Here is a 57,671-nt window from a genome sequence, read left to right on the forward strand (position 1 = left end):
ACGTGGCGCCAGGAGGACTCCCAGACGCGTGCGGCGCGGCGCCACAGGCGTTGCCAGTCCTCGGCCGCACTTCTTCCGAACGCGTCGCCGATCCGTTCGGCGAAGCCGTCGCCGGAGTCGAGCACGGAGCCGTCCGGGAAGCGGTGGCGCACGATCGGGTCGAGGCGGCGCAGTTCCAGTTCGGGCAGGAGATCGGCGAAGACGTGCGGCAGTGTCACGAGGCTCGGGCCGGTGTCGAAGAGAAACCCGTCCCGCGCGAAGCGCCCGAGCTTCCCGCCGACGGTGGGCGCCTGTTCGAACACGGTCACGCGGTGCCCGAGCCCCGCCAACCTGACGGCGGCGGCCAACCCCCCGACCCCCGCCCCGACAACGGCGATCCTCATGCCACCCCCATGATCGGTACTTTTGGCGCCAGGGTGATCCGTGGTGTCACCGGCGTGCCAAAGGTACCGATCATGGCGCCGTCACCGGGCGGCCCTTCCAGCGGATCCGGCCGCGTCGGCGGAAGCTGCGCCACACCAGCCAGGCGAAGATCAGCACGGACAGCGGGTGCCCCAGCGCGTCCGGCCACGCCCGGCCGCCCGTCGCGCGGGCCGACACCACCCGGCCGGCCACCCCGGACAGGTAGCCGCCGAGCCCGATCAGGCCCGCCGCCGGGCCGAACGCCCAGCCGCCCAACGGCACCACGAACAGCAAAGCCAGCAGGGCCACCACGGCGGCGGCACCCAGCGCCGACCCGAACGACGCCCACAGCGACTTCGTGTAGCCGTCGACCAGTTCGGGCCAGGTGGCGTACATGCGGCAGGACGCCAGGCGCGAGCCGTCCGCGAGGGCGATGCGGCCGCCGGAACGCTTGACCGCGCGGGCCAGTTCGACGTCCTCCAGCACCCGGTCCCGCACCGCCGCGTGCCCGCCCGCGCGGAAGTAGGCGTCGCGGCGCACCACGAGGAACTGGCCGCCGGCCGCCGCGAGCGAGGGGCGGCGGGAGCGTTCCATCGCGCGCAGCGGCAGGAACGCCAGCCACGACCACTGCAGCAGCGGCTGCGCGAGGCGTTGCCCCCACCCGTCGGCGAGGATCCGCGGGTAGGGGCTCACCAGGTCGAACCCGTCCAGCAGGCCGACCGACGCCGTGATCGCGTCCGGCGCCAGCACCACGTCGGCGTCCACGAACGCCAGCACCTCGGCCCCGCCCGCCGCCTCGGCCAGCCGCTGGCAGGCGTACGGCTTGCCGAGCCAGCCGGGCGGCAGCGCGTCGGCGGCGAGCAGCAGCCGCACCCGATCGCCGGCTAGCGCGTGCACCAGTTGGGCCGTGCCGTCGGTGGAACCGTCGTCGAGCACCACGATCTCCGGCTTGCCCTCGAGCTCCAGCAGTGCGCGCAGGCACGGCTCGACGCGGTGCGCCTCGTTCCGCAGCGGCAGCAGAACGGCCACGTCGGCCGGTGTGTCCACTGTGGACGGTCTGGGTGCGGGGCGGCGCAGCAGCGACGAATTCACGACGATGTGCACTGTAACCGCGACGCTCAGTAGAGAAATCACCGTCACGAACGCCACAGTCGCCACCCCAGCGGAACGGCCACGAGCCCCATCACGACCCCGCCCCACAGCGCCGAACCGGGCAGGTCGAGGAAGACCGCGTGCGCCAGCACACTCGACGCGTACGTCCAGAGGTAGAGCGCGTACATCGGCCGGTCATCGGACTCCGTGGGCGGGACGCGGGCGAGGAAGGCCATCATCAGCACCGCGACGACGAGCCAGCCCAGGTAGTTCCCCACCGGGATGCCCGGTACACCGGGGAGTGCGGGGGAGGGGTCCGCCCACGTCCAGTACCCCTCGGCGACCATCTGCGGATCCAGGAACACGTCCCACGCCGCCAACCCGAATCCGGCCAGGGGGACCCGCAGGAAGCCGGCGACCAGCCGGCCGGCGACCAGCCATGCCGGCCAGGCCATCCAGGTCCACGCCAGCGGGATCACCCAGGAGACGCCGCCCGGTCGTGGCCCGAGCGCGCCGGAGTACCCGTAGCAGCCGAACGGCACGCAGGTCGCCACGCCCAGCGCCTCCACCGCGAAGCCGCCGCCGGTGGTGACCGCCACGAGAAGAGCGGCCGTGCGCCAACCGCGCGTGCGCCACGCGTGCGTGACGCTGAGCGCGAACCCGAGCAGCACCGTCGCCACCACGAGCGGATCCCGGTCGGGAACCAGCGGATAGGCGATCTCCACGAGGACGAGCGCCCCGAGGAGGGCCCAACTCATAGGGGCAGCTGTCGACCGAGGACCGCGAACGGGCGTTCGTCGCCGGGGAAGTTGAAGTGGCGCAGGATGTCGACGAAGCCGAAGCGCCGGTACAGCCGCCACGCGCGGGACTTCGACTCGTCGGCCTCCGGCGTCGACAGCACGACGGTGCGGTGCGGAATGTCCTCCAGCAGCGACGACAGCTGCCGCGCGCCGAGCCCGCGCCCCTGAGCGTCGGGCTTGACGTGCAGCTCGACCAGCTCGAAGCAGTCCGACAGCCACCACTTGCGCAGGTCCCGGCCGAGCGCGCCGGCCACCTGGTCGTGCCACCACTGGCCGGGCGTCGAACGGTAGCCGTAGCCGAAGCCGAGCAGCTGGTCGTCGCCGTCGCGCAGGGTGGCCACGGCGCGGAAGTCCGGCCGGTGGGTGTGCGCGGCCACGTAGCCCTTGCGGGTGTCGATCAGGTCGCGCGGGTAGCCCATCGCCTCGCCGTAGACGGTGATGGCCTCGTCGAGGTGGCGCATCAGGTCGCGCGGCTGCCAGGCGACGAGCCGCATTCCCGCACCGAGTCCCACCCGCGTCACCTCCAGCCGAGCACCTCGCGTGCTCCCACCACGTCGAGCACGGCCAGGCGGGCGAACAACGACTCCGCGTACCACCGCCGGACCTGAGTCTCGGCGACGACGTTGGCGTGCTCGGCCGTACGGTACGCGAATCGCGAGACGTCCGCCGCGTCGGCCCAGATACTCACGGTGCCCTGGAAACCCAGCGGCGCCTCGCCGACACCCAGCGTGGCGAGCAGGCCGGGCGCATCCCTGAGCGTCGCGGCGACCGGCCCGATGGCGCGCCAGAAGGGAATCGCGCGCGTCGGGCGCAGGCGGGCCCGGGTCAGGACCAGGATCGGGCCGCCGTCGGGCTTTTTCGCCGGCCGGCCGAAAGGTTCATGACCGGACCATCGGCCGTGGCTGGTGAGCGGGTCGAGCAGTAGCCGGCAGTGCGCCGCCGCCAGGCGGTCGACGGCCGCGTGCGGGCGCGGTTCGCCGTTCCACACCGTGATCGCCGCCCACCGGCCGAGGTCCGCCGACCGCGGACCGAAACCGGATCCCCGCCCCGTCCCCAGCATTTTCATGAAGGGAACGTCATGAGCCCGGCGCACGGCCGCCGGCCCCGTGGCCACCCGCCACAGCATCGCCGGGAGCACACGGGGCCGCAGCCGCCAGACGTCGAGCGTGACCTGCAAGGGTCAGGCCACCTCGGCCGTCGTGCCGGCGGTGATGCGCACGAGTTCGGGGTAGGTCACGGGGAAGACGGACTGGGGCACGCCACCGGCCGTCCACAGCACCGGGAACGTCTCCAGATGGGAGTCGACGATGGTGCGCACCGGTTTGGGGTGGCCCAGCGGCGCGACCCCGCCGATGGCCTGGCCGGTGTGCGTGCGGACGAAGTCGGGCGCGGCCCGTTTGACCTTCGCCACCCCGGCGAGGGCGGCGAGTTTCGTGGTGTCGGCGCGGTGTGCGCCGGAGGTGAGGACGAGCAAGGGTTCACCGTCGGCGTCGAAGATGAGCGAGTTCGCTATCTGCCCGACCTCCACCCCGAGCGCCGCGGCGGCGGCGACCGCCGTGCTCACGGCGGCGGGGAGGATCCGGACCCGGGACGGCCGGCCGTCGACGGTGCGGGCACCGGCGGCGTCGAGCGCGTCCTGAACGGCCAGAACATTGGGGTGGTCCTGCATGGGCACAATCCTGCCCCCTGCGCGCGTCACGTGACGGCTGTGGTGACGGGTGTATCCCTTCGCGCCGTCTCCGCGAGCACGACGCCCGCCAGGATGAGCACCCCGCCCGCGAGCTGAACGGGCGGCAGCGCCTCGTCCAGCGCCACCCACGCGACGGCCGACGCGATCACCACCTCGAGCATCGAGAGAATGCTGACGCTGGTAGCGGGAAGGTGACGCAGCGCAGCGGTGAGGATGAAGTAGGGCACGGTCGTCCCGAGGAACACCACGTACAGCGTGAGCAGGAGGGTCCGGCTCTCGCGGAAGTGCGCCACCGGGAAGTCCCACCAGGGCCGCACGACGGCACCCGCGATCGCCGCCACGATGAACGCCCACGCGGTCAGGCTCAACGGGTCGCGCCGCGCGGTGCCGTGCGCCCCGAGCACGAACCACGCCGCGAGCAGCACCGCCGCGGCGATCGACGCGGCCGTGCCGACGAGGTCCAGGTCGGGCCGCCCCCACACCCGCGCCACGCAGGCCAGCCCGCCGACGGCGAGGGCCAGCCCCACCCACAGGCGCGGGCGCACCTCCCTGCCCTGCGCGAACCGCGCCCACAGCGCCACGAACACCGGCGCCATGTACTCCAGCAGCAGCGCGATCCCGACCGACATGCGGCTGATCGCGATCAGGTAGAGCAGCGGCACCAGGAAGAACCCGGCCAGCCCGTAGCAGGCGAGCATCGGCGCCTCCCGGCGGGTGATCCGCATGCTGCGCGGCCGCACGGCGAGCGCGGCCCCGCCGAGTGCCAGGGCGGTGCCGCCGGCCCGCAGGGTGGCGACCTGTGCGGCGTCGACCCCGGTCTGCTGGAGCAGTTTGGCCATCGTGCCGTTCACGGCGAACAGGCTCGCGGAGCAAATGATCATCGCGATGCCGAGCGAGGGCCGGGGAGTCACGACCGGATCGTAGCGATGCCCCTTACCGGCCGAACGCGTGGAGATCCATAGTACGGGCGTTCGAGTCTGCGTTGCGTTTTTGTCGTACCGGGGGTGTAGTCTTATGCGTGTTCGAACGATTGTTCGAACACCTTGGAGGGAAGCGATTCGCGGCGCCGACCTTCGAGGATGCGGTTCGCGGCCGCAGGCCGGATTTTCGCGGGTCCGGTCGACAAGCGGGACCCTTGCCCGCCTCCCCCGACCCCCGGGCGGCGGGCGAGGGTCTGGCCGGCCGGGCGTGGTGTGGGGAAGCTCCGCTCCCGGCCGGCACGCCGCGGGGCGCTTCGAGTGGCAACGCAGGACGGCAGTGCAGGCAAGACGGCGGTTCAGGCAATACAGGGGAGAGATGATGGCGACCAGGCGCTCCGGTGCACCTCTGACGGCCGTACCCACCCCACCGACCTCCGGCTCCGGCCGGTTCCCCGCGGGCGGCCCGGCCGCCGCTCCCGGCGTCTCCGCACGCCAGGAGCTGCCCGTTCCGGCGCACGCGCTGCCCCAGCGCACCCCGCGCGAGCTGCTCACCATGGCCCGGCGCGGGTTGGAGGAGGCGGCGGCGATGCGCCCCGACGGGCTGCGGTACGCCACCGCGCACCTCTCCGCGCTGCGGGCCGCCGCGGCCGTGCTCGCCGCCCGCGCCACCCCCGCGCCCGGCGTCCGGCGCAGCCGGCCCACCAGCGTGTGGACGCTGCTCGTGATGGTCGCGCCGGAGCTGCGCGAGTGGGCCGCGTTCTTCTCGGCCACCGCCGGCAAGCGCGCCGCCGCCGAGGCCGGCATCCCCCGCGTGGTGACCGCCCGGGAGGCCGACGACCTGATGCGCTCCGCCGAGCAGTTCATCGCCGTGGTCGAGGTCGGGCTCGGGTTCTCGTACCAGCCCTATCTGGAGGGGCTCGCCGCGAGCTAGTTCGTTCAGCACAGATCCACGGCGGGACCGCGAGAGCAGGGCGCGATGGGGGGCAGTGCCGCGTCGATGCGGGTCGTCCGGGAGGCGGGCCTCACCGGCCTGGTCCGCCCGGGCAGCGCGCACACGACCGACGAGCTGGGCAGTCAGCGGCAGTTGCCGGTGCTGCCCGAGCTGCGTCCCCTGCTGCCCGGCGGCGGGCTGCGCCGGGGGACCACCGTCGGGATCTCCACCTCCTCCACCGCCCCCTCCGCCGCCGGGCCCATCGGCGGTGCCGCCGCGCGGGCGGGCGCGGGGGTCCGGCCGCAGCGGGCCGTGGCCGGGCTCCCGGTGGCGACCTCCGTGCTGCTGGCGCTGCTCGTCGAGGCGTCGCGGGCCGGTTCGTGGTGTGCCGTCGTGGGCCTGCCGACCCTCGGCGTGGCGGCCGCCGCCGAGCTGGGCATCGCGCTGGACCGGCTGGCGCTCGTGGCGCATCCCGGTGCCGAGTGGCCGACCGTGGTGGCGGCGCTGCTGGACGGGTTCGACGTGGTGGCGGTGGCGGCTCCGGCCGGTGTCACGCCGGCGGTCGCGAGCCGGCTGGCCGCCCGGGCACGGCAGCGCGGCGGGGTGCTGGTGCCGTTCGGGCCGTGGCACGGGGCCGACCTGACGCTGGAGGCCGCCGACCCGGTGTGGCACGGGATCGAGGACGGTCACGGGCGGCTGCGCGGCCGGCAGGTCAGCATCACCGCCCGCGGGCGGGGTGCGTCGGCGGCGCCCCGGCTCACCCACCTGTGGCTGCCGCGCCCCACGGGTGTGCTCGCCGACCTCGGGCCGATGGGGGAGATCGCGTCGCCGATCGAGCTGGACGCCCGCCGGCCGGTTCCCGGCGCCGAGCCGCCGGGTGTGTCCACTGTGGACAGTGATTCCACTGTGGACGGTGCGACGGTGCACGAGCTCCGGCCACGGGCGGCCGGATGAGCGTGCGGACGCTGGCGATCTGGTGTCCGGACTGGCCGGTGATCGCGTTCGAGCTGACCGAGGGTGTGCCGGCCACCGGCCCCGTGGCCGTCCTGCGCAACAACCGGGTGCTCGCGTGTTCGCCGGCCGCGCGGGCCGAAGGGGTGCGCCGCGGGCTGCGCAAGCGGGAGGTGCAGGGGCGCTGCCCGCAGGTCGTCGTGGTGGAGCACGACCCGGGGCGGGACGCGCGGGCGTTCGAGCCGGTGGTGGCGGCCGTCTCCGAGCTGGTGCCGAGCGTCGAGGTGGTGCGCTCCGGCGTGTGCGCGGTCGCGGCCCGCGGGCCGGCGCGGTACTACGGCGGGGAGGAGCCCGCGGCCGAACGGCTCGTCGAGCACATCGCCCAGGCCTGCGGGGTCGAGGCGCAGATCGGGATCGCCGACGGGGTGTTCGCCGCGGTGCTGGCCGCGCGGGCGGGGCGGCTGGTCGAGCCGGGTGGCACCGCCGCCTACCTGTCCGGGCTCGACGTGGCCGCCACGGGACGGCCCGCGCTCGTCGAGCTGTTGCGCCGGCTGGGCGTCCGCACGCTCGGCGACTTCGCGGCGCTGCCGGCGGCCGACGTGCTGGCCCGGTTCGGGTTCGACGGCGCGCTGGCGCACCGGCTGGCGGCCGGGCTGGACGATCACCCCCTGCGCCCCGAACGCCTCCCGCCCGACCTCGACGTCGCCGACGACTTCACCGACGAGCCGCTCGACCGGGTCGACTCCGCCGCGTTCGCCGCCCGCGCGCTGGCCGAACGCCTCCACGCCACGCTCGCCGGCCACGGCCTCGCCTGCACCCGCCTGGGCATCGAGGCGCGCACCGAGGCCGGCGAGGAACTGCACCGCGTGTGGCGGCACGACGGGCTGCTCACGGCGGCCGCCATCGCCGACCGCGTGCGCTGGCAGCTGGACGGCTGGCTCACGAATCGCCACCGCCCGGCCCCGGGCGCACCCGCCACGAGCGGCGGGCCGACCGCCGGGATCACGCGGCTGCGGCTCATCCCGGACGGGATCGTCCCCGCCGGTGGGCTCCAGCTCGGCCTGTGGGGCGACGCGGGAGAAAACCGCGACCGCGCCGACCGCGCCATGACCCGCGTCCAGGGGCTGCTCGGCCCGGACGCGGTGCGGGTGGGCGTGCCGAGCGGCGGCCGCGATCCGGGGGAGCGGGTCACGCTCGTGCCGTGGGGCGACGAGCCGGTCCCCGAACGCCCCGCCGAGCCCCCGTGGCCCGGCCGCATCCCGGCGCCCGCACCGGCGACGGTCTTTCCCGACCCGCTGCCGGCGGCCGTGTACGACGACGGCGGCGTGGCCGTCGCGGTCAGCGGCCGGCTGGCGGTCAGCGCACCGCCGGCGCAGCTGCGGATCGGGGCGGACCCGCCGGTGGCCGTGGCCGGATGGGCCGGCCCGTGGCCGATCGACGAACGCTGGTGGGCGCCGGCGGAGGCGCAGCGGGCGGCGCGGTTCCAGTTCGTGCTGGCGGACGGGCGGGCGGTGCTGGCGGTGCTGGCCCGGGGGAACTGGTCGGTGACGGCGGTGTACGACTGATGGGGTTCGAGAATCCGGACATCCCGTGGGACCGGTTCGAGCGGATGCTGTCCGGGAAGCCGCTCGTCGAGGACCCGTTGGTGGCCGACGGCGGGGACTCACCGGCGTTCTCCCGGAAACGGCCGGGGTACCGCGCGCCGGAGGCGATCGACCGCCCGGACGACCCGGTGCCCTACGCGGAACTGCACTGCCACACCAACTTCAGCTTTCTCGACGGCGCCAGCCACCCGGAGGAGCTGGCCGAGCAGGCCGCCGCGCTCGGCCTCTCCGCGCTGGCCGTCACCGACCACGACGGCATGTACGGCGTGGTCCGCTTCAACGAGGCGGCCCGGGAGCTGGGCCTGCCGACGGTCTTCGGCGCGGAGCTGTCGCTCGGCCTGCCCGGCCCGCAGAACGGCGAACCCGACCCGGTCGGCCGGCACCTGCTGCTGCTGGCGCGCGGGGCCGACGGGTACGCCCGGCTGTCGCGCGGCATCGCCGACGCCCACCTCAAAGGCAAGGAGAAGGGAAAGCCGGTCTACAACGAGGACTTCCTCAGCGCGACCCTGCGCGACCACGTCGTCGTGCTGACCGGCTGTCGCAAGGGCGCGGTGCCCGCCGCCCTGGCGCGGGACGGCTGGGACGCCGCCGGGCGCGAACTGGACCGGCTGGTGTGGCTCTTCGGCGCCGACTCGGTGGTGGTCGAACTGACCGCGCACGGCAACCCGGACGACGACGAACGCAACGACGCCCTCGCGTTGCTGGCCAGGCAGAAGGGCCTGCCGACGGTCGTCACCGGCAACGTGCACTACGCGACGCCGGCCCGGCGGCGACTGGCGACCGCGCTGGCCGCCGTCCGGGCCCGGCGCAGCCTCGACGAGATCGACGGGTGGCTGCCCGCGGCGGCCGGCGCGTACCTGCGCAGCGGCGCGGAGATGGCGGCCCGGTTCGCCGCGTACCCGGGGGCGGTGGCGCGGGCCCACGCGCTGGGCCGGGAGCTGGCGTTCGACCTGCAACTGCTGGCGCCGCAGTTGCCGCCGTTCGAGCGGCCGGGGTACACCGAGATGAGCTGGCTGCGCCACCTGACGATGACCGGCGCGCGGCGCAGATACGGCACGCGGGAGGAGAACCCTGAGGCGTACAAGATGATCGAGCACGAGCTGCGCATGATCGACAAGCTCGGCTTCCCCGGCTACTTCCTCGTCGTGCACGACATCGTGACGTTCTGCAAGGAGCAGGGCATCTACTGCCAGGGGCGCGGTTCGGCGGCGAACTCCGCGGTCTGCTACGCGCTCGGCATCACCAACGTCGACGCGGTGCGGTGGGGCCTGCTCTTCGAGCGCTTCCTCTCACCCGAACGCGACGGGCCGCCCGACATCGACGTCGACATCGAGTCCGACCGGCGCGAAGAGGTCATCCAGCACGTCTTCACCAAGTACGGCCGCCGGCACACCGCCCAGGTCGCGAACGTCATCTCGTACCGCCCGCGCTCGGCCGTGCGCGACATCGCGAAGGCGTTCGGGTACTCGCCGGGGCAGCAGGACGCGTGGAGCAAACAGATCGACCGCTGGGGATACCAGGCGACCGCGGAGACCGAGGACATTCCGGCGCACATCATCGCGTTCGCGAACGAGCTGCAGACGTTCCCGCGGCACCTGGGGATCCACTCCGGCGGCATGGTCATCTGCGACCGGCCGGTCGTCGACGTCTGCCCGGTGGAGTGGGCCCGGATGCCCGGCCGCACCGTGCTCCAGTGGGACAAGGACGACTGCGCGAGCGTCGGGCTGGTCAAGTTCGACCTGCTGGGGCTGGGGATGCTGTCGGCGCTGCACTACGCGTTCGACATGGTGGAGTGCGAGTACACCATCGAGACGATGCCCCTGGAGGACCAGGAGGTGTACGCGATGCTGTGCGCCGCCGACTCGGTGGGCGTCTTCCAGGTGGAGAGCCGGGCGCAGATGGCGACGCTGCCCCGGCTGAAGCCGACGAAGTTCTACGACCTGGTGATCGAGGTCGCGCTGATCCGGCCGGGGCCGATCCAGGGCGGCTCCGTGCACCCCTACATCCGGCGCAAGAACGGGCTCGAGGAGATCAGGTACCCGCACAAGAAGTTGGAGCCGTCGCTCAAGAAGACCCTGGGCGTGCCGCTGTTCCAGGAGCAGCTGATGCAGATGGCGATCGACGTGGCCGGGTTCAGCCCCGCCGAGTCGGACGAACTGCGCCGCGCGATGGGCTCGAAGCGTTCGATGGCGAAGATGGGGCGCATCCGCGACCGCCTCTACGCGGGCATGGCCGAGAACGGCATCACCGGCGACCTCGCCGACGACCTGTTCAACAAGCTCGCCGCCTTCGCCAACTACGGCTTCCCGGAGAGCCACGCGATGAGCTTCGCCTACCTGGTGTTCGCGTCGGCGTGGCTGAAGCGGTACCACCCGGCGGCGTTCTGCGCGGCGCTCCTCAACGCCCAGCCGATGGGCTTCTACTCGACACAGTCCCTTGTGGACGATGCCCGCCGGCACGGCGTGACGGTGCGCCGCCCCGACGTCAACGCCAGCAACGCCATGGCCGTGCTGGAGCCGCCCGTGGAGCCCGGCGGCGCGCGCAACGGAGCGGGGGAGCCGGCCCAGCACTGGGGGATCGGCGGGCCGGTGGTGCGGCTGGGGCTCCGCTCCGTGCGTTCCCTCTCGGATGCGGTCGCCGACCGGATCGAAGCGGAGCGGAACGACGGCGGCCCCTATCGGGACATGGCGGACCTCGCGCGGCGCGCGGACCTGACCGCGACGCACCTGGAGGCGCTCGCCACGGCCGACGCCTTCGCCTGTTTCGGGCTCACCCGGCGGGAGGCGCTGTGGGGCGCCGGCGCCGCCGCGCAGGAGAAGGCGGGCCGGCTGCCCGGCACGGCCACCGGCGTCGAGGCGCCGACGCTGCCCGGCATGGATCCGGTCGAACGGATGCGCGCCGACGTGTGGGCGACCGGCCTGGCGCCCGACGCGCACCCGGTGCAGTTCGTCCGGGAACACCTCACGTCCGGCGGAATCCTGCCCATCGAACGATTGCACGAGATCGAGCACGGCAGGCGGGTCTTCGTCGGCGGGATCATCACGCACCGGCAGCGGCCGGCGACGGCTGGCGGCATCACGTTCATGAACCTGGAGGACGAGACCGGCATGCTCAACGTCACCTGCTCACCGGGGCTGTGGCAGCGGCACCGGCGGGTCGCGCGGCTGTCCAACGCGATGGTGGTGCGCGGCATATTGGAGAAGGTCGAGGGGGTGCTCAACCTTCGCGCCGACCATCTGGCGCCGCTGAATCTCCCGACGCGTACATCTTCCCGTGACTTCCGGTGACCCCTTTGCGTTGTCCCGCCGCTCTACCCTTGCCGTTACACAACGGGGAGGTGGTCGGTGACGGTCATGACGAGGCCCGCGCCGTCCGGCCGATTGCGCATCGCGGCCGGACGCACACCCGGACAGTTGTTCCTGGCACTCGTCGCCGTCGCGGCCATGGTGCTGCTCAGCGGCATCGTGGTCGCCGTCGCGGCCGGCCAGCGCAGCACCCTCGCCGACGAGGTGGCCACCGAGGACGGGCCGGCGGCCGACCGCGCGCTGCGCCTGTACCGGGCGCTGTCGGACGCGGACGCGACCGTCGCGGCGGCGTTCCTGGCGACCGGGGTGGAGCCGCCGGCCCTGCGCACCCGCTACGACGACGACATCGCCACCGCCTCGGCGGCGCTGCGCAGGGCGGCGGCCGACGGCGGCGGTGGGCCGCAGGTCGAGGTGCTCACCGCGCAGCTGCCCGTCTACACCGGACTGGTCGAGAAGGCCCGTGCCTACCAGCGGCAGCAGTTGCCGCTCGGGGCCGCGTACCTGCGCGAGGCGTCCGGGCTGATGCGCGACACGCTGCTGCCGGCGGCGTTCGAGCTGTCCCGGGAGCGGCGCGCCGAGCTCGGCGCCGACCGTTCCGCGGCCGGTGCCACCCAGGAGTGGGGCCTGATCGTGCTGGTCGTCACGCTCGGCCTGCTGCTGTTCGTGCAGCGGCGGCTGTTCCGGCGCACCAACCGGGTGTTCAACCGGGGGCTGGTGGCGGCGACCCTCGCGGTGCTGCTCACCGGCGGCCTCCTCGTGGGTGGCGACATCGCCGCGTCCGGCGACCTGTCGGCCAGCCACGCGCGGGGGTCGTTCCCCGGTTCGGTGCTGGCGCAGGCGCAGGTGGTGGCGCTGCAGGCGCGGGCCGACGAGGCGCTGGCGCTGGTGGCGCGCGGGAGCGGGCAGGAGTTCGAGAAGGACTACAACAGCCGGATGGCCGAACTGGTCGGCGAGGACGGCAAGAGCGGGCTGCTCGGCCGGGCGGCGCCGGTGCTGGCCGCGGCGGATCGTTCCAGCGCCGACGGGCGGGTGCTCGCCGATGCCGCGCGGGCCGCCCGCGACTGGTGGGAGGCGCACCGCAGGATGCGCGCCGCCGAGGACGAGGGGGACTACGCCCAGGCCGTTCGCCTCGCCGTCGGGACCGATCCCGGCACCGCCACGGAACACTTCACCCGGCTCGACGAGATGCTGGGCCAGTTGTTGGAGAACGCGCAGCGCCGCTTCGGCCGGGAGGCCGCGGGGGCGGATGTGCCGTGGCGGTTCGTGGCGGTCGGCGCGATGCTGCTGGCCCTGCTCGGGGCGGCGGGTGCCGCGGCCGGGCTCCAGCAGCGGATCGGAGAATATCGATGAGGCGAACGCTGTCGATGGTCCTGATCGCCCTGCTCGGGCTGACCGCGTGCGGTGGCGGGGAGCCGGCACCGGAGCCGGCCGTGAAGGCGCGCCTGCCGATGCCGGTCGGCGCGCACGACCCGGCGCCCCGGCCCTCCGCGGCGGCGCCCGCACCGGGCGGCTGCGACCCGCGGGCCAGCCTGCGCCCCGAGGGTGCCCTGCCCGCCGCGGGCGCCATGCCGGCCGGCTCCACGATGGACACGATCCTCAAGCGGGGCCGGCTCATCGTCGCCAGCGACCAGAACAACTACCTCTTCGGGTTCCGCGACCCCGGGTCGTACCAGCTCGTCGGGTTCGACGTGGAGATCGCCAGAGAGGTGGCCCGGGCCATCTTCGGCGACCCGGACCGCGTGCAGTACATCTCCGTTCCCTCGGCGGAACGTCTCAACGCCGTCGCGCAGGGCCGCGCCGACATCGCCGCCGCCTCGATCACCATCACCTGCCAGCGCCGGCAGCAGGTGGAGTTCTCCTCGGACTACTTCACGGGTGCGCAGAAGGTGTTGGTGCGCAAGGGCTCCGGCTACACCGGGATGGACTCCCTCCGCGGGAAGAAGGTCTGCGCCGTCACCGACACCACCTCGATCCGCACCGTGTTCGAGCATCCGGCACAGCCGCTCGCGGTGTCGGCCACGTCGTGGACGGACTGCCTCGTGCTGCTCCAGCAGGGCCAGGTGGACGCGATCTCCACGGACGACAACATCCTCGTGGGGCTGGTGGCGCAGGACCCGCACGTGGAGATCGTCGGGCCGGCGCTCACCGACGAGCCGCACGGGCTGGCGATGCCGCTGGACAAGCCGGACTTCACGCGCTTCGTCAACCAGGTCCTCGAACGGATGCGGGCGGACGGAACGTGGACGGGCATCTACCGTCGATGGATGGGCGCCTACGAGCCGGTGCTGAACCAGAAGTCCACCCCGCCGCAAGCTCGGTACCGATGACGGCGCCGAACGTCGACCCGATGGTCGACGCGTACGACCAGTTGGCCGTGCGCATGTACGACCTGGACGCGCACCCCGGCCTGACGCTGTGCCGTTCGCCGCTGGTGGCCGGTGTGACGGCCGAGCGGTGGCGGGCGCTGGAGCCGGAGCTGCCGCGCCTGTGGACGGCGTTCACGCACCTCGGGGTGCTGGTGACCCGGGCGCGGGACCTGCGCGGGCCGGGCCGTCCCCGGCCGGCGGCCCAGGCGGAGCTGACCGCCCTGCTGGCCAAGGCGCTCGTCGGGCTGGACGACGACGGGGTGCCGGTGCCGGAGACCGGCACGCCGACGCTGTTCTGCACGGTGCCGGAGCTGCTGGAGCTGGTGCAGGCGCGCTACCGGGGACTCACCCAGTTCCTGTCCACTGTGGACGCCGAGGCCGTCGCGAAGACCGAACGGGTCAACGCGCTGCAGGAGCGGATCCTCCGGCTGCGGCAGCCGATCACCGAGTTCGGCGAGACCGAGGCGTGGCGGCGGGCGCTCGCGCTGCTCGGTGACGTTCACGCGAAAGTGGCCGCGGACCCGCTCGGCGCGGAGGTGACCGCCGACCTCGAGTCGGTCGGCGCCGTCCTGGACGCCGAGGAGCGGCGGGTCTCGGGACTGGGGGCCGTGCGGGACGGTTTTCCGGAACGCCTCGGGCGACTGCACGGCGCCCTCGACGAACTCGTCGAGGCGGAACGCCGGGCCGCCGCCGCCGGGCGCACGGCGCGGGAGAAGACGCTGGCCCAGGGGCTGCCCGAGCCGCCGGCCCGGGCCGACGAGCTGCGCGCCGAGATCACCCACCTGGACCGCCTGGCGGCCGGCCAGAGCTGGGAGCGGCTCGCGGCCGGCCTGGACCGGGTCGAACGCGAGGTCGTCGCCGCGCACGACGCGGCGCTGCACCACACGACCGCGGCGCAGGGCCTGCTCGACCGGCGCGAGGAACTGCGCGGCCGGCTGCGCGCCTACGAGGTGAAGGCGGCGCGGGTCGGCGCGGCCGAGGAGCCCGCGGTCGTGGAGGTCCACACCCAGGTGCGGGAACTGCTGAGCGTGCGGCCGTGCGACCTGGCCGCCGCCACCCGGGCCCTCGCCCGCTATCAGCAGGTGCTCGCCGACAGCGAACGGAGACGGGGGAGCGTGCGGTGAACGACAAGTGCCAGGAGCCGGACTGCACCGGTACCTACGCGGCCGACGGGTTCTGCGACGAGTGCGGCGCCCAGCGTTCCGCCGCGCCCGCCGTCCTGTCCGCGTCCACCCAACCGGCGACCTCGTCGAGCCGGGCCTCGCAGCGGACCGGGACCTCGTCATCGAGATCCACCGGCCGGCGCACCGCGCGCGGCGGCCTCGGCGCCGGCATGGTCGACGTGCCGCCGGTCCCGTTGCGCGACCCGGCGAGCGCCGTCATGGCCCACCCCGAGGTCCCGGAGAAGCGCCGCTTCTGCGGCCGCTGCGAGAGCCCGGTCGGCCGTTCCCGCGATGGCAAGCCGGGCCGCACCGAGGGCTTCTGTCCGAGCTGCCGCACCCCGTTCTCGTTCGAACCGCGGCTCAAGGGCGGCGACCGCGTCGGCGGCCGGTACGAGGTGCTCGGCTGCCTGGCGCACGGCGGGCTCGGTTGGATCTACCTGGCCCGCGACACCAACGTCAGCGACACCGTCGCCGACCGCTGGGTGGTGCTCAAGGGCCTGATCGACACCGGCGACCCGGACGCCGCGCTGGCCGCCATCGCCGAACGCCGCTTCCTCGTCAGCGTCAGCCACCCGAACATCGTCACCATCCACGACCTCGTCGAGCACCCCGATCCGAAGACGGGCGTGCCGGTCAGCTACATCGTGATGGAGTACATCGGCGGGCGTTCGCTGCGCGACGTGGCGCTCGATCACCGCCGTGCCGCCGGCGGGCCGCTGCCGCTGCCCCAGGTGCTGGCGTACGCGCTGGAGGTCCTGCCGGCGCTGGGCTACCTGCACGGGCGCGACCTCATCTACTGCGACTTCAAGCCGGACAACGTGATCCAGGCCGAGGAACAGCTGAAGCTGATCGACCTCGGCGGGGTGCGCCGCGCCGACGACCAGGAGAGCGCGATCTACGGCACCCCCGGCTACAAGGCGCCGGAGATCGGTGTGGAGGCGCCGGACGTCTCGACCGACCTGTACACCGTGGGCCGTTCGATGGCGGTGCTGAGCTTCGACTTCTCCGGCTTCACGAGCACCTACGAGTACTCGTTGCCGCCGGTGTCGGCCGTGCCGCTGTTCGCGCAGGAGGAGTCGTACCACCGGCTGCTGCGGCGCACGACGCACAGCGATCCCGCACGCCGGTTCGGCTCGGCGGCCGACCTCGTCGACCAGGTGACCGGTGTGCTGCGGGAGGTGCTCTCGGCCGCCGACGGGCAGGCGCGGGCGGCGCTGTCGACGTACTTCACGCCGGAACGGCGCACGTTCGGCACCGACGACCCGTCCGACGGCGACGCGTCGGGGGTGCCGATCGACCTGGGCGCCGGAGCGCTGCTGCCCTCGCCCGAGCCGGCCTCGCTGCTGGCGGCGTTGCCGCTGCCGCTGCCGGACCCGGGTGATCCGAGCACGCCGCTGCTGGCCGCGTTGGTGGGCGCGGAGCCGGCCGACGTGGTGCGCGCGCTGGGCGACCAGGACCTGCCGGGCATCTCGGCGAAGCTGGCGCTGGCACTGGCGCGCACGGAGGCCGGCGACCCGGCGACGGCGCGGGCCGAACTGGACGCGCTGGACCCGCTGGAGTGGCGGGTGCCGTACTACCGCGGGCTGATCGCGCTGGCCGCCCGGGACATCGCGGCGGCGGTGCGGGAGTTCGACGCGGTGTACGACGCGGTGCCCGGCGAACCGGCCGTGCGGCTGGCCCTCGGCGTCGCCGTCGAGCTGGCCGGCGACGCCGGTGCGGCCGCCCGCCGCTACGAACGGGTCTGGCGGGTGGACCGCTCGTTCGTCAGCGCGGCGTTCGGGCTGGCGCGGGCGCGGGTCGCCCTGGGCCAACGAACGCTCGCACTGTCCACTTTGGACGAGGTGCCGGAGAATTCGAGCCACCGGGTCGCGGCACAACTGGCCGCCGTGCGGATCGAACTGTCCGGTGGCGACACGGTCGCCGCGGGGCGGCGTCTTGCGGCCGTGCGGCTGGACCCGTACAACCGGGCGCGGTGGCAGGTGGCCCTGCTCCAGTCCACATTGGACAAGAAGCCGCGGGCCGATCGGGAGGTGCGGGTGGCGCTGGAGAAGGCGTATCGGGAGTTCGCCGCGCAGGTGCAGGACCGGCCGGCCAGGATCGAACTGGTGGACCGCGCCAACGCCGTTCGGCCCCGGACGTGGGTATGAGCGCGTGTGTGGCCTGTCGGGCCGAGCTCGGTCCCGGCGATCGGTTCTGTGAGGCCTGCGGGAGGGCGGTCGACGCACCGTCCACTGTGGAGAGTCTGCTGACCACCGAGGCACCCGACCAGCCCTGCCCGGACTGCCGGGAGACCGCGCCGCCCGACGGGTACGGGTACTGCCCGCACTGCGGGGCCCGCCGCGTCGTCGTCGCGGCCAGCGCCGAACTCGACCTCGGCACCGTCGCCGGCGTCACCGACGTGGGCCGCCGCCGCGCCGCCAACGAGGACGCGCTCGCCATCGCCCGGGCCCCGGGCGTCTCCGCCGCCGTCGTCTGCGACGGCATCTCCACCGCCACCCGCGCCGACGTCGCCTCCGGCTCCGCCGTGCGCGCCGCGATCACGAGCATCATGGAGAACGGCGCCGGCCACGCCCCGGAGGCGGCGCTGCTGCAGGCGGCCACCCGCGCCGGTGCGGCGGCCACGGCGCGGGCCGCCGGCGAGTTGGCCCCGAACCCGCCGTCCTGCACGCTCGTCGCCGGCATCGTGACGGCCGGTTCGGTGGCCGTGGCGTGGCTCGGCGACAGCCGCGCGTACTGGTTGCCCGTTCGGGGGGAGCCGCGGTGTGTGACCGTCGACGACTCGCTCGCCGGGCAGCTCGGCGCGGCGGGTGTGCCCGTCTCGGGCGCGGATCCGCGCTCGCGCGCGCTGCTGCGCTGGATCGGTGCCGACGCACCGGCCGGACCCGCGCACACGGCGGTCTTCTCTCCCGAGGGCCCCGGCACGCTCGTGCTCTGCTCCGACGGGCTGTCCCACTACTTCGACGCGGCAGGCGAACTGGCGGCGGCCGTTCCGGCCGGTGACCCGTCCGCGGTGGCGCGCACCCTGGTCGACCTGGCCAACGCGCGGGGCGGCCACGACAACGTGACGGTGGCGGTGCTGCCGTTCCCTATCCCGGAGGAGGGAGGCAACGATGAGTGACTTCACCGTTGAGGCCGACTGGAGTCCGCACCTCGCCGTCGACGGGGGCGTGGTCGACATCATCGTGACCGTGACGAGCAGCGCCGGCGGCGCCCCTGCCGCACAGGGCGCGGCACCGAGCGTGGCACAGGTGATCATGGTCGACTGCTCCGGTTCCATGGCCGGGCGGGAGATCGAGGAGGCCAAGCGCGCCACGAACGCCGCCATCGACGCGCTCCGCGACGGCGTCAGGTTCGCGGTCATCGCCGGGACCGAGCGGGCGCAGGCGGCGTTCCCGGTCAACCAGACGCTCGTCCCGGCGAACGACCGCACGCGCCGCGAGGCGAAGCAGGCCGTCCGCACGATGCGGGCCGGCGGCGGCACGGCGATCGGCCAGTGGCTCACCCTGGCCCGGCACCTGTTCCAGGCCGACCCGGCGGAGATCCGGCACGCGATCCTGCTCACCGACGGCGCGAACGGCGAAGCCCGCGGCACCCTCGCCCGCGTGCTCGAGGAGTGCGCCGGCGCGTTCGTGTGCGACAGCCGCGGCGTCGGCTCCGGCTGGGTCGCCACCGAACTGCGCGCCATCGCCTCGGCGCTGCTCGGCACGGCCGACGCGCTCGCCGACTCGGGTGACCTGGCCACGGAGTTCCGTTCGATGATCGAGGCGCAGATGGGCAAGGTCGTGGCCGACGTGGGCCTGCGGCTGTGGACCCCGGCCGGAGCGGACGTGCGCGCGGTCAAGCAGGTGTTCCCGGAGGTGGTCGACCTGACGACCCGCCGCACCGAGGTGAACGCCCGCTCCGGCGACTACCCGCTCGGCGCCTGGGGCGCGGAGAGCCGCGACTACCACGTGAGCCTCTCGGTGCCGGGCGCCAAGCCGTTGGAGACCCGGGCGGTGCTGCGGGCCGGCGTGGTCGCCCGCGACGGCACCCCGCTCGCCGAACAGAAGCTCGTGACGGCCACCTGGACCGAGGACATCGAACAGTCCACCAAGGTGAACCCGCGCGTGGCGCAGTACCTCGGCCAGACCGAGCTGGACGAGGCGATCCAGGAGGCCGTCGCGGCGCGCAAGGCCGGCGACACGGAACGGGCCACGGCGAAGTTCGGCCGGGCGGCCAAACTGGCGCACGAGACCGGGCGCGTCGGCACGCTCAAGCTCATCGAGAAGGCGGTCGAGGTCGTCGACGCCCCGTCCGGCACGGTGAAGCTGCGCACGACGGGAGGCGTCTCGCGCGACGAGGAGATGCTGGAGGCCCGGTCGCAGAAGACCGCGCGGGTGGGTCGCGGGACGAAGGAGAGCTGATGGTGCGCTGTCCCGAGGGACACGAGTCGGAGACCGCGGACTTCTGCGACGTCTGCGGCGCACAGATCGGCGCGGCCGTCCCGGCGGCCGCCGCTGTTCCGTCCGCAGCGGCCGGTCCGGCGTCGGCGTCGGCGTCGGCGTCGGACGAGCGGTGCCCGTTGTGCGGGACGCCGCGGGACGGGCGGTTCTGTGAGAACGACGGCTACGACTTCCTGCTGCGCGCGGGCGGCGCGGTGGAGACCCCGGGCCCGCCGGCGGGCGGACCCGATGTACCTGACGGGCCCGGCGGCCCGGGCCTGCACGAACCGCACGCTCCGTCCACAGTGGACGGTACGGGCACCGGCAGCGGCGGCGGCAACAACGGCGACAGCGGCTGGCGCCTCATCGTCACCGCCGACGCCGAACACCACCGCCGGATGGTCGCCCTGGCCGGCCCGGAGGAGACCGCCGGCTACCCGTTCCCGGCGTTCCTGCCGGCGCGGACGTTCGCCGTCGGGGGCGCGCAGACGCTGATCGGGCGGCGCAGCCGGTCCCGTGGGCTCAACCCGGAGGTGGACCTGTCCGGGCCGCCGGAGGATCCGGGCGTGTCGCACGCGCAGGCCATGGTGCTGGTGCAGCCGGACGGGTCGGTGGCCGTCGTGGACCTCGACTCGTCCAACGGCACCTACGTCAACGGCGCCATCGAGGCGATCCCGCCGATGACCCCGGTGCCGCTGTCGGCCGGTGATCGCATTCACGTCGGGCTCTGGACCACGCTCACGCTCACCGACGGGTGAACGGATCGGTTACACGCCTGTGGCGTGCCTCATTCGGGACGCGTCCTCGTTCGGTGACGCCGGATGGTTGATCGATAACCTCCCGGCCGGTCGCAAACAGCGACTGCCAAGTTGCGCAACGAAGCGTCCGTTGGCCGCCACCACCGGCGAGCGGGCGCGCGCCCTCACGAACAGGACGTGCACGTGCGTAAGAGCAGAATCGCCCTCACCCTCGCGGCGGTGGCGGCGGCCCTCGTCACCGCCACCCCGCAGGCCGCCGTCGCGGCACCCGACCCGCTGCCCACGGCGATCGTCGCTACGTTCGACGTCGTCGGGGAGACGTTCCGGGTCGAGTTCGACGACCCGAACGAGATCGAGAAGGTCTACGCGGCGGCCGCGGCCAAGGACGGCGAGCAGTATCCCTTCCCGATCGGGACCATCGACTGGAGCGGTCCCGGTGTGAACACCGGCTACCCGTGGCACCTCAAGGACGCCACCATGGTCGACTGGGCCATCGAATGGTGCGACGGCCGCCCGAGCATGGTCGTTGCCGGTGTGTGGGGCCCGCCCACCTACTGCCCCTGGGGCGCCAAGGTCGTGCAGATCGAGGCGGTGAACCCCAGGATCGCGGCGGTGGACCCGGTGGTCGCCACGTTCGACGTGCGGGGTCAGGCGCTCCGCGTGCAGTTCACCGACCCGAACGCGATCGCCGACCTGTACGACGTCGAGGCGGGCCGGGCCAGCATGTTCCCGATGGGTCGGATCGTCTGGGGCGAGACCCAGGTGAACCTCGGCTACGCGTGGCACCTCGCGGACGCCGTCATGGTGGAGGCGGCCGCCGAGGTGTGCGACGGCCGCCCCAGTGACATCGTCGAGGGCAAGTGGAAGCCGGCCAACTTCTGCCCGTGGAGCGCGAAGCTCACGCACATCACGAAGGGGTAAGCGTCACCTCCACCCGCACCGTCGCGCCGGCCGGCGCGAGCGGGACCAGGGTGCCCTCGACCCGGGTGCCGTCGACCACGAGATGGTCGGCGCGCCCGGGTCCGTTCGGTTGGCGCACCTCGATCTCGTACGTCGCGCCGCGGAACCGTCGGGTCGCCGTGAAGCCGTCCCAGTCGCCGGGGATCACCGGGTCGATCCGCAGGCCGTCGAAGTCGGCGCGCAGCCCCAGGATCCACTGGCTGATGGCGGCGAAGTTCCACGCGGCGGTGCCGGTGAGCCAGGAGTTCTTCGCCTCGCCGTGGGTGGGCGCGTCCTTGCCGGCGATCATCTGCGCGTAGACGTACGGCTCGCAGCGGTGCACCTCGCTGATGTCCTCGCGGGCCGAGGGATTGATCCGGCGGTAGTAGTCGTACGCAGCGTCGCCGTTGCCCCGCATCGCCTCCGCGATCATGATCCACGGGTTGGTGTGGCAGAAGATGCCGGCGTTCTCCTTGTAGCCCGGCGGGTAGGTGGAGATCTCACCCAGTTCGACGTGGTAGGAGGAGTAGGCGGGCTGCTGGAGCACGATGCCGTGCGGGGTGGCGAGGCGTTCGGCGACGCTGTCCAGCGCCCGCGCGGCGGTGCCGTCACCCAGGCCCACGCCGGCGAGCACGCACATGCCCTGCGGTTCGATGAAGATCTGGCCCTCGGCGTTCTCGCTGGAGCCGATGACCGTCCCGAAGTAGTCGTACGCCCGGCGGAACCAGGCGCCGTCCCAGCCGTGCTCGGCGATCGTGCCGGTCATCTTCTCGGCGTTCTGTCGATAGGACTCCGCCTCGTCCGCGAACCCGCACCCGGCCGCGATCTCGGCCAGTTCCTTGGCGGCGAGCACGAACAGCCCGGCGATGAAGACGGACTCGGCGACCCCACCCTCGCGGTTGCCCGTCGTCTGGAACGACTCGCCCGGCTCCTCGGAGAAGCAGTTGAGGTTGAGGCAGTCGTTCCAGTCGGCGCGGCCGATCAGCGGCAGCCCGTGCGGGCCGAGGCGGTCCAGCGTGTACGAGACCGAACGGCGCAGGTGCTCGTACAGCGACACCTCGCTGCCCGGCTTGTTGTCGAACGGCACGGCCTCGTCGAGGATCGCCTTGTCGCCGGTCTCCTTCAGGTAGGCGGCCACGCCGAGCACCAGCCACAGCGGGTCGTCGTTGAAGCCGCCGCCGATGTCGTTGTTCCCCCGCTTGGTGAGCGGCTGGTACTGGTGGTACGCCCCGCCGGTGTCGAGCTGGGTGGCGGCGATGTCGAGGATCCGTTCCTTCGCCCGTTCCGGGATCATGTGCACGAACCCGAGCAGATCCTGGTTGGAGTCGCGGAAGCCCATGCCGCGCCCGATGCCGGACTCGTAGCCCGACGCCGATCGGCTCATGTTGAACGTGACCATGCACTGGTAGGCGTTCCAGATGTTGACCATGCGGTCGGTGTCGGCGTCGGGCGTGCGCACGGTCACCGTGTCGAGCAGCTTCGTCCAGTGGTCGCGAAGCGCTTCGAAGCCGCGTTCCACGGTGTCGCCGTCCAACCAGCGCTCGATGACCGGCCGCACCAGTCGCTTGTTGACCGTCTGCGAGCCGGGCGGGTCGAACTTCGCGTCGCGCGGGTTCTCCCAGTACCCCAGCAGGAAAACGATCTCCTTGGTCTCACCGGCGGCCAATGAAATCTTCACGTGGTGGCTGCCGTGCGGCGCCCAGCCGTTGGCGATCGAGTCGCTCGCCCGGCCGCGTTCGACGGCGATCGGGGTCTCCCAGCCGCGGTACGGCCCGAGGAACGCGTCGCGGTCGGTGTCGAACCCGGCCAGCGGCTCCGAGCAGGCGAAGTACGCGAAGTGGTCGCGCCGTTCGCGGTACTCGGTCTTGTGGTAGATGACCCCGTCGACGACCTCGACCTGGCCGGTGGAGAAGTTGCGCTGGAAGTTGGTGGTGTCGTCCTGCGCGTCCCAGAGGCAGAACTCCACCGACGAGAACAGGCTCAGCTCGGCCCGGTTGTGCCGCCGGTTGGTGACCCGCACCCGCCACACCTCGAGCGTCTCGCCGAGCGGCACGTAGTAGAGCGTCTCGGCGTGGATGCCCCGGTAGGTGGAGCTGATCTGCGTGTAGGAGAGCCCGTGGCGGGCCTCGTAGGAGTCGAGTTCGGTGCGGGTCGGCTGCCACGACGGCGACCAGTACCGGCCGTCGCTGTCGTCGCGCAGGTAGACGTACCGTCCGCCGAGGTCGCGGGGCGCGTTGTTGTAGCGGTATCGGGTGAGCCGGCGCAGCTTCGCGTCGCGGTAGAACGAGTAGCCGCCCCCGGTGTTGGACACGATTCCGAAGTAGGAGTCGGTGCCCAGGTAGTTGATCCACGGCAGGGGAGTGTCGGGGCGGTCTATGACGTACTCGCGACGATCATCGTCAAAGTGTCCGAAGCGCACAGAAAACTCCCTAGGCCGACGGTGAGGAAAGGCTCCCGGTGGCGACTCGGGAGCGCTCCCATGAGCGTTGCCCCTCGCCCCTTACGTGTCAATGGCGGTATGTTGGGCGCAACCCACGGGAGTCCGGTGCGACCGGGCTGAGAGGGGGGCTGTGAGCCCCCGACCGTCGAACCTGATCCGGATCATGCCGGCGCAGGGAGGAGCCTCGCATGAAACATGTCGGCCGGTTGCACCTCGTGACCGACGCGCGCCCGGGCCGGGACGTCCTGGCCACCGTCGCCGCGGCCGTCGCGGGCGGCGTCGACACCGTCCAGGTCCGGGTCGAGGACGACCTCACCGACCGCCTCGCGTACGAGCTCGCCGAGTCCGTGCTCCGGCTGTGCCGCGACGCCGGGGTGACCTGCCTGGTCAACGACCGCCTCGACGTCGCGCTCGCCGTCGGCGCCGACGGTGCGCACGTGGGCGCCGACGACCTTCCGGTAGCCGCCGCCCGCCGCGTCCTCGGCCCCGACGCGATCCTCGGCGCGACCGCCCGCGACCCGGTCGTCGCGCGCCGGGCAGTCGCCGACGGCGCCACCTATCTGGGCGTCGGCCCGGCCTACGCCACGTCCACCAAGGCCGGCCTCCCGGACGCGATCGGCCCGGCCGGGGTGGCCGCGGTCGCCGGTGCCGTGTCGGTCCCGGTGATCGCCATCGCCGGTGTCACGGTGGAGCGGATCCCGGCACTGCTCGCCGCCGGCGCCCACGGCGTGGCGGTGGTCGGCGCGATCTGCGCCGCCGGCGACCCGGCCGCCGCCGCGCTCGCCCTCCGCGCGGAGCTTCCCGCATGAGGCCCGGGCCCGCGCCCACGCCCGCGGGGCGCGCGGCGACGCCCGCGCCGATCTTGCAGTTGTGGCGCCCGGGGTGTCCGGTTATGACCTGCGGTGTCCCAGCCACAAGTGCAAGATCGGCGGGGTGGGTGGCGTGACGATGCGGGTGGCGGTTGTCGGGGGTGGGGTCGTCGGGCTCGCCGTCGCGTGGCGGCTGGCCGCCGCCGGGGACCAGGTCACCGTGTACGACCCGGCGCCGGGGTCCGGGGCCACGGGCGTCGCCGCGGGCATGCTGGCGCCGGTGGGGGAGTCGCGGTTCGGGGAGGAGCCGATGCACCGGCTGCTGCTCGCCGGGGCCGACCGCTGGCCGGCGTTCGCCGCCGCGCTCACCGAGGCGACCGGCCACGACCTCGGATACCGCGACGAGGGCACCCTGCTCGTCGCGCTGACCGACGACGACCTGCGCACCGTGGCCCGCCTCGCCGACTTCCACCGGCGCGCGGGGCTGACCGTCGAGCCGCTGCGCGCCGCCGACCTGCGCGAACGCGAGCCGTTGCTGGCGCCGCGCGTCCGCGGGGGTGCGTTCGTCGCGCAGGACCGGCAGGTCGACCCGCGCCGGCTCGCCGTGGCGCTGCGGATCGCCGCGGAGAAGGCCGGCGCCGCGTTCGTCGGCGACCCGGTGACCCGACTGTCCGATGTGGACGGTGCCGACGCGACCGTGGTGGCGGCCGGCTGCGGCAGCGCGGTGCTCGTTCCGGGGTTGCCCGTGCGGCCGGTCAAGGGGCAGGTGCTCCGGCTGCGGGCCACCGGGGACGCGCCGCCGCTGCGGCACGTTCTGCGGGGCCACGCCGCCAACCGGTCGGTGTACGTGGTGCCCCGGCGGGACGGCGAGATCGTCGTCGGCGCCACCGAGGAGGAACGCGGCACCGACGTTCAGGTCACCGCGGGCGGCGTGCTCGACCTGCTGCGGCCGGCCGTCGACCTGGTGCCGGGCCTCGCCGAGTACGCGCTCGTCGAGACCGCCGCCGGCAGCCGCCCCGGAACGCCCGACAACGCGCCGATCGTCGGGCGGCTCCGCGCGGGTGTGCTCGTCGCCACGGGGCACTACCGCGACGGCGTCCTCCTCGCCCCGATCACCGCCGACGCCGTCGCCGCGATGGTTCGCGGGGAGGCGCCGCCGGACGAGTTCCGGCCGTTCGGCCCCGACCGCTTCCCGGGAGTGTCCACATGAGACTGATCGTCAACGGGCAACACCGCGACATCGCGGAGCACGCCACCGTCGCCGACCTGGTCGGGGAGATGGCACCCGACGCCGCGCGGGGGATCGCCGTCGCCGTCAACGCCGAGGTGGTGCCGCGCGCGGAGTGGGCCGGCACGGCGCTGCGCGACGAGGACAGCGTCGAGGTGCTCACGGCGGTGCAGGGTGGCTGACGCGTTCGTGGTCGCCGGCGAGGAACTGCCGTCGCGGCTCATTCTCGGCACCGGCGGGGCGGCCAGCCTCAAGGCCCTGGAGGAGGCGATCGTCGCCAGCGGCACCGCGCTCGTCACGGTGGCCCTGCGCCGCATCGACCCCAACGCACAGGGGTCGGTCGTGGACGTCATCGACCGGTGCGGAGTGCGCGTGCTGCCCAACACCGCCGGCTGCTACACGGCCACCGAGGCGGTGCGGCTGGCGCACCTGGCGCGGGAGGCGTTCGACACGCCGTGGGTGAAGCTGGAGGTCATCGGCGACGAGGACACCCTCCTGCCGGACCCGATCGAGACCGTGGCCGCCGCGGCCCGGCTGGTCGAGGACGGGTTCGTGGTGCTGCCGTACACCACGGACGACCCGATCGTGGCGCGCCGGCTCGCCGACGCCGGGTGCGCGGCGGTGATGCCGCTGGGCTCGCCGATCGGTTCGGGGCTGGGGATCCGCAACCCGCACAACATCGCGCTGATCCGCCAGGCGGTGAGCATCCCGGTGGTGCTCGACGCCGGCATCGGCACCGCCTCCGACGCGGCCCTCGCGATGGAACTCGGCTGCGACGCCGTGCTGCTCGCCTCCGCCGTAACGCGGGCGGAGCACCCGGCGCGGATGGCCGAGGCGATGCGGCTGGCCGTGCAGGGCGGCCGGCTGGCCTATCGCTCCGGGCGCATTCCGAAGCGGGACAACGCATTGGCGTCGAGCCCCTTCGAGGGACTGCCGGCGTGGTGATCGTCTACACCGACCGGCGGCTCGTGGGAGAACGTGACCTGGCCGCACTGGCGGTGTCCGTGGTGGCGGGTGGCGCTTCCCGGGTAGTTCTCCGGGAAAAGGACCTCGACACCACGGAACGGGAGGCGCTCGCGGACCGGCTGCGCGCGGAGATCGGGGATCTGCTGTTGGTGTCCGATGTGGACGGTGCGCACCGGGACGCGGCGGGGACGGTGGTCGGTCGGGCGGCCCACTCCCCGGCGGAACTGGCCGCGGCCGCCGGCGCGGAGTACGCGACGCTGTCGCCGGTCTACGCCACGGCCAGCAAGCCCGGCTACGGGCCGGCGCTCGGGCTCGACACGCTGCGCCGCTGGTGCGCGGAGGCGCCCGTGCCGGTGTACGCGCTGGGCGGCATCGACACGCCGGCGCGGGCGGCCGAGTGCGTGCGGGCCGGCGCCGACGGGGTGGCGGTCATGGGAGTGGCGATGCGGGCGGCCGATCCGTCCACAGTGGTCAGTGCGCTCAAGGAGGCGGTATGGAACAGCCGGTCGTCGCGTTGACGGTCGCCGGATCGGACTCCGGCGGGGGAGCCGGTGTCCAGGCGGACCTGAAGGCGTTCGCGATGTGCGGGGTCTTCGGCGCGAGCGTCTTCACGGCGCTCACCGCGCAGAACACCATGGGCGTGAAGGGGATCCACGCGGTGCCGCGCGACTTCGTCGCCGCACAGCTCGACGCGGTCCTCGCCGACCTGCCCGTCGGCGCGGTCAAGACCGGGATGCTGGCCAGTGCGTCCACGGTGGAACTGGTCGCCGAGTACGCGCCCCGCCTGCCCAACCTGGTGGTGGATCCGGTGCTGGTGGCCTCCAGCGGCGACCGCCTCTTCACCGACAGCGTCGAACAGGCCTATCTGACGGCGCTCTTCCCGCACGCGGCCGTCATCACCCCGAACATGCGCGAGGCGTCGGTACTCACCGGCCGCGAGGTGTCCACAGTGGACGACATGCGCGCCGCCGCCGAACGCCTCGGCGAGACCGGCGCGAAGTGCGTGGTGGTGAAGGGCGGCCACCTGAGTGACTCGTCGGCCGTCGACGTCGTCTGGCGCGACGGCACTGTCGACCTGGTCGAGGCCCCCTGGGTGGAGACCCGCAACAACCACGGCACCGGGTGCACCTTCGCCGCGGTGACCGCCGCGCGCCTCGCCAGGGGCGCGGACCCGAAGTCGGCCATTTTCGGTGCCAAGGCCTACGTGCACGAGGCGATCCGCGCGTCCGCGGACTGGCGTCTCGGCGGCGGCCACGGCCCGCTCGGATGGAAGCCCATGCCCTGAACACCTGAAAGGTGGTCTCGTGCGGAACAAGGTGTACGTCACCGGCTCACGTCCCGACCTGCGGGTCCCGTTCGCGGAGGTGCCGCTCAGCGACGGCTCCGCACCGGTGCGGCTCTACGACACGTCCGGCCCCGCGACCCCGTCACCCGTCCGCCGCGCCTGGATCGACGAGCGCGGCCCCGGCACGAACGTCACCCAACTGCACTACGCGCGGCGCGGCATCACGACCCCGGAGATGGAGTTCGCCGCGATCCGCGAGGGACTGCCGCCGGCGCTGGTCCGGGAGGAGATCGCCGCCGGGCGGGCGATCCTGCCGGCGAACGTCAACCACCCGGAGAGCGAACCGATGGTCATCGGCTCCCGCTTCCTGGTGAAGGTGAACGCCAACATCGGCACCTCGGCCGTGACGTCCACAGTGGACGAAGAGGTGGCGAAGCTGACCTGGGCCACCCGGTGGGGCGCCGACACGGTGATGGACCTGTCGACCGGCAGGCGCATCCGCGAGACGCGCGAGGCGATCCTGCGCCACTCCGCGGTCCCGATCGGCACCGTGCCGCTCTACGAGGCCCTGGAGAAGGTCGGCGGCGATCCGGTGAAGCTGTCCTGGGAGGTCTTCCGGGACACCGTGATCGAACAGGCCGAGCAGGGCGTCGACTACATGACCGTGCACGCCGGGGTGCGCCTGGCGCACGTTCCCCTCGCCGCCGAACGGATCACCGGGATCGTGTCACGCGGCGGTTCGATCATGGCGGCGTGGTGCCTCGCGCATCACGAGGAGAGCTTCCTCTACACGCACTTCGCCGAACTGTGCGAGATCTTCGCGCGGTACGACGTGTCGTTCTCGCTCGGCGACGGGCTGCGTCCGGGCTCGGTCGCCGACGCCAACGACGCCGCTCAGTTCGCCGAACTGCGCACCCTCGGCGAACTGACGTCGATCGCGTGGGAGCACGACGTGCAGGTGATGATCGAGGGGCCGGGGCACGTCCCGATGCACAAGATCAAGGAGAACGTCGACCTCCAGCAGGAGTGGTGCCACGAGGCGCCGTTCTACACACTGGGACCCTTGACCACGGACATCGCGCCCGCGTACGACCACATCACGTCGGCGATCGGGGCGGCGATGATCGCGATGTACGGCACCGCGATGCTCTGCTACGTCACGCCCAAGGAACACCTCGGCCTGCCGGACCGGGACGACGTCAAGGCCGGCGTGATCGCCTACAAGATCGCGGCGCACGCGGCCGACCTGGCGAAGGGCCATCCGACGGCGCGGGAGTGGGACGACGCGCTGAGCCGGGCGCGGTTCGAGTTCCGCTGGGAGGACCAGTTCAACCTCTCGCTCGACCCGGAGACGGCGCGGGCGTACCACGACGAGACGCTGCCGGCGGCGCCCGCGAAGACGGCCCACTTCTGCTCGATGTGCGGGCCGAAGTTCTGTTCGATGCGGATCAGTCACGAGCTGAAGGAGTACGCGGCGCAGGGGATGGCCGCGAAGTCGGAGGAGTTCGTGGCGTCCGGGGGAAAGGTGTACCTCCCGGTGGTCCCGCGGTAGATCGGCGCGCGCCGGGCCTGCGGTCGCGGGCCGCCGCGGGCCGGGCGCACCGATAAGCTCCCTGCGTGGAGCGAACCAACAGCGTGCTCTGGACCGTGCTGCGCCAGGAGCTCGACCGGGCCGCGCGGCCGCTGGCGATCGTGGACGTGGGCGGGGGGACCGGCGGGTTCGCCGTGCCGCTCGCCCGCGCCGGGCACCGGGTGACCGTGGTGGACGCCAGCCCGGACGCGCTCGCGGCGTTCACGCGGCGGGCCGCGGAGTCCGCCGTCGCCGGTGCGGTGACCGCCGTCCAGGGCGACATCGAGACCCTCGGCGAGGTCGTGCCCGCCGAGAGCGCCGACCTGGTGCTCTGCCACAGCCTGCTGGAGGTCGTCGACGACCCCGCGGCGGCCGTGAAGTCCCTCGCGACCGCGCTGCGCCCGGGCGGGGCGGCGAGCGTGCTCGTCGCCAACCGTGCCGCCGCGGTGCTGGCCCGTGCCGTGGCCGGCAACCTCGACGCCGCGCACGCCGTGCTCACCGACCCCGCCGGGTGCGCGGGGCCGACCGACCGGTTGCGGCGGCGGTTCGACCCGGCGTCGGCGCAGGCTCTCCTCGTGGCCGCCGGCCTCACGGTCGAACAGGTGCACGGGGTGCGCGTGATCACCGACCTGCTGCCCGGGGTGGTGCTCGACAGCGAGCCGGCGGCGCTGGCCGCGTTCGAGGCGGTCGCGTCGACGCTGCCGCCCTACCGGGACGTCGCCGGGCAGCTGCACCTCCTGGCCCGCAGGTGAACTTCTACGCGTCCGGCTCGCTGGCGGACGTCCTGCCGAGCGCGCTGGCCGTGCTCGGGGTGCCGGGATCGCCGGATCCGCTCGGGCTGGCCGCCGGGTTGGAAGGGGTCAACCGGGTCGCCGTTCTGCTCGTCGACGGGCTCGGTTGGCTCCAGCTGCCGGCGACCGCGGCGTTCGCGCCGACGCTCGCCGGGTTCGCGTCCGCGCCGAGTTCTCGCGGGCTGACCTCGGCCTTTCCGTCCACCACGCCGGTCAGCCTGGTCACCGCCGGCACCGGTGTGCCGCCCGGGGCGCACGGCATCCTGGGCTTCAACCTGCGCGTTCCCGACACCGGCACCGTGCTCAACCACCTGCGCTGGACCGACGAACCCGACCCGGCCCGATGGCAGCCGGTGCCGACGGTGTTCAGCCGCGCGGCGGCGGCCGGGATCGCGGCCAGCGTGGTGACCCGGCCGGAGTTCGCCGGCAGCGGGCTGACCGTCGCCGCGTACCGGGGAGCGCACTTCCGCGGGGCGTCGCACGTCGACGGGCTGGTCACCGAGATGCTGGGCGCGCTGGGCGGCACCGAACGGGCCCTCGTGTACGGCTACCACCCCGACGTCGACCGGGCCGGGCATCAGTTCGGGGTCGACTCGCCGCAGTGGCGCGCCGCCGTCATCGAGGTCGACGACCTGCTGCGCCGCCTCGCCGAACACCTCCCGCCCGACGCGGCGCTCCTCGTGACGGCCGATCACGGGCAGGTCGACGTGCCGGCCGGGCGGCGGTTCGACCTCGACGCCGATCCGCGGCTGCGGGCCGGGGTGGCGCAGGTGGCCGGGGAGGCGCGGCTGCGCTACCTGCACACCGTGCCCGGGGCGCGGGACGACGTGCTCGCCGCCTGGCGGGAGATCCTCGGCCCGGCCGCGGAGGTGGTCACCCGGGAGGAGGCCGTCGCCGCCGGCTGGTACGGCCCGGTGGACCCGGCCCACCGCGAACGCCTCGGCGACGTCGTGGCCGCCTGCCGGGACGACTACGTGGTGCTGGCGACCGCCACGGAGCCGGACACGGTCACCCGGATGGTGGCCTTCCACGGCTCCTACACGCCCGTCGAGATGTCCATCCCGCTGCTCGTGATCCGATAAATGTCGGACCCTGCAGTTAGCCTGCGGGCGTGGGGCGTAGTCAGGTGGTGCCGCGGGGCGGCGGTGACGAGGGGTTCGGCGCGGACGCCGACGACACCGGCTGCACGATCCTGCACGTCGACATGGACGCGTTCTACTGCTCCGTCGAGGTACGGCGCCGTCCCGAGCTGCGCGGCCGGCCGCTGATCGTCGGAGGCGCGGGCCCGCGCGGGGTCGTGTCGTCGGCGAGCTACGAGGCGCGGGAGTTCGGGGTGCGAAGCGCCATGCCGGGGGCCCGGGCCCGGGCGCTCTGCCCGCAGGCGGTCTTCCTGCCGCCCGACTTCGACGCGTACACGGAGGCGTCGCGTGCCGTCATGGAGATCTTCCGCGACGTGACGCCGCTCGTGGAGCCGCTCTCGCTGGACGAGGCGTTCCTCGACGTGGCGGGTGCGGTCCGGCTGCTCGGGCGGCCCGCCGCCATCGCCGCCGCCATCCGCCGCCGGGTGCGGGAGGAGCAGCGGCTGGTGTGCTCCGTCGGGGTGGCGCCGACGAAGTTCATGGCGAAGCTGGGCTCGACCCGGGCGAAGCCCGACGGCCTGGTCGTCATCCCGGCCGCGCGGGTGCTGGAGTACCTGCACCCGTTGCCGGTCGGCGCGCTGTGGGGAGTCGGCGAGCGGACCGAGGAGCAGCTGCACCGCATGGGCCTGCGCACCGTGCGTGACGTGGCGGAGGCGCCACCAGGGCTGCTGCGGCGCGCGGTGGGTGAGGCGGCGACCGCACACCTGGGCGCCCTCGCGCGGGGGCATGATCCACGGCGGGTCGAGCCGGTTCAGGCGGAGAAGTCGATCGGGGCGGAGACGACGTTCGACACCGACGTCGCCGACCCGGACACCATCCGGCGTACGCTCCTCGGTCTGTCCGGAAAGACGGCCGGACGGTTACGTCGGGCCGGTCAGGCGGGTCGGACGGTCAGCCTCAAGGTCAGGCTCGCCGACTTCCGCACGCTCAGCCGGTCCCGCACCCTGGGCGGTCCGACCGACGTGAGCCGGGAGATCTTCGAGACCGCGTGGGCGCTCTTCGAGGCGCTGGCACCCGGCGATCGGATCCGGCTGCTGGGTGTCCGGATGGAGGGGCTGAGCGTGGCGGGTACCACGCCCAAGCAGCTCAGCCTGGGTGAGTCCGAGGTCGGCTGGCGCGAGGCAGAGCTGGCCGCCGATGCCGCCGCGGCCCGGTTCGGTGCCGGCGCGGTGCGCCCGGCGAGCCTCCTCAACCAGGAGCGACGACCCGCCGCGGGGCCGCCGTCGCGGATCGATCACGCTGACCCTGCGTAGTCTTAAGGTCGACCGTCGGGTTCCGGCGATCGGCCACGGGCGTGCGAGCCCGCAGTATGATCACAGAAAATCGGCACGGAGGGACCATCGTCCCGCTTTCCGACCCGCTGGACCGCTCGTAGACTTGCACATACGCAGCCGAACGGCTGTGACGGTCCCGTCGGTCCGCCCGGGCCGATCGCCGAAGACCGGGGAGGAGTGCCGTGCCGCTCTCGGAGCATGAGCAGCGGCTGTTCGAGCAGATCGAGCGGTCGCTTGCCGAGGATCCTAAGTTCGCCTCGGCGGTGCGTGCCAGCGACCCGCGCTTTCATGCACGGCGCCGCATTCTGGCCGCTGCTGTCCTTCTTCTCGGCGGCCTCGGATTGCTCATCTACGGAGTCATGGGCAATACGCCGCTACTGGGCGTAGCCGGATTCGTCGTGATGCTCGGCGCAGTCGCGTTCGGGATGCAGTCCTACCGTCGCGGTCAGTCGACCGATCTGCGCTCGGTGGGTGGCACCGCCACTCGCCGGACCCGCAGTGGACGGCGTAGTTCGTTCATCGACCGCCTGGAAGACCGATGGCGGCGTCGTCCCGAGGGTGACCTCTGACGTAGCCCGCCAGATCGACCGCCGGAGCCGTGTACGCGGCCCCGGCGTTTCGCTTTGTCCCGACCCGGCAGCTTTGCGCCGCTCCCCGTCCCCGCCGTGCGCGGCGATGCCCCCGCCGTGCGCGGGCGATGCCCCGCCGATCTTGCAGCTATGGTGCCTGAATCGGACGTGTCGGGGCGCATTTGTCGCAGCCACAACTGCAAGATCGGCGCTGACGCGGCCGAGTCAACGAGAGCGCCGCCCGGCCGCGTCGGCGGCCGAACGGCGCTCGTCGGTGCTGAGGCTCAGCGGCTGCCGGGGCGCTTGTCGGCCGGCCGTCGGCTGAGCAGTCGCCTCGGGTTGACGGTGCGCAGGGCCGCGTCGCGGCGGACCGCCACGGCGTTCACCGCCGACGTGTAGCCGGTCGACGTCCGGGCCCGCCATCGCATGATCACCGAAGGCGGGAAGAACGTCGCCATCAGCCGCGTCCGGGTCGAGACCCTGCCGCGCAGCGCGCTGCGCACCTCACGCAGGGCCGGCGCCAGGTCGGTGCCGGTCAGTGGCTCGCGGGCGTAGCGCGCGCGTTCCTCCGCCCGGCCGAGCAGCGTCGCCCCGTCGGCCGCGGTAGTGGCGAGCGAACGCTCCCGGATCAGCCGCGCCGCGGTCACCCGTGGCGTCTCGGTCGCATCGACCGGAACCCGGTAGTCGATCATCGTGTCGATCAGTTCGTCCCAGGCGGCGTGTGCCTCCCGGCGCGAACGCCTCCCCGGCGTGCCCGACACCTCGATGCCCCCGCTGTCGACCCGCGCGGCGGACGGGCTGCCCACGGTGGCGGCCGCCGAACGCCAACGACGTCGCCGGTCGATCGCCCGCCGCACCGCCGGCAGCACCAGCACGATGAGCGCCACGGCCACCGCGATCAGCACGTACACCAGCCAGTTCGACTTCTCCTGCAACTGCTCGGGCGTGGTGGTGGCGGCTCCGTCGTCGCCCTCGCCGAAGCGCTGGTCGCCGGTGGCGGCCGAGCCGGAAGGCCCGGGCGCGGGGCCCGCCGCGCCGTTCTCACCCGGTGCGGTGGCCGGTTGGGACGCCTGGTTGGGGTCGGGAGCCCACGCGCTGGGCACGGTCCCTTCGACGAACGACGCCGGCGTGGCGTCGAACGGCACCCAGCCGAAGCCCTCGAAGTACACCTCGGTCCAGGCGTGCAGGTTCTTGTTCTGCAGCGTGTACGTGCCGGTGTTGGTGCTGTTGCCGCGGGTGAACCCGAACGCCACCCGGGCCGGGAAGCCGGCGGCGCGCACCAGCCAGCCCATCGCCGCGGCGTACTGCTCGCAGTAGCCCTTCTTGTTGGTCAGGAAGTCCACGATGGCGGAGCCGCTGTTGCCGGCCGTCGTCTGGGTGGTGTACTCGAAGCCGTTCTTGCCGTTGGTGAAGTACTCAAAGATCGCCCGGACCTTGTCGTACTGGTTGGTCTTGCCGGCGGTCAGTTCGGCGGCCTTCTCCTTGACCGGGCCCAGCTCCGGCTGCGGCAACGTGCGGAACGCCTGCTGCGGGCTGTTCTCCGGGAGGGCGGCGGCGGTGCGCAGCGCCTCCGGCGTGAACTCCTGGCGCGTGTAGTCGAACTCGTACCTCTTGTTCTTCGACGAGGTACGCGTCGAGTAGAGCACGTTGGAGCGCCGGTCGAACTGCCACTGCCTGGCGTCGAGCCCCTCGACCTTCGTCGGCGTCTCGAAGATCGGCAGGAACGAGGCGTCGAACGTGATGATCTCGACCGCGGCGTGGAAGTTGAGGTTCTTCACGCCGGCCGGCGCGGCGGGCAGGGGCTTCAGGTCGTTGAGCGGCGTGCCGGTGCCCCAGGCGCGGTTGACGAAGCCGTTGGCGCGCAGGTCCTCGGCCACCCCGAACCGGACGTAGAACGGCGCCGGGTCGTTGGTCGTCACCTTGATCATGTTGTAGATCTTGTCCCGCTCCAGCGTGCCGGAGAGGATCGAGAAGAGGTTGACCTGCCCGGACCGGCCGCCGCCGCCATTGCCCGGCCCGTTGCCGCCGGTGCCGACGCCCGAGCCGAACCGGTCGAGCAGGCCGGTCGTCATGCCGGGCAGCGCCATGGGCAGGAGCACCGCCCCGATCACGCCGATGACGGCCAGCCGGCGTCCGGCGGCGGCCAGCGGCGACGGTTCCCACACGTCGACGTCGCGCCCGTCGCCGGTGAACCGCCGCCCGAACCGGCGCACCCGGTCCACGTTGTCCGTGGCGAGCAGCCACAGGAAGGCGGCGGCGGTGGCGATGAACGACAGGAAGTTGACGCTCTCGCTGTTGGTGCCCACGGCGACGATGTAGATCGCGACCATCGGCAGCCCGGCGATGGCCGGCCGGCGGGCCACCACCGCCGCGATGTCGACGGAGATCAGCACCGCCCCGATGCCGAACGCCGCCAGGAACAGCAGCCCGCGTTCGTCGTCGACCGGCACGCCGCTGTCCCGGATGGCGATCCCGGCCTCTTCGAGCAGGCTGTTGAAGCCGGTGAACGTGGCCGGCGTCGGGATCACCCCGAGCAGCGCGTTGTTGCCGAAGATCAGGGTCAGCGCGACGGCGTAGGTGACGAACATGCCCACGGTCGGTGCCCACATCGGCGCGCGCACGGTGCGCAGGAGCACCGCGACGCCGGTCATCAGGCCGACCGTGATGATCACGCCGACGATCCACGTCCACCGCTCGAACACGGTCGCCAGCGGCAGCGCCGCGAGGATGGTCGCGCCTGCCGCCACGAGCGTGATGTGCCTTCGCTGAGTCATTGCTTCCCGCTCAGTCCCGGGACGGCGCCGAAGATGCCGCCTTCCCTCGTCATCTGTGTCCCGCGCAGCGGCAGCCGGCCGCCGGAGGCGGCGTCTTCCCTCGTCGCTGCGCTCCTCAGTCCAGACTCCGCCGCGGCCGGCCGTCGCGCGCTCGATGCGCTCTCCGGTCCAGGCGGCATCGCGCCGCCCCGTGACACGCTCATGAAATCCCTCCCGCAACCGTTTCCGCCATCGCGGCGCGCCAGGTGAACCCGCGCGATCCGCGGGCCACCTCGGGCCACATCGCGGGCAGCTTGGCCCCGTGCGGCACGCCGATGACCCGCCAGCCGCTGCGCAGCAGCGCGAGCGCGGAGACGCCGTGTGCCCGGTCGGCCTCCTCGCGGGCCGCGGTGGCGAGGTTGAGCCAGGTGCTGCTGTCGATCAGCAGTGCCACGCAGGTGGCGCCGTTGCCGCGCAGGGCGGCGAGGAGTTCGGCCTCGGCGGGGGTGAGCGTGCCGAAGACGCCGATGATGAGGCCGCCGTCGGTGCGGTGGCGGACCCGTTCGACCAGGCGGGCGACGTCTCCCTGCTGGGTGAGCTTCACGTCCGCCAGGTGGTCGAGCAGGATGCCCTCGCCGCCGCCCTCGGCCGCGTCGACGTCGATCCCGGAGTCGGTGACGAGGCGCAGCTTGTAGCCGTTGTGCCGCAGGTGCAGGGCGATGCTGGCGGCCGCGGAGACGGCCCACTCGAACGACGCCGTGGGCCCCTCGCCGCGGTGCGCGCCGAGGCGGGTGTCGAGGACGACGGTGGCCCGGCTCTCCCAGGGCTGTTCCTCGCGGCGGACCATGAGCTCGCCGGTGCGTGCCGTCGAACGCCAGTGCACCCGGCGCAGGTCGTCGCCGTAGCGGTACTCCCGGGTCGCCGCGTCGTCCTCACCGTGCACGGCGACCGAACGGGCCCGGCTCTCCCCGGCGCCCGCGTACTCGCCGGCGAGGCGGATCGACGGCAGCGGAACGACCTGCGGGATGACGGTCAGCTTGTCCACCGAGGGGAACGCCCGCACCAGTTCGCACAGCCCGAACGGGTCGGTGAGGCGCACGACCAGCGGCCCCACCTCGTACCGCCCGCGCACGTCGGCGCGCACCGTGTACGCCACCGAACTGGCCTGGTGCGGCCCGAGCCGTTCGAGCACGAGCCGGGGCCGGCTGCCCAGGGCGTACGGCAGCTTGTCCTCCAGCAGCATGGTGCCGGTGGGCAGCCGGGACAGGTTCTGCAACCGCAGCACCACCCGCGAACTGGCACCGACCTGCACCCGGTGCGGCTGAAGCGTCCGGCTGCACGCCAGCTTGTACCGGGTGCGCCCCACGTAGCTGGCCGCCAGCAGCGGCAGCGCGCCGAGGAGGATGCCGACCCGCAGCAGGTCCTTCTCGCCGAAGATCAGTGCGGCGAAGGCGAACACGATCGCCGCGCCGAAGAACCACCGCCCCCGGGTGGTCAGGCCGCGCAGCGCCTCGCGCATGCTCAGTAACCCCGCCGGTCGTACGGGTTGGTGGGGTTGGCCTGCTGCGGCCGCTGCCGGGTGTCGTAGGGCGAACGCTGCCGGTCGGTGGGCAGCGGCAGCCGGGTGATGATGTCGGCCAGGATCTGGTCGGTGGTGCGGCGCGCGAGCTGCGCCTCCGCGGTCGGGATGATCCGGTGCGCGAGCACCGGCACGGCCAGCGACTGGAGATCGTCGGGGAGCACGTAGTCGCGGCCGTCGAGGGCGGCGACGACGCGGGCGGTGCGCAGCATCTGGAGCGTGGAGCGCGGCGAGGCGCCGAGGCGCAGGTCGGGCGCCTCGCGGGTGGCCGTCACGAGGCCGACCGCGTACTGCTTGACCATGTCGGCGACGTGTACGTCACGGACGGTGGCGATGAGCCGCCGCACGATCGTGGCGTCGGCGACCGGGCGCATGTCCTGCAGCGGGTCGTGGGCGCCGTGCGCGTCGAGCATCGCCAGCTCGGCGGCGGGGTCGGGGTAGCCCATGGCGATTCGGGCGGTGAACCGGTCGCGCTGCGCCTCGGGCAGCGGGTAGGTCCCCTCCATCTCGATCGGGTTCTGGGTGGCGATCACCATGAACGGCGTCTGCAGCGGGTACGTGACGCCGTCGACCGTGACCTGCCGCTCCTCCATGCACTCCAGCAGGGCGGACTGGGTCTTGGGCGAGGCACGGTTGATCTCGTCGCCGACGACGATGTTGGCGAACACCGCACCCGGCTTGAACTCGAAGTCGCGGCTCTCCTGGTTGTAGACGCTCACGCCGGTGACGTCGCTGGGCAGCAGGTCCGGTGTGAACTGGATGCGTCGCACGGAACAGTCGATCGACCGGGCGAGGGCCTTGGCGAGCTTGGTCTTGCCGACGCCCGGCACGTCCTCGATGAGCAGGTGGCCCTCGGCGAGCATGACCGCGAGGGCGAGCCGAACGGTGGCCGTCTTGCCTTCGATGACCTGCTCGATGTTGCCGACGACGGCGTCCGTGATCGACCGGAACTCGGCTGCTGTCAGCGGACTGCCCAGGTCGTCGTACATGCGCTGTGTGGTCAACGGGTCTCCTCGTCCTGCGGGCACGACCGACTACAAGAGTCGCTGGCGGGCCGTCGGGTTGCCCGGACCCGGGAAAAATCGTCGTGGGTAGATCGTGCCTGCCTACGGGCCGCCGGCGTGTCTCACAGGTTAACCGTCGACGTCCCGTTGTGCCGACTGGCCAAATCACAACGAATTCGGACGAACGGACAATCAGGTCACGGTTTTGTCAAGATCGATCGTGATCTGATGTCCGAGTGGCCCCTGTTGCTCACGGTGAGTGCCCGTGACATGCAATTATCCGTTCGGTCGAGACTGATCGACTGATCGTTATCGCCTCAGGACTTGCCGTATTCGTAGCGCGATGTAGCGTGGCAGCGGCGGATAGTTCAACCCGTTCAATCCCTGGCCGGAGAGAACGAGCGGTGTCATAGCGGAAAAGCCCTAGTTCAGGGAGCTGCTGTGCCCGAGATAGAGGATTGCCTGCGCCGAGTCATGGCGATCCGGGGCGCCCTAGGCGCCAGGCTCATCGACCACGTCAGCGGCACCACGGTCGCCGCTGCCGGCACGCCCGCCGAGAGCGGGCACGACATCGACGCGCCGGGACCCGTGGAGGTCGTCCGGACAGCCGTCGGCAGCGCCGCGTTCGCGCCACCCGCGCGTCCCGGCCACCTCGAGGACATCGTGATCACGGCGTCCAACGGCTACCACGTGCTGCACTTCGTGGTCACGCCGCGGGACGCGCGGCTCGTCCTCTACGTGCGCCTCGACCGCACCGTCGGGAATCTCGCGATCACCCAGCACTCGCTGCGCGCCATCGGGCGTTCGCTCGTCTCCGCCTGAGCACCGCACATCCGCGCGGCGCTCACGCGTCCACCACTGTCACGAGAGGTCCCCTCGGCGTGCCCACGTCTGCCTTGCCGCCCCGGTTCAGCTCTGTGCTGGAACCGTGGTGCGCGGTCGGTGCCACCGGAGCGCTGCGCGCCGTGGACCCGCCCGGCGGTGCGGTGTTCCTGGTGGACGGCCGGCTGGTGTACGCCGAGAGCCCGCACGCCGTCGGCGTCGACCGGCTGCTCACCGCGTCCGGCCGGCTGCCCGCCGAGACCTGGCGCGCCGCGCTCGCCGCCGGGCGGGGCAACCGGCGGGTCGGCGACATCCTGGTCGAGCAGGAGCACCTGACCGGCGCCGAACTGGAGCTGGTCACCAGCGCGGCCCTGCTCGACGCCGCGCTGTTCCTGTTCGACGCGACCGTGCCGGCGCAGTTCGAGGCCGGTGCGGGGCATCTCATCGGGACCGGCTGCGCGCTGGAGTTCCACGACGTCTGCCAGGAACTGGACCGCCGCCGGCGGCTGCTCGACGGCGCCTGGCCGGACCCGGAGATCGACACCGTCCCGGTGGTCCCCGCGCGGCGGCTCGCGGGACACCACGTGGGGCTCACGGCCGTTCAATGGGAGATCGTCGCCAACGCCGATCGCCGGCGCACCCCCGGCGACCTGGCCCGGCTCCTCGGCCGGGAGACGTTCGTGATGCGGCTGGAGGTCCGGCGGCTCGCCCAGGCCGGCCTCGTCACGGCGAACCCGCCGGCCAACCAGACCGCGACCGGGACGGCCACCGTGCCGCGACAGGCCGCCGCGGCGGAGGCGACGACCGCCACCAGGGCCCGCGGCCGCGCGGTCACCGTTCCCGTCGGCGACGCCGAGACCACGGGACGGCGCCGCCGGCGGGCCCCCGAACCACCGCCGACCCAGGGGGAACCACCGTCCGGCCGGAGCGGCGCAGGCGTACCGCCGCCCGGCCGGACGGCCCCTGACAAGCCGGCCGAACGTGAGGAGGTACCGCGTCGTGCGCCCCCTGACGACGTTCCCCCGCTGCTCCCGAGAAGGACGGACGTGGAACGGCCCTGGGCGGCCGCGCCCGCCGAGGGGCCCGAGCCTGACCCGGCCGGGTACTCGACCGGAACGCTGATGCGGATCCGGCGCGCATTGGACGCCCTGCGATGAGGGCGGCGCTCTTCGGACGGCCCGAGATGGTGTGGCTGCGGCGGTTCGTCCGCACCGGGAGGAGACATGTGGTGGGCATCGAGCGTGAGGTGCTGGTGGAGATCCGGCACCTGCGGGAACGGCTGCCCTACGTGACCGGCGTGGTCGTCGCCAGCGTCGACGGGCTGCTCGTCGCGCACGACGTCACGGTCGACCGGCCGGACGGCACGTCGGTCGGCGTCGACCCCGAGACGATGGCCGCGATGTCGGCCGCCTATCTCGGGCTGGCGCAACAACTCGCCCGCGGCGCGGCCTACGGCGACTTCCAGGAGACCGTCACCCGGGCGGTGGACGGCTACGTCGCCACCTTCGCCGCCGGGACGGCCGCACTGCTGACGGTGCTGGCCAACGCGGAGATCAACCTCGGCCTGTTGCACCACGAGGCCCGCCCGGTGGCGCACCGGGTGGGCGCGCTCGTCGGGCCGTAGGACCGCGCAGAAGGAACAGAGAACCAGAACCCCCGAGATACCAGGAGGATCCCATGGCGGACATGGACATGGCACTGAAGGAAGCGATGCAGATCGACGGCGCCGTCGGTGTCGCACTCGTCGACTACACCAGCGGAATGGCGCTGGGCACGCTCGGCAGCAGCAAGGACCTGGACCTGACGGTCGCCGCCGCCGGCAACACGGACGTGGTCCGGGCCAAGATGCGCACGATGGAGATGCTCAAGCTCAAGGAAGACATCGAGGACATCCTCATCACGCTGGGCACCCAGTACCACCTGATCCGGCCGCTGAAGAGCCGGAGCGGACAGGGGCTGTTCCTCTACCTCGCGCTGCTGCGCAGCCGCGCCAACCTGGCGCTGGCCCGCCACCAGCTCAAGAAGGTCGAGGAAGATCTGCAGATGTAGCACGGACGGGCCCGCCGGCGAGGTAATGCGCACGTCGGCCGGCGGGCCCCTCATGTAACATGTGCTCCATGGTCCGGGCATTCCGACTCCTTACCCGCGCCGTGCCGACGCGATAGACATCCGTCCGCACGGCGGCCCCTCCTGAGCGAGGGGCTTTTTTGTGCCCGGAATCCGTTGACTTTCTTCGAGGTGGCAGCCATGAGTGAGGCAGAGGCCGACATCCCGCCGTTCCGGTACACGGCGGCGATGGCCGGTGAGATCGAGACGCGTTGGCAGAACTACTGGGACGAGCACGGCACGTTCCACGCGCCTAACCCGTCCGGCCCGCTCAGCGATCCGGACCACCCGCGCGCCGGTGCTCCCAAGCTGTACGTGATGGACATGTTCCCGTACCCGTCGGGGCAGGGGCTGCACGTCGGCCACCCGCTGGGGTACATCGGCACCGACAGCTACACCCGCTACGCCCGCATGGTCGGCTACAACGTCCTGCACCCGATGGGCTTCGACGCGTTCGGCCTGCCGGCCGAGCAGTACGCGGTGCAGACCGGCACCCACCCGCGCAAGACCACCGAGGAGAACGTCGAGCGCTACCGCGCGCAGCTGCGCCGCCTGGGCATGGCGTACGACAACCGGCGCACCCTGGCGACGACCGACGTCGAGTACTACCGCTGGACCCAGTGGATCTTCCTGCAGATCTTCAACTCCTGGTACGACCCCGAGCACAAGCGCGCCCGGCCGATCAGCGCACTGGTGCTGGAGTACGAGAAGGGCGACCGCGTCACGCCGGACAACCGCGCGTGGGAGGACCTGACCGACGTCGAACGCCGCGAGATCATCGACGCGCACCGCCTGGCGTACGTCTCCGAGGCGCCGGTCAACTGGTGCCCCGGCCTGGGCACCGTGCTGGCCAACGAGGAGGTCACGCCGGACGGGCGCAGCGAACGCGGCAACTACCCCGTCTTCAAGCGCAGCCTGAAGCAGTGGATGATGCGCATCACCGCCTACGGCGACCGGCTGCTGGAGGACCTGGACGGGCTGGACTGGCCCGACAAGGTCAAGGCGATGCAGCGCAACTGGATCGGCCGTTCGACGGGTGCGCACATCGGCTTCCCGACCGCGGCCGGCCCGATCCACGTCTTCACCACCCGGCCGGACACCATCTTCGGCGCCACCTACGCGGTTCTGGCGCCGGAGCACGCCCTGGTCGACGAGCTGGTCCCGGAGCAGTGGCCGGCGGGCGTCAATCCACTGTGGACGGGCGGGCACGCCACGCCGGCCGAGGCGGTCGCCGCCTACCGGGCCGAGGCCGCCGCGCGCACCGACGCCGAACGCACGTCCGAGTCCAAGGAGAAGACCGGCGTCTTCATCGGGGTGTACGCCACCAACCCGGTCAACGACGCCCGCATCCCGGTGTTCATCGCCGACTACGTGCTGGCCGGCTACGGCACCGGCGCGATCATGGCCGTTCCCGGCCAGGACGAACGCGACTGGGAGTTCGCCGAGGTCTTCGAGCTGCCGATCATCCGGACCGTGCAGCCGCCCGAGGGCTTCGACGGCAAGGCGTACTCCGGTGACGGCCCGGCCATCAACAGCGCGTTCCTGGACGGGCTGAACGTCGACGACGCCAAGGCCGAGATCATCTCCTGGCTGGAGGAGCACAACTACGGCTACGGCGCGACGACGTACCGGCTGCGCGACTGGCTGTTCAGCCGGCAGCGGTACTGGGGCGAGCCGTTCCCGATCGTGTACGACGAGTCAGGGCTGCCGGTGGCGATCCCCGAGGACATGCTGCCCGTGGAGCTGCCGGAGGTCGACGACTTCTCGCCGCGGCTGTTCGACCCGGACGACGCCGACACCGAACCGGAGACGCCGCTGTCGCGCAAGTCCGACTGGGTCAACGTGACGCTGGACCTGGGCGACGGGCCGAAGCAGTACAGGCGCGAGACGAACACGATGCCGCAGTGGGCCGGTTCGTGCTGGTACGAGCTGCGCTACCTGGACCCGCGCGACGAGTCGTCCATGGTGGACATCGACAACGAGCGCTACTGGATGGGGCCGCAGACCGAGGGCGACCCCGGCGGCGTGGACCTGTACGTCGGCGGGGTCGAGCACGCGGTGCTGCACCTGCTGTACGCCCGGTTCTGGCACAAGGTGCTGTACGACCTGGGCTACATCTCCAGCAGCGAGCCGTTCCGCAAGCTGTTCAACCAGGGGTACATCCAGGCGTACGCCTACCGGGACGGCCGCGGCCTGATCGTGCCGGCCGAGGAGGTCGAGGAGCGCGACGGCGGCTTCTTCCACAACGGCGTTCCGGTCTTCCAGGAGTACGGGAAGATGGGCAAGGGCCTGAAGAACGTCGTCACCCCGGACGAGATGTGCGAGGTGTACGGCGCGGACACGTTCCGGGTGTACGAGATGTCGATGGGGCCGCTGGACGTGTCCCGCCCGTGGGCGACCCGCGCGGTGGTCGGCTCCCAGCGGTTCCTGCAGCGGCTGTGGCGGCTGGTCGTCGACGAGCAGACCGGGGAGTCCCGGGTCGTCGACGAGGAGACCGACGCCGAGACGCGGCGGCTGCTGCACCGGGTGATCGCCGGTGTCCGCGGCGACATGGAGGACCTGCACTTCAACACGGCCATCGCGAAGCTGATCGAGCTGACCAACCGGGCCACGCAGGTGGCGCCGTCGCGTGAGGTGATCGAGCCGCTGGTGCTGATGACGTCGCCGTTCGCGCCGCACCTGGCCGAGGAGCTGTGGCGGAAGCTGGGCCACGAGGGGTCGATCGCCTACGTGGACTTCCCGACGCCGGACGAGTCGCAGCTGGTCGCCGAGTCGGTCACCTACCCGGTCCAGGTCAACGGCAAGGTCCGTGCCCGGGTCGAGGTCCCGGCCGACGCTTCGGAAGAGGACGTCCGCGCGGCGGCCCTGGAAGCGGTCGCCTCGTCCCTGGGGGGCAAGGAGCCGCGCAAGGTGATCGTCGTCGCCGGTCGCATGGTGAGTGTGGTTGTTTAAAGGCGTATGAGCGAGGCCCCGCCGGGTTCGTCCGGCGGGGCCTTCGTGCTTCAGAAGGCTTCTACTTTCGCGCGTCCGTCGTGGGCGCGACCGGACGCTCCCGCGCGCACCGCTCCGGGTCGATCCGCCTCCGGCGTGATCGACCGCTGCGCTGCCGGCTCCGCGTGCAGAGGTCCGGGTTGCCGCCCGCCCACCGCCGTGAACTCACACCCGTGTGAGTTCACGGCGAACGTGTGTGAGCTCAGGGAGGTCAACTAGCCGGAAAACAGCTCTGAGCTCACACACGTTCGGCGGTTCTTTCCACAGTGTGGGATCCGCTCCGGGGCGATCCGCTCGCAGGATCGACCGCTGCGCTGCCGGCTCCGCGTCTCCTTTTCCATCGCGCTTGACAACCGGAGCGTTGTTCCGGATATTAAGCGGATCGCCGTTCCGTTTTGGTCGGCAGAGAAGGAGCAGCGCGATCCATGATGAGTACAGCCACCGCCCCGGTCCTCTCCTACAGCCCGTTGGCGCTCTCCGTGCCGGGGCGGCCGGTCGACCTCGAGGTGCGGGTCACGGCCCCCGAGACCGGGACCGCCCTGCCCGTGGTCCTGTTCTCCCACGGCCACGGCCCGTCGAACAACCTCTCCTCGCTGAACGGCTACGCACCGCTGGTAAACCGCTGGGCGGCGGACGGATTCGTCGTCGTCCAGCCCACCCACCTCACCTCCAGGACGTTGGCCCACCTGGTGGCCGACGCGCCCGGGGCGCCGTATTTCTGGCGTTCGCGCGCCGAGGACATGTCGCACATCCTCGACCGGCTGGACGTGATCGAGAACGTCGTGCCGCTGCTCGCCGGCCGGATCGACCGCACCAGGGTCGCCGTCGCCGGGCACTCCTTCGGCGGCTTCACCGCGAGCCTCCTGCTCGGTGCCCGGGTCACGGACCCCGACACCGGCGAGGAGGTGCGCCTCGTCGAGCCCCGGATCACGGCGGGCGTACTGCTGGCCGCGCCGGGCCGGGGCGATGTGATCAACGGGCCCATGGGCGGCGCGCTGCCGGTCTTCAGGTCCCTCGACTTCACCACGATGACCGCACCGGCGCTGGTCGTCGCCGGCGACGAGGACGACTCCCGACACTTCACCGACATGGGGCCGGCCTGGCACGCCGATCCCTACACCCTGGGCCCGGGCCCCAAGTCCCTGCTCACCCTCTTCGGTGCGGGGCACGCACTCGGCGGGATCCCCGGCTACGACGTCGCCGAGACCACCGACGAGAACCCCGCGCGGGTGGCCGCCGTCGCGCGTCTCACCGCGGCCTATCTGCGGAGCGCGCTGCACCCCGGCGACGGCGCCTGGCCGGCGGCGTGCGACGCGCTCGCGAACGACGTCGACCCGGTCGGCCGGGTCGACGCCAAATAGGACACGGCCGTCAGCGGGTGCCGATGGCGGTCAGGCGTTCGTTGCGGAGTTTGTCGGGCCAGGTGTCGTCCAACGGCTCCAGGGTTTCGCCGGTCGCCCATTTGATCAACAGGTCCGCGATCGCGGGGTTCCTGGCCAGGGCGGGGCCGTGCGCGTAGGTGCCGAGCATGTTGCCGGCCCAGGCCCCCTCGGTCCGCCCGTCGTTGCCGACGCCCACCTGCACCGTGACCAGCGGCTTGGCGCCCGGCCCCAGATGCGTGCGGCCGCCGTGGTTCTCGAACCCGGTCAGCGGCGGCAGCCCCAGCGCCGGGTCGATCGGGCCGGCCAACTCGCCGACGGCCCTGGTCTCCCCGCGGTCCGATTGCAGGTCCATCAGTTCCAGGCCGGTGCACCGGGCGCCCTTGGCGAAGAAGCTCGACCCGAGCAACTGGTACCCGGCGCACACGGCGAAGATCACCGCTCCGCGGCGCGCGGCCCCCTGGAAGCCGCCGTCGGCGATCAGCCGCTGCGCCGCCAGGGCCTGCGGCCCGTCCTCGCCGCCGCCGATCAGGTAGATGTCCCCACCCGTCGGAACCGGCTGGTCGGAGCGCACCTCGTGACACTCGACCGGCAGCCCCCGAAGGTCCGCCCGGCGGGCCATGATCAGCAGGTTGCCCCGGTCGCCGTACGTGGAGAGCAGGTCCGGGTAGACCCAGACCAGGCGCAGCGCCTCAGTTGACACGGTCCAGCTCCGCTCGGATGTCCTGGAATGCGGTGTAGTTGGCGATCACTTCCAGCCGCCCCGGCGGCACCGCCGCGAGCGCCTTGCCGAACGACGTCACGTGCTCGAACCGCACGTCGTTGACCTCCAGCCGGACGGCCAGGTCGTAGGCCCGGTCGCCGGTGATCAGCACCCGCCGCCCCCGAACGGGCGAGAAGTCCACGTCGTACAGCCACGACGTGTCGTGCCCGTCGGGGTCCCGCGCGTTGATCGCCAACAGCGTCGGCACGTCCTCCGCCATGTCGAACGCCTCCAGCCACCCGGCCGGGTTCTTCGACAGCAGCAGCCGGATCGTGCGCCCGTCCTTGACCACGGTCGCGTAGCGGCCCGCGACCGACGTGACCTGCGCCAGGCGCGGCAACGCCTCCAGCACCGGCGCGCCGAACCGGTCCGCCACGGCGAGCGCGGTCGCCGCGTTGGCCTTGTTGATCCGGCCGGGCAGCTGAAGGTGCACCTCGTGATAGGTGCCGGTCGGGTCGACCACCCCGTCGTCGCGCACGCTCCACTGCGGGATCGGCCGCACCAGGTCCCCGGTGACGCAGCCCCACTGCTCGCCGCTGCGCTCGATGGTCGAACCGCACTCGGGGCACACCCACGAGTCGTCGAGCCAGCGCTGGCCGGCCGCGACCCAGGTCACCGACGGGACGACCGAGGCCGCCCAGACCACCATCGGGTCGTCGGCGTTGGCGACGACGTGCACGTTCTTGCCGGTGAGCAGCGTGCGCCACTTGGCGGCGATGCCGGCGACCTCCTGCGCCCGGTCGAGCTGGTCACGGCTGAGGTTGAGCAGCGCGACCAGTTCCGGATGGGTCGCCTCGAGGACCTGCGGCAGGTAGTGCTCGTCCACCTCGAGCACGGCGTAGGGCGTGGGTCCGGCCTTGACCAGCGCGGACGTGTGGCCGGTCGGCATGTTGGCGCCGAGGGAGTTGGTCGCCACCTCGCCCAGGACGCCGACCGCCGCGGTGGTCAGCCGCGTGGTGGTGGTCTTGCCGTTGGTGCCCGAGATCAACGCGATGCGCCGCCCGGCGGCGAGGTTGGCGAGCATGTCGGGGTCGACCAGCATGCCGACGCGGGCGCCGATCACCGACCCCTCGCCGCGCCCGGTCGCCCGGGACAGGGCGGCGGCGCCTTTGGTGAGGCCGCTCGCCAGCCGGGTGCGTATGGGTAGCTTTGGTTCGGTCATTGTGTGTGATCCGATTCCGCCGGGCCGCCGTGAACCCGGCGAAATATACCGTGCGCGCGCTCACCCCAACGTGACGGGAACCTCTCCGATCTCACCGCCGACCGGTTGTTCGTTGCCCAGCCGTCCGGCGTCGAAGTACTGGAACACGTACGCCCCGGGCGCCGGCCACCGGATCATGAACGCCACGTACACGTTGCGCTCCTGCTCGCCCTGGTTGAGCAGCACGCTGTCGAACCGGTCCGGCGCGACGACCGTGCCGTCCGGGATCTTCAGCCGGAAGTTGCCCTCCCACACGCCGTGGTCGTAGATCGACTCCTTGTACGACTTCACGTCGAAACGGCACACCAGGTAATAGGAGTCCTTGCGCGCCTGCCGGTGCTCGTGCGGGAAGTCGGCGCGCTGTTCGCAGCCCTGCACGGTGAACCCGAGCACGCCCGTGCGCTTCTCCGGCGAGGCCCCCGCGACCTGCTTCGGCTCCAGCACGGTGGCCTTGCCCGGGTCCCCGAACGGCACCACGGCCTGCACGGTGTTGTTCTCGCCGATGGTCAGCTGTGCCTTGCGCAGGTCGGTGATCGGCTTGCTCGGGTCGAACGTGAACACGCCGTTGACGGTCTGCTTGCCCGGCAGTGCGGAGACGTCCCGCAGCCGGCCGTTGGTGATCTGCCCCTCGGAGGAGAGGTACGCGTCGGTGTTGGCGGCCTGGCCGTCGTTCTCGTCGTCGAGGTTCTCCAGCGTGACGTCGATCTTGACGGGCTGGCTCTGGTCGGCGGGGTCGTACGCCACGGTCTTCACGGTGATCTTCTTGCCCGCGTACCAGACCGTCTTGTTGAGCGTGAGCTGCTGCGCGCCGCTGGGGCCGACGCTGAGCTTTCCGGCCGGCGGTTCGGCGCCCCGGCCGTCGCCGCGTCCGGCCTCCAGGCCGCTCTTGGCCGGGTCGTCGTCGCCGCCGAGCTTCGTCATGGCGTAGGTGCCGCCCGCCCCGAGCAGGACGATGAGCGCCAGGACCGCGCCGATCAGGACCTTTCCGCGGGAACGGCCGGAGCGCCGGCCCGTCCGCCGGGCGTCCATCCCGGCGAGGACGCCACCGCTCTCGGCGCCACCCGATCCGGCCCCGCCAGGGAAGCCGCTGCCGCTACCGGCCGCGCCCGGGAAGGCGCCGCCGGGACCGCCTCCGTTTCCGGAGCCGCCGGGGAAGGCGCCGGGCCCACCCGGGAAGCCGCCGCTCGCCGCGCCCGATGCGCCGGCGCCCGGTGCGCCGAAGCCGCCGGGGCCCGACGGCGCGCCGGCGCCCGGGGCGGCGGGGTACCCGGGCGCGGTGCCCGGGATGGCGGTCGGCCCGCCCGGTCCGCCCCACAGCGGCTGGGCCTGCTGCTGCGGCGCACCCGGCCAGAGCATCCCGCCGGGCCCACCGGCCGCTGCGCCCGAGGCGGGGGAGCCGAGTCCGGGGATCGCGCCCGACGTCTGGTCCACGGGCGGTCCCGAGGTCGGCACGGCCGGCGCCCCCGACACCGGCCCGCCGGGCGCACCCGAGATCGGGCCGCCCGGTGCGCCGGAGATCGGTCCGGCGGGCATGCCCGAGACCGGGCCGGCCGGCACACCCGAGACCTGACCCGCGGGCGGGCCGGATACGGCGGCGGCTGCCCCCGGCGCGGCGCCGGCGATCGCACCGGGCGCGCCGAAGCCGGGCGGCGGCGCGACCGTGCGCAGGCTGCCCGCGGCGACGAGGAGTTCGGGCTGGTCGAGCAGCACCGGCGCGACCCCGAGCCGCTGGTGCAGGAGCGTCGCCACGAGCGGGATCCGGCTCGAACCGCCGACCAGGTACAGCCCGGACAGCTGCGACGGGTGGCAGCGGGCCTGCCCGAGGAGTGCGGCCTGCACGTCGACCGTGCGGGTCAGCAGCGGCCGCGCCACCTCCTCGAACTCCTGCCGGGTCAGGTGCGTGTCGACGTCGAAGAGCGGCACGTGCACCGCCGCGGAGGAGGTGCGCGAGAGCTGTTCCTTGGCCGAGCGCACGTCCGTCCAGAACGTGCGGCTCGCCCGGCGGTCGGCCGCCGTCGCCGGGTTGGTGAGCCGGTGCCATTTATCGCGGTCGTTCGCGCCGACCGTGGCGGCGATCCGGCCGACCAGAACGTCGTCGAGATCCAACCCGCCGAGGTCGGTGACCCCCTCGAACGCCACCAGGCTCCACCCGCCGTCGGCGCCCCGGCGCACCACCGACGCGTCGAACGTTCCCGCGCCGAAGTCGTAGATCGCGAGCCACCCGCCGGGCGGAACGCTGTGCCCGAGCACGCCGGTGAAGTGGGCCGCGGCGGCGACCGGTTCGGGGACGAGCGTCGGATTGGCGAGCCCGGCCGCCGCGGCGGCCTGCACGAGCACGCCCTTGCGCGACGCGGCCCAGGTGGCCGGGTAGGTGAGCACCGTCTGGTCGGGGGAGCGCCCGCCGGCCCGGTACGCCTCGCCGGCCACCCGAGTCAGGACGGCGCCGATGACCTGGGTGACCGGGTACTCGTCGGTGCCCAGCAGCACGGAACGCTCGTCGACCCGCCGCTTCGGGTTGGGCTCGTAGCGGGTGGGGTCCAGGCCGGCGCTGCGCTCCCCGTCGCGCCCGGTGAGCAGCCGCCCGTCCGGTTCGGCGTAGACACCGGAGGAGAGCAGCGGCGAGGAGTCGAACAGCAGGGGCTGGCTGCGGCCGTCGGACGACTCCAGCACCGCCACGGTGTGCGTGGAGCCGAAGTCGATGCCGAGCCGGACTGCGCCTGTGGGGTGGCTCACGGCCCGCACTGTATCCGCGCCTTTCTACCCAGCTCGGAGGCCCCCGGCGAACGTTGCCCGGTAGGGCAGACGGCTCCGCCGATGTCCACCACTTTCCTCCACTGTGGGCCGCGGCCCGTTGGGGAGTCGTGCCCGGCTGACCGGTTTGTGGCGGTTCTCTTGAGGGTGAATGCGCGAACGTGAAGCCGAGTCGGGTAGCGGACGGGACCGCCCTCCACCCTGCCCCACCGGCTCTGACCAGCATGTTTCCAATGCGTTAGATGCCGGGTTCGACAGTTTTCCCGTTGCGGGTGGAGGGAAGTGGAGTACAGTGGAGCGCGTTGGTGGGCCGGGGGGCTCACCGGCCCCGAGGAGGGGGTGTGCCGCATGTTCCTGGGCACACACACCCCGCGACTCGACGAGAAAGGCCGGCTGATCCTGCCGGCGAAGTTCCGGGACGAGCTGGCGGGAGGTGTCGTGATCACCAAGGGACAGGAGCGCTGCCTCTACGTGTTTCCGACGCCGGAGTTCGCTCGGATCGCCGGTCAGCTGCGCGAGCAGCCCATGACGCACAAGGCCGCCCGGGCGTACAGCCGGGTGTTCTTCGCCAGTGCGCACGACGAGGTTCCCGACAAGCAGGGCCGGGTGACGATCCCGGCGCATCTTCGGGAGTACGCCGGACTCAACCGGGAGCTCGTCGTCATCGGTGCGAGCACCCGGGTGGAGATCTGGGACAAGCAGGCCTGGGACACCTACCTCGCGGAGAGCGAAGAGGACTTCGCCGACATCGAAGAGGGGGTGCTTCCCGGAGGGCTGTAGTGACGAGCCCATCGGGCGGAGCAAGGCGTGTCCCATCGGGGGGTGGGGCGCGGAGCGCCGTACCGCGGGATCTCCAGCCGCTTGACTCCTGACGCCACTTCCCCGGCGGCAGGCGAACAGCGGATGGGGATCCGGCGGTACGGCGTCGTGTTCTCCGGGTAAGGCGCCGGGCCGGCGCCGCGCACGGAGTTCTTCGGGGAACCGGTGGACGGCACGCGAAGCCGTTCTCGGGGTAACGGGCCGGACCGCGAATCCGACCCGTGGCTAGGGGGTCAGCATGGGGGAGCGGGGTGTCCACGTACCCGTCCTGCTAGAGCGGTGCGTCGCGCTGCTCGGTCCCGCGCTGGCCGGGGAAGGCGCCGTCCACCTGGACGCCACTCTCGGGCTGGGCGGACACGCGGAGGCGGTGCTCGCCGCCCATCCGCGGGTGACGCTCGTCGGCATCGACCGGGATCCGGCCGCGCTGGCGTTGGCCGGTGAGCGCCTGGCAGCATACGCGGACCGCACGCACCTGGTGCACGCGGCCTACGACGAGCTGCCCGACGTACTCGACGACCTCGGCATTCCGGCGCTGCACGGCGCGCTGTTCGATCTCGGTGTCTCGTCCCTACAACTGGATGAGGCCGCCAGAGGTTTCGCCTACGCGCAAGATGCGCCGCTGGACATGCGGATGGACACCACCCGGGGACGCACCGCCGCCGACATCGTCAACGAGTACACGGCCGGCCAACTGGCCCGGGTGCTGCGGGTGTACGGCGAGGAGAAGTTCGCCAGCCGGATCGCGGCCGCCATCGTGCGCGAACGCGCCCGCGGGCCGCTCACCTCCTCCGCCCGCCTCGCCGAACTGGTCCGGGACGCCATCCCGGCACCGGCGCGGCGGACCGGTGGGCATCCGGCCAAGCGGACGTTCCAGGCGCTGCGCATCGAGGTCAACGACGAACTGGGCATCCTCGAACGGGCGATCCCGGCGGCACTGGACGCGCTCGCGCCAGGCGGGCGTATTGCGGTGCTTTCCTACCATTCGCTGGAGGACCGGCTCGTCAAGCAGGCGTTCGCCGAGCGGGCCCGTTCCAAGGCGCCGGTGGATCTGCCGATCGTGCCGCCGGGGGACGAGCCCACTTTGCGACTTTTGACGCGAGGCGCGGAGGTTCCGGGAGAGGCCGAGGTGGGTAGCAACCCGCGCGCGGCGTCGGCTCGGCTGCGCGCCGCGGAGCACATCGTGCCGGCCCAGCGGCAGCCCGCAACGAAGCGGGTGAAGGGGTTGCACCAGCCCCGTGCTGCTTTTGATCAACAGGGCTCGCCGGTCCGCGGGGGCCGGCGGACGGAGCCTGACACGACAGCGGAAGAGGGGTGAACAGCATGACAACGGTTGAGCAGGGTGGCCTGCGCGGTCGCCGCGAGGTTCGCGGGGGAGGCACGTCCGGGTACGGACGCACCGGGACCGCGCGGTCGATTGACGACGCCCGCAGTCGGGGCCGGGAGGCTCTCGCCGCGGCACGCGGGGCCAATTCGTTGGCGCTGGACCCTCTGGCTGACGACACACCGCGGGAGGCCGCCCGCGGTCGCGGGGTCGGCACGCCCGGGCGCGGGTCGCGGGCCGACCGGGGGAACCGGGAGACCGGACGCGGCGTGTCCGGGGACGGATACGCGGAAGAGGACTACGTGGAGGTCGTGCGCGACGAGCCGCGCGGCCGGACCGCAGAGGCACGGCGCCGGGCCGCGGACGCGCGGGGGCGGACACCGGACGGTCGCGGCACCCGTGCCGCCGACCGCGTCGCCCGCCGTTCGGGCGCGCTCGGACTGTCCGATGTGGACGACGCCGATCGCGGGTCCGGTGTGGACGGTGTGCGTCGGCCGCTCGGTCGCCGGGCCGAGGCCGACGGCGCCGAGCGCTTCGGCGGCCGCGGGTCCGATGTGGACGGTGCGGCGCGGGGTGCCGGGCGCGGTGGCCGTGGGTCCGATGTGGACGGTGCGGCGCGCGCCGGTGCCGGGCGGGCCGGAGCGGTGGACCGGGAGACCTGGGACCGCGACGGGCTGCGGCGCACTCCGGCGGCGCGGCGCACCGGACGGGCCACGGACCGGGCCGCCGACCGGGTGGTCGACCTGGCGGGCGACTCGCGTCGCCGCGTGATCGACCTCGCGGGCGACCGGCGTGCTCGTGGCACCGGGCGGATCGACGACCGGCCCGTTGGACGGCTGCGGGACCGGGCCGGCCGCGAGGCCGAGGAGTTGGCCAGCCGCGAGGCGGCGCGGGGTGCCGGCCGTGCCGGCGGGCTCGCCGGCCGCGATGCGGGAACGTCTGCGCGGGACGGCGGGTCGACCGGTCGGGAGACGGTCGGGCGGCTGCGCGGGCGTTCGGATGTCGAGCGGATCGACGACCGGCCGATCGGGCGGCTGCGGGACCGGGCCGGCCGGGAGGCCGAGGCGCTCGCCGGGCGGGAGGCGGCCGGGCTGGCCGACCGCACGGGTTCCCGGATGGCGCGGGAGGCGGGTGTCGGGCGGCTGCGCGAGCGGGCCGAGCCGGCCGCGGCTCGCGCCGAGCGGCGGACCACCCGTTCGCGGGCGGTCGGGTCGGAGCCCCGTCCGGGCGTGCGCAACCGGCGCGACGTTCTCGCCGGCGACAAGCGGAACGCGACCGCCGAGACGGCCGTCGTGGGCAACCTCGCCCTCGATGCCGTTCCGGCGCGCGCCGCCGAGCCCGCGCCGACCCGGGGCGGCATCCTCGGGGTGGTGCCACCGGCGCCGGTGTCGGCCCCGCGGGCGCCGTTCATCTCGCTGGTGCTGGCCGTCGTGGTGGCGGGTGTGTTCGGCATTCTCGTGATCAATACCAAGATCAACGAGAACGCGTTCCGGCTGCACGACGCCCGTGCCAACCAGGCCGACCTGGACCGCAACGAGGAGCGGCTGCGCGGCGAGATCGCCATGCTGGAGAGCCCGAACAGCCTCGCCGCCGCCGCGCGGCGGATGGGCATGGTGCCGGCGCCCACGCCGGCGTATCTCAAGCTCCCCAACGGGCAGCAGGTCGGCGTTCCGCAGCCGGCGGGCGGCGCGGCCGGCTGAGCATGACGCGCAGGGAAGATCCACGCGACAACCCCCGCCGCGGCACGTCCGACGTGCCGCGGCGGAGTGCTGTCGACCGCGGGGGGCTCGCCGACGCCCGCCGCTACACCCCGCGCGGTCGCACCGTGCGGGAGACCGCCGCCGAGCGCCGCACCGCGCGCGAGCCCCTGCCGCCGGACCAGCGCCGCCGGGAGCGGCCGCCGCTCCAGGTGGTCGACGGGGGCCGCAGCGACAGCGCGCGCCGCACGGCCGGCCGCGACGACGCCGCGCGCCGGGACGGCGCCCGCCGCCGCGAGGAGATCGACGAGCCGCGTCGGGACGGCACCGGCCGGCGCGGGGAGGCCGGCGCCGCCGGGCGGGAGAGCGCCGGCCGTCGTGGCGCGGCCGGTGCCGGTGGCCGGGACAGCGGCGGCCGTCGTGGAGCGATCGGTGCCGCGGGCCGGGACAGCGGCGGCCGTCGTGGGGGACCGGGCGACGGGAGCCGGGACGGCGCCGGCCGGAGTGCCGGAGACCCGCGCCGGGGGCGGGACGCGCGCCGTGAGGGCGTCGGGCGGCGTGAGCCGCGGGGCGCCGGTGCCGACCGCCGGGAGCAGGAGCAGCGGGACGCCCGCCGCGAACGGGACGCGCGCCGCGCGCCCGTGCGGGACCACGTGGACGGCGAACGGCGCCGACCGGTCCGCTCGCGGACCGCCGTCCAGGGGCGCGGGCAGGACCAAAGGCGTTCGACCAGAAGACCGAAAGTGAACCACGGCGCCGCGCCACCCCTGCCGGGTAAGCCACAACGGCGTCTGCGGGTGGCCACGGTCCTGGTACTGGCGATGTTCGCGTTGATCGGGATCCGCCTGGTCTGGTTGCAGTTCAGCGACGCGCCGGAGTACGCGGCCAGCGGCATCCGCGACCGGCTCGCCGAGGAGACGATTTTCGCCTCGCGCGGCAACATCGTCGACCGCAACGGCCAGATTCTGGCCCACAGCGTCGAGGCCCGCTACGTCTACGCCGACCCCGGCATGGTCGAGAACGTCGACGCGACCGCCGACGCGCTCGTGCCGCTGCTCGGCGCCTACGGCGTGCCCCGCTCCGACATCGTCAAGCTGATCACTCCGCACAAGCGCGACAACGGCACGCAGTCGCGCTTCGAGTATCTGGCGCGCGGCGTCAGCATCGAGACCGGCGACGCCGTCCGGAAGCTCAACCTGGCCGGCATCGTGGTCGCCCGCGACGAACGCCGCGAGGTCTTCACCCGGGACACCGCCGCCACCGTGATCGGCTTCACCGGGCGCGACTCGAAGGGCCTCGAAGGCCTGGAGGCGGCCTACGAGGAGCAGCTCAAGGGCGTCAACGGCAAACGCGTGTACGAGGTCGGCGACGGCAAGCTCAGGCGCGAGATCCCCGGCGGCCTGCACCTCAACAAGCCCGCCCGGAGCGGCATGACGTTGCAGCTGACCATCGACTCGTACGTGCAGTTCCGGGCGCAGCAGCTGCTCGCCGAACGCCTCCAGGCGGTGAAGGCGACCGTCGGCGCGGCCATCATCATGGACGTCCGCACCGGCGAGGTGATCGCCCAGGCGAGCTATCCCGGCTACGACGCCGCCGATCCGCTGGCCGCCGGCGACAAGCAGCGGGTCGACATGTGCACCGGGCTGATCGTCGACCCCGGTTCGACGCACAAGGCGATCGTGCTGAGCGCGGCGCTGCAGGAGGGCGTGATCCAGCGGAACACGCCGGTCGTGGCGACCTCCGGCATCGTCAAGGGGGACCGGACGTTCGAGGACGGCAAGCGGTTCGACAAGGAGACGCCGCTGACGCTGGAGGGGCTGCTGGCGTACTCCTCCAACACGGCCACGATCCGGATCGCCGACCGGCTGGGCAAGGACAAGCTGTACGAGTACCAGCGCAAGTTCGGGCTCGGCGAGGTGACCGGCGAGGGGCTGCCCGGCGAGGCGCAGGGTCAGGTGCGCGCGCCGAAGGACTGGTCGGGTTCCAGCTACGGGGCGATCCCGATCGGCAACGGCGTGGGCGTGACGCCGATCCAGATGGCGGCGGTCTACGCGACGATCGCCAACGGCGGCAAGTGGGTGCAGCCGCACCTGGTGCGCGCGACGGTGGGGCCGGACGGCCGGACGAACTCCGTTCCGGCGCCGAGGACGCGGCAGGTGATCGATCCGGCGGTGGCCGCCACGATGCGCGAACTGCTCGAGGCGCCGGTCGTCATCAAGGACGGCACGGCGACGAAGGCCGCTCTGCCTGATCATCGCGTGGCCGGCAAAACGGGCACCGGCGCGCAGGTCATCGACGGTGCGTACACGGACGGGTACGTCGCGTCGTTCATCGGATTCGCGCCGGCGGACGCGCCCCGATACGTCGTCGCGGTGTACGCGAAGGGCGGCACGGACACGTTCGGCGCGGACATGACGCCGGCGTTCCGCGACATGATGTCGTTCACGCTGGACCGCTTCAAGGTCGCGCCGACGGGGACGCCGGTGCCGCAGTTGAAGGCGTACGCGTAGTGCGGCCGAACTGCCGGCACCGCGTGCTCGGCGGGTGGGGGACGGGCCGGTATGGTCTAGCCCCGTGCCCAGCTATCCACGTCCGACGCGCGTGCCCCCGACGCCGTTATCGGCTGTTGCCTCCCGGGTCGACGCCGCTGCGCAGGGCGACGCGTCGATAACGGTGACGGGTGTGACTCTGGTCAGTGCCGATGTCCGGCCCGGCGATCTGTACGCCGCGGTGCCGGGCGCACGCCGGCACGGGGCGGAGTTCGTCCCCGCGGCCGTCGCGGCCGGGGCGGTGGCCGTCCTGACGGATCCCGCCGGCGCGCGGATGCTCGACACCGACGTGCCGGTGCTCGTGGTCGACGACCCGCGGGCGGCGCTCGGCGGCGTCTCGGCGCTGGTGTACGGCGAACCGAGCGGAAGCCTCACCGTCCTCGGCGTCACCGGCACGGCCGGCAAGACCTCGACGGTGTACCTGCTGGAGGCGGGGCTGCGGGCGGCCGGCGTTCCGGCGGGGCTGATCGGCACCGTGGAGACCCGGCTCGGCGACCTGGTCGTGGACAGCGCCCGCACCACG

Annotated in this window: 47 protein-coding genes, 1 pseudogene and 1 riboswitch (2 of these 49 cut by a window edge); of the genes and pseudogenes, 34 read left to right on the top strand and 14 right to left on the bottom strand. The window is 73.0% G+C overall.

The annotated features are described in order from the left end of the window. The 7 genes from Val02_RS33650 to Val02_RS33680 all read right to left on the bottom strand — a co-directional run. Positions 1 to 383, bottom strand: partial view of a phytoene desaturase family protein gene (locus Val02_RS33650; RefSeq protein WP_203903311.1) — the 5' portion only. It extends 1,009 nt beyond the left edge of the window; only the first 383 of its 1,392 coding nucleotides appear in the window; the start codon lies at positions 381 to 383; the stop codon falls past the left edge of the window. Positions 384 to 453: 70 nt separating this feature from the next. Beyond that, positions 454 to 1,536, bottom strand: coding sequence for a glycosyltransferase family 2 protein (locus Val02_RS33655; protein ID WP_203903377.1), 1,083 nt, complete (start codon positions 1,534 to 1,536; stop codon positions 454 to 456). A 2-nt stretch (positions 1,537 to 1,538) separates the two neighbouring features. Further along, the gene (locus Val02_RS33660) at positions 1,539 to 2,252 is read right to left on the bottom strand and encodes a carotenoid biosynthesis protein (RefSeq protein ID WP_203903312.1); all 714 of its coding nucleotides are present in this window, start codon (positions 2,250 to 2,252) and stop codon (positions 1,539 to 1,541) included. Beyond that, positions 2,249 to 2,788 (bottom strand): GNAT family N-acetyltransferase, encoded by a 540-nt coding sequence (locus Val02_RS33665; RefSeq protein ID WP_203903378.1) that lies wholly within the window; start codon positions 2,786 to 2,788, stop codon positions 2,249 to 2,251. Before Val02_RS33665 ends, Val02_RS33660 begins: the two co-directional genes overlap by 4 nt. A gap of 23 nt (positions 2,789 to 2,811) precedes the next feature. Further along, on the bottom strand, positions 2,812 to 3,420 hold the full coding sequence (locus Val02_RS33670) for a monooxygenase (RefSeq protein WP_239153544.1): 609 nt from the start codon (positions 3,418 to 3,420) through the stop codon (positions 2,812 to 2,814). A 54-nt stretch (positions 3,421 to 3,474) separates the two neighbouring features. Beyond that, positions 3,475 to 3,963 (bottom strand): YbaK/EbsC family protein, encoded by a 489-nt coding sequence (locus Val02_RS33675; protein WP_203903314.1) that lies wholly within the window; start codon positions 3,961 to 3,963, stop codon positions 3,475 to 3,477. Between the two features lie 26 nt (positions 3,964 to 3,989). Then, the gene (locus tag Val02_RS33680) at positions 3,990 to 4,895 is read right to left on the bottom strand and encodes an EamA family transporter (protein WP_203903315.1); all 906 of its coding nucleotides are present in this window, start codon (positions 4,893 to 4,895) and stop codon (positions 3,990 to 3,992) included. A 388-nt stretch (positions 4,896 to 5,283) separates the two neighbouring features. Between Val02_RS33680 and Val02_RS33685 the strand changes: the two genes are divergently transcribed. The 12 genes from Val02_RS33685 (at position 5,284) to Val02_RS33740 (ending at position 21,324) form a co-directional block, all read left to right on the top strand. Beyond that, on the top strand, positions 5,284 to 5,835 hold the full coding sequence (locus tag Val02_RS33685; RefSeq protein ID WP_203903379.1) for an SAV_6107 family HEPN domain-containing protein: 552 nt from the start codon (positions 5,284 to 5,286) through the stop codon (positions 5,833 to 5,835). 45 nt (positions 5,836 to 5,880) lie between these two features. After that, positions 5,881 to 6,789: a DnaE2-dependent mutagenesis accessory factor ImuA' gene (gene imuA' / locus Val02_RS33690; protein WP_203903316.1), complete on the top strand. Its 909-nt coding sequence runs from the start codon at positions 5,881 to 5,883 to the stop codon at positions 6,787 to 6,789. Next, entirely contained in the window at positions 6,786 to 8,351 is a 1,566-nt protein-coding gene (locus tag Val02_RS33695) for a DNA polymerase Y family protein (RefSeq protein ID WP_203903317.1), read from the top strand. The genes imuA' and Val02_RS33695 overlap by 4 nt, the downstream gene beginning before the upstream one ends. Next, positions 8,351 to 11,677: an error-prone DNA polymerase gene (locus Val02_RS33700; protein WP_203903318.1), complete on the top strand. Its 3,327-nt coding sequence runs from the start codon at positions 8,351 to 8,353 to the stop codon at positions 11,675 to 11,677. The genes Val02_RS33695 and Val02_RS33700 overlap by 1 nt, the downstream gene beginning before the upstream one ends. Before the next feature lie 66 nt (positions 11,678 to 11,743). Continuing rightward, a complete protein-coding gene (locus Val02_RS33705; RefSeq protein WP_203903319.1) occupies positions 11,744 to 13,045 on the top strand; it encodes a GlnX family signal transduction membrane protein in 1,302 nt (433 codons plus the stop codon). Then, positions 13,042 to 14,022: a glutamate ABC transporter substrate-binding protein gene (locus tag Val02_RS33710; RefSeq protein ID WP_203903320.1), complete on the top strand. Its 981-nt coding sequence runs from the start codon at positions 13,042 to 13,044 to the stop codon at positions 14,020 to 14,022. The genes Val02_RS33705 and Val02_RS33710 overlap by 4 nt, the downstream gene beginning before the upstream one ends. After that, positions 14,019 to 15,185, top strand: a complete 1,167-nt coding sequence (locus tag Val02_RS33715; RefSeq protein WP_203903321.1) for a hypothetical protein — start codon at positions 14,019 to 14,021, stop codon at positions 15,183 to 15,185. Before Val02_RS33710 ends, Val02_RS33715 begins: the two co-directional genes overlap by 4 nt. Further along, positions 15,182 to 17,371, top strand: coding sequence for a serine/threonine-protein kinase (locus Val02_RS33720; protein ID WP_239153536.1), 2,190 nt, complete (start codon positions 15,182 to 15,184; stop codon positions 17,369 to 17,371). The genes Val02_RS33715 and Val02_RS33720 overlap by 4 nt, the downstream gene beginning before the upstream one ends. 86 nt (positions 17,372 to 17,457) lie before the next feature. Next, complete coding sequence (locus Val02_RS33725; RefSeq protein WP_373317984.1) at positions 17,458 to 18,342, top strand: protein phosphatase 2C domain-containing protein; 885 nt, start codon at positions 17,458 to 17,460, stop codon at positions 18,340 to 18,342. Then, positions 18,335 to 19,627, top strand: a complete 1,293-nt coding sequence (locus tag Val02_RS33730) for a VWA domain-containing protein (RefSeq protein ID WP_203903323.1) — start codon at positions 18,335 to 18,337, stop codon at positions 19,625 to 19,627. Before Val02_RS33725 ends, Val02_RS33730 begins: the two co-directional genes overlap by 8 nt. Next, on the top strand, positions 19,627 to 20,403 hold the full coding sequence (locus Val02_RS33735; protein WP_203903324.1) for an FHA domain-containing protein: 777 nt from the start codon (positions 19,627 to 19,629) through the stop codon (positions 20,401 to 20,403). The genes Val02_RS33730 and Val02_RS33735 overlap by 1 nt, the downstream gene beginning before the upstream one ends. 183 nt (positions 20,404 to 20,586) lie before the next feature. Continuing rightward, positions 20,587 to 21,324, top strand: a complete 738-nt coding sequence (locus Val02_RS33740) for a BP74-related protein (RefSeq protein WP_203903325.1) — start codon at positions 20,587 to 20,589, stop codon at positions 21,322 to 21,324. Here Val02_RS33740 and Val02_RS33745 read toward each other — a convergent pair. Continuing rightward, complete coding sequence (locus Val02_RS33745) at positions 21,311 to 23,761, bottom strand: glycoside hydrolase family 94 protein (protein WP_203903326.1); 2,451 nt, start codon at positions 23,759 to 23,761, stop codon at positions 21,311 to 21,313. The genes Val02_RS33740 and Val02_RS33745 overlap by 14 nt on opposite strands. A gap of 105 nt (positions 23,762 to 23,866) precedes the next feature. Further along, a riboswitch (TPP riboswitch) is annotated at positions 23,867 to 23,977 on the top strand. Here Val02_RS33745 and thiE point away from each other — a divergent pair. The 11 genes from thiE (at position 23,971) to Val02_RS33800 (ending at position 33,413) form a co-directional block, all read left to right on the top strand. Beyond that, positions 23,971 to 24,591: a thiamine phosphate synthase gene (thiE, locus tag Val02_RS33750; RefSeq protein WP_203903327.1), complete on the top strand. Its 621-nt coding sequence runs from the start codon at positions 23,971 to 23,973 to the stop codon at positions 24,589 to 24,591. It overlaps the preceding riboswitch by 7 nt. A gap of 139 nt (positions 24,592 to 24,730) precedes the next feature. Then, on the top strand, positions 24,731 to 25,801 hold the full coding sequence (gene thiO / locus Val02_RS33755; RefSeq protein WP_203903380.1) for a glycine oxidase ThiO: 1,071 nt from the start codon (positions 24,731 to 24,733) through the stop codon (positions 25,799 to 25,801). Then, positions 25,798 to 26,001 (top strand): sulfur carrier protein ThiS, encoded by a 204-nt coding sequence (gene thiS, locus Val02_RS33760; protein ID WP_203903328.1) that lies wholly within the window; start codon positions 25,798 to 25,800, stop codon positions 25,999 to 26,001. The genes thiO and thiS overlap by 4 nt, the downstream gene beginning before the upstream one ends. Further along, positions 25,994 to 26,764 carry a thiazole synthase gene (locus tag Val02_RS33765; RefSeq protein ID WP_203903329.1) on the top strand — a complete coding sequence of 257 codons (771 nt, stop codon included), beginning with the start codon at positions 25,994 to 25,996 and terminating at the stop codon, positions 26,762 to 26,764. Before thiS ends, Val02_RS33765 begins: the two co-directional genes overlap by 8 nt. After that, positions 26,758 to 27,303: a thiamine phosphate synthase gene (locus tag Val02_RS33770; RefSeq protein ID WP_239153537.1), complete on the top strand. Its 546-nt coding sequence runs from the start codon at positions 26,758 to 26,760 to the stop codon at positions 27,301 to 27,303. Before Val02_RS33765 ends, Val02_RS33770 begins: the two co-directional genes overlap by 7 nt. Further along, positions 27,279 to 28,070 (top strand): bifunctional hydroxymethylpyrimidine kinase/phosphomethylpyrimidine kinase, encoded by a 792-nt coding sequence (gene thiD / locus Val02_RS33775; RefSeq protein WP_203903330.1) that lies wholly within the window; start codon positions 27,279 to 27,281, stop codon positions 28,068 to 28,070. Before Val02_RS33770 ends, thiD begins: the two co-directional genes overlap by 25 nt. Positions 28,071 to 28,089: 19 nt before the next feature. Further along, positions 28,090 to 29,622: a phosphomethylpyrimidine synthase ThiC gene (gene thiC / locus Val02_RS33780; protein ID WP_203903331.1), complete on the top strand. Its 1,533-nt coding sequence runs from the start codon at positions 28,090 to 28,092 to the stop codon at positions 29,620 to 29,622. Between the two features lie 65 nt (positions 29,623 to 29,687). Beyond that, complete coding sequence (locus Val02_RS33785) at positions 29,688 to 30,392, top strand: class I SAM-dependent methyltransferase (protein ID WP_203903332.1); 705 nt, start codon at positions 29,688 to 29,690, stop codon at positions 30,390 to 30,392. Then, on the top strand, positions 30,389 to 31,513 hold the full coding sequence (locus Val02_RS33790; protein ID WP_203903333.1) for an alkaline phosphatase family protein: 1,125 nt from the start codon (positions 30,389 to 30,391) through the stop codon (positions 31,511 to 31,513). Before Val02_RS33785 ends, Val02_RS33790 begins: the two co-directional genes overlap by 4 nt. 29 nt (positions 31,514 to 31,542) lie before the next feature. Continuing rightward, entirely contained in the window at positions 31,543 to 32,823 is a 1,281-nt protein-coding gene (locus Val02_RS33795; RefSeq protein ID WP_203903334.1) for a DNA polymerase IV, read from the top strand. A 203-nt stretch (positions 32,824 to 33,026) separates the two neighbouring features. Next, on the top strand, positions 33,027 to 33,413 hold the full coding sequence (locus Val02_RS33800; protein WP_203903335.1) for an SCO2097 family morphological protein: 387 nt from the start codon (positions 33,027 to 33,029) through the stop codon (positions 33,411 to 33,413). A 284-nt stretch (positions 33,414 to 33,697) separates the two neighbouring features. On the opposite strand, the gene Val02_RS33805 is transcribed toward Val02_RS33800, so the two are convergent. The 3 genes from Val02_RS33805 to Val02_RS33815 form a co-directional block, all read right to left on the bottom strand. Continuing rightward, a complete protein-coding gene (locus Val02_RS33805; RefSeq protein WP_203903336.1) occupies positions 33,698 to 36,187 on the bottom strand; it encodes a transglutaminase TgpA family protein in 2,490 nt (829 codons plus the stop codon). A 199-nt stretch (positions 36,188 to 36,386) separates the two neighbouring features. Continuing rightward, the gene (locus Val02_RS33810) at positions 36,387 to 37,685 is read right to left on the bottom strand and encodes a DUF58 domain-containing protein (RefSeq protein WP_203903337.1); all 1,299 of its coding nucleotides are present in this window, start codon (positions 37,683 to 37,685) and stop codon (positions 36,387 to 36,389) included. Positions 37,686 to 37,687: 2 nt separating this feature from the next. Continuing rightward, entirely contained in the window at positions 37,688 to 38,734 is a 1,047-nt protein-coding gene (locus tag Val02_RS33815) for an AAA family ATPase (RefSeq protein WP_203903382.1), read from the bottom strand. A 456-nt stretch (positions 38,735 to 39,190) separates the two neighbouring features. On the opposite strand from Val02_RS33815, the gene Val02_RS33820 reads away from it, so the two are divergent. From Val02_RS33820 to Val02_RS33845, 6 genes are all read left to right on the top strand, one after another. After that, positions 39,191 to 39,571 carry a hypothetical protein gene (locus Val02_RS33820; protein WP_203903338.1) on the top strand — a complete coding sequence of 127 codons (381 nt, stop codon included), beginning with the start codon at positions 39,191 to 39,193 and terminating at the stop codon, positions 39,569 to 39,571. A 95-nt stretch (positions 39,572 to 39,666) separates the two neighbouring features. Continuing rightward, positions 39,667 to 40,728, top strand: a complete 1,062-nt coding sequence (locus Val02_RS33825; protein ID WP_203903339.1) for an ADAM 12 protein — start codon at positions 39,667 to 39,669, stop codon at positions 40,726 to 40,728. A gap of 71 nt (positions 40,729 to 40,799) precedes the next feature. After that, complete coding sequence (locus tag Val02_RS33830; protein WP_239153538.1) at positions 40,800 to 41,195, top strand: roadblock/LC7 domain-containing protein; 396 nt, start codon at positions 40,800 to 40,802, stop codon at positions 41,193 to 41,195. 53 nt (positions 41,196 to 41,248) lie between these two features. Next, positions 41,249 to 41,620, top strand: a complete 372-nt coding sequence (locus Val02_RS33835; protein ID WP_203903340.1) for a hypothetical protein — start codon at positions 41,249 to 41,251, stop codon at positions 41,618 to 41,620. Between the two features lie 198 nt (positions 41,621 to 41,818). Beyond that, complete coding sequence (leuS, locus tag Val02_RS33840; protein ID WP_203903341.1) at positions 41,819 to 44,629, top strand: leucine--tRNA ligase; 2,811 nt, start codon at positions 41,819 to 41,821, stop codon at positions 44,627 to 44,629. A gap of 464 nt (positions 44,630 to 45,093) precedes the next feature. Next, on the top strand, positions 45,094 to 46,029 hold the full coding sequence (locus tag Val02_RS33845) for an alpha/beta hydrolase family protein (RefSeq protein WP_203903342.1): 936 nt from the start codon (positions 45,094 to 45,096) through the stop codon (positions 46,027 to 46,029). A gap of 10 nt (positions 46,030 to 46,039) precedes the next feature. Here the strand turns inward: Val02_RS33845 and Val02_RS33850 are convergent, their stop codons facing one another. From Val02_RS33850 to Val02_RS33860, 3 genes are read right to left on the bottom strand one after another with little or no spacing between them, the layout of a single operon-like run. Continuing rightward, positions 46,040 to 46,750: a type 1 glutamine amidotransferase gene (locus Val02_RS33850; RefSeq protein WP_203903343.1), complete on the bottom strand. Its 711-nt coding sequence runs from the start codon at positions 46,748 to 46,750 to the stop codon at positions 46,040 to 46,042. Then, on the bottom strand, positions 46,740 to 47,972 hold the full coding sequence (locus tag Val02_RS33855) for a Mur ligase family protein (protein ID WP_203903344.1): 1,233 nt from the start codon (positions 47,970 to 47,972) through the stop codon (positions 46,740 to 46,742). The genes Val02_RS33850 and Val02_RS33855 overlap by 11 nt, the downstream gene beginning before the upstream one ends. A gap of 60 nt (positions 47,973 to 48,032) precedes the next feature. Further along, positions 48,033 to 50,744 (bottom strand): Hsp70 family protein, encoded by a 2,712-nt coding sequence (locus tag Val02_RS33860; protein ID WP_203903345.1) that lies wholly within the window; start codon positions 50,742 to 50,744, stop codon positions 48,033 to 48,035. A gap of 366 nt (positions 50,745 to 51,110) precedes the next feature. On the opposite strand from Val02_RS33860, the gene mraZ reads away from it, so the two are divergent. The 5 genes and pseudogenes from mraZ to Val02_RS33885 all read left to right on the top strand — a co-directional run. Further along, positions 51,111 to 51,542: a division/cell wall cluster transcriptional repressor MraZ gene (mraZ, locus tag Val02_RS33865; protein WP_203903384.1), complete on the top strand. Its 432-nt coding sequence runs from the start codon at positions 51,111 to 51,113 to the stop codon at positions 51,540 to 51,542. Positions 51,543 to 51,819: 277 nt separating this feature from the next. Further along, positions 51,820 to 52,915: pseudogene (gene rsmH, locus Val02_RS33870) on the top strand (16S rRNA (cytosine(1402)-N(4))-methyltransferase RsmH). A 256-nt stretch (positions 52,916 to 53,171) separates the two neighbouring features. Further along, positions 53,172 to 54,602 (top strand): cell division protein FtsL, encoded by a 1,431-nt coding sequence (gene ftsL, locus Val02_RS33875; RefSeq protein WP_203903347.1) that lies wholly within the window; start codon positions 53,172 to 53,174, stop codon positions 54,600 to 54,602. A 2-nt stretch (positions 54,603 to 54,604) separates the two neighbouring features. Beyond that, the gene (locus Val02_RS33880; RefSeq protein ID WP_239153539.1) at positions 54,605 to 57,109 is read left to right on the top strand and encodes a penicillin-binding transpeptidase domain-containing protein; all 2,505 of its coding nucleotides are present in this window, start codon (positions 54,605 to 54,607) and stop codon (positions 57,107 to 57,109) included. 64 nt (positions 57,110 to 57,173) lie between these two features. Further along, positions 57,174 to 57,671, top strand: partial view of a UDP-N-acetylmuramoyl-L-alanyl-D-glutamate--2,6-diaminopimelate ligase gene (locus Val02_RS33885; RefSeq protein ID WP_203903348.1) — the start only. Its footprint extends 1,026 nt past the window's final position; 498 of the gene's 1,524 nt are visible here — the first part of the coding sequence; the start codon lies at positions 57,174 to 57,176; its stop codon lies beyond the right edge, outside the window.

The sequence above is a fragment of the Virgisporangium aliadipatigenens genome, from assembly GCF_016863615.1.
In the GTDB taxonomy this organism is placed as follows: Bacteria; Actinomycetota; Actinomycetes; order Mycobacteriales; family Micromonosporaceae; genus Virgisporangium; species Virgisporangium aliadipatigenens.

What these genes read in the sequence shown, in the direction of transcription:
- Val02_RS33660 (WP_203903312.1), bottom strand. Translation starts at nt 2,252, where the DNA reads ATGAGTTGGGCCCTCCTCGGGGCGCTCGTCCTCGTGGAGATCGCCTAT.
- Val02_RS33665 (WP_203903378.1), bottom strand. Translation starts at nt 2,788, where the DNA reads ATGCGGCTCGTCGCCTGGCAGCCGCGCGACCTGATGCGCCACCTCGAC.
- Val02_RS33670 (WP_239153544.1), bottom strand. Translation starts at nt 3,420, where the DNA reads ATGCTGTGGCGGGTGGCCACGGGGCCGGCGGCCGTGCGCCGGGCTCAT.
- Val02_RS33675 (WP_203903314.1), bottom strand. Translation starts at nt 3,963, where the DNA reads ATGCAGGACCACCCCAATGTTCTGGCCGTTCAGGACGCGCTCGACGCC.
- Val02_RS33685 (WP_203903379.1), top strand. Translation starts at nt 5,284, where the DNA reads ATGGCGACCAGGCGCTCCGGTGCACCTCTGACGGCCGTACCCACCCCA.
- imuA' (WP_203903316.1), top strand. Translation starts at nt 5,881, where the DNA reads ATGGGGGGCAGTGCCGCGTCGATGCGGGTCGTCCGGGAGGCGGGCCTC.
- Val02_RS33695 (WP_203903317.1), top strand. Translation starts at nt 6,786, where the DNA reads ATGAGCGTGCGGACGCTGGCGATCTGGTGTCCGGACTGGCCGGTGATC.
- Val02_RS33700 (WP_203903318.1), top strand. Translation starts at nt 8,351, where the DNA reads ATGGGGTTCGAGAATCCGGACATCCCGTGGGACCGGTTCGAGCGGATG.
- Val02_RS33705 (WP_203903319.1), top strand. Translation starts at nt 11,744, where the DNA reads ATGACGAGGCCCGCGCCGTCCGGCCGATTGCGCATCGCGGCCGGACGC.
- Val02_RS33710 (WP_203903320.1), top strand. Translation starts at nt 13,042, where the DNA reads ATGAGGCGAACGCTGTCGATGGTCCTGATCGCCCTGCTCGGGCTGACC.
- Val02_RS33715 (WP_203903321.1), top strand. Translation starts at nt 14,019, where the DNA reads ATGACGGCGCCGAACGTCGACCCGATGGTCGACGCGTACGACCAGTTG.
- Val02_RS33730 (WP_203903323.1), top strand. Translation starts at nt 18,335, where the DNA reads ATGAGTGACTTCACCGTTGAGGCCGACTGGAGTCCGCACCTCGCCGTC.
- Val02_RS33735 (WP_203903324.1), top strand. Translation starts at nt 19,627, where the DNA reads ATGGTGCGCTGTCCCGAGGGACACGAGTCGGAGACCGCGGACTTCTGC.
- thiE (WP_203903327.1), top strand. Translation starts at nt 23,971, where the DNA reads ATGAAACATGTCGGCCGGTTGCACCTCGTGACCGACGCGCGCCCGGGC.
- thiO (WP_203903380.1), top strand. Translation starts at nt 24,731, where the DNA reads ATGCGGGTGGCGGTTGTCGGGGGTGGGGTCGTCGGGCTCGCCGTCGCG.
- thiS (WP_203903328.1), top strand. Translation starts at nt 25,798, where the DNA reads ATGAGACTGATCGTCAACGGGCAACACCGCGACATCGCGGAGCACGCC.
- thiD (WP_203903330.1), top strand. Translation starts at nt 27,279, where the DNA reads ATGGAACAGCCGGTCGTCGCGTTGACGGTCGCCGGATCGGACTCCGGC.
- Val02_RS33805 (WP_203903336.1), bottom strand. Translation starts at nt 36,187, where the DNA reads ATGACTCAGCGAAGGCACATCACGCTCGTGGCGGCAGGCGCGACCATC.
- Val02_RS33810 (WP_203903337.1), bottom strand. Translation starts at nt 37,685, where the DNA reads ATGCGCGAGGCGCTGCGCGGCCTGACCACCCGGGGGCGGTGGTTCTTC.
- Val02_RS33815 (WP_203903382.1), bottom strand. Translation starts at nt 38,734, where the DNA reads ATGTACGACGACCTGGGCAGTCCGCTGACAGCAGCCGAGTTCCGGTCG.
- Val02_RS33835 (WP_203903340.1), top strand. Translation starts at nt 41,249, where the DNA reads ATGGCGGACATGGACATGGCACTGAAGGAAGCGATGCAGATCGACGGC.
- leuS (WP_203903341.1), top strand. Translation starts at nt 41,819, where the DNA reads ATGAGTGAGGCAGAGGCCGACATCCCGCCGTTCCGGTACACGGCGGCG.
- Val02_RS33845 (WP_203903342.1), top strand. Translation starts at nt 45,094, where the DNA reads ATGATGAGTACAGCCACCGCCCCGGTCCTCTCCTACAGCCCGTTGGCG.
- Val02_RS33855 (WP_203903344.1), bottom strand. Translation starts at nt 47,972, where the DNA reads ATGACCGAACCAAAGCTACCCATACGCACCCGGCTGGCGAGCGGCCTC.
- mraZ (WP_203903384.1), top strand. Translation starts at nt 51,111, where the DNA reads ATGTTCCTGGGCACACACACCCCGCGACTCGACGAGAAAGGCCGGCTG.
- Val02_RS33880 (WP_239153539.1), top strand. Translation starts at nt 54,605, where the DNA reads ATGACGCGCAGGGAAGATCCACGCGACAACCCCCGCCGCGGCACGTCC.